This window comes from Ruegeria sp. AL12, assembly GCF_056540885.1.
In genome coordinates, this window is the sequence record NZ_JBQFXN010000002.1 from 632,880 (window position 1) to 680,396 (window position 47,517).

The 47,517-nt window shown below is 58.1% G+C and carries 38 protein-coding genes; 24 read left to right on the plus strand and 14 right to left on the minus strand.

The features are described 5' to 3' along the window. Positions 1 to 542 precede the first annotated feature (542 nt). The 3 genes from ACR0C6_RS10700 to ACR0C6_RS10710 all read left to right on the plus strand — a co-directional run bounded on the left by ACR0C6_RS10700 (position 543) and on the right by ACR0C6_RS10710 (position 4,216). Positions 543 to 1,526: a class I SAM-dependent methyltransferase gene (locus ACR0C6_RS10700; RefSeq protein WP_480446992.1), complete on the plus strand. Its 984-nt coding sequence runs from the start codon at positions 543 to 545 to the stop codon at positions 1,524 to 1,526. Then, positions 1,526 to 2,791, plus strand: coding sequence for a glycosyltransferase WbsX family protein (locus tag ACR0C6_RS10705; RefSeq protein WP_480446993.1), 1,266 nt, complete (start codon positions 1,526 to 1,528; stop codon positions 2,789 to 2,791). Before ACR0C6_RS10700 ends, ACR0C6_RS10705 begins: the two co-directional genes overlap by 1 nt. Before the next feature lie 129 nt (positions 2,792 to 2,920). After that, positions 2,921 to 4,216: a glycosyltransferase WbsX family protein gene (locus tag ACR0C6_RS10710; protein WP_480619206.1), complete on the plus strand. Its 1,296-nt coding sequence runs from the start codon at positions 2,921 to 2,923 to the stop codon at positions 4,214 to 4,216. A gap of 81 nt (positions 4,217 to 4,297) precedes the next feature. Here the strand turns inward: ACR0C6_RS10710 and ACR0C6_RS10715 are convergent, their stop codons facing one another. Next, the gene (locus tag ACR0C6_RS10715) at positions 4,298 to 5,233 is read right to left on the minus strand and encodes a LysR family transcriptional regulator (protein ID WP_480619208.1); all 936 of its coding nucleotides are present in this window, start codon (positions 5,231 to 5,233) and stop codon (positions 4,298 to 4,300) included. Between the two features lie 103 nt (positions 5,234 to 5,336). Between ACR0C6_RS10715 and ACR0C6_RS10720 the strand changes: the two genes are divergently transcribed. Then, on the plus strand, positions 5,337 to 6,371 hold the full coding sequence (locus tag ACR0C6_RS10720) for a phosphotransferase family protein (RefSeq protein ID WP_480619210.1): 1,035 nt from the start codon (positions 5,337 to 5,339) through the stop codon (positions 6,369 to 6,371). A gap of 11 nt (positions 6,372 to 6,382) precedes the next feature. Further along, the gene (locus ACR0C6_RS10725; RefSeq protein ID WP_480446998.1) at positions 6,383 to 7,624 is read left to right on the plus strand and encodes an acyl-CoA dehydrogenase family protein; all 1,242 of its coding nucleotides are present in this window, start codon (positions 6,383 to 6,385) and stop codon (positions 7,622 to 7,624) included. A 93-nt stretch (positions 7,625 to 7,717) separates the two neighbouring features. Here ACR0C6_RS10725 and ACR0C6_RS10730 read toward each other — a convergent pair whose 3' ends face one another. Continuing rightward, complete coding sequence (locus ACR0C6_RS10730; RefSeq protein ID WP_480447000.1) at positions 7,718 to 9,313, minus strand: GMC family oxidoreductase; 1,596 nt, start codon at positions 9,311 to 9,313, stop codon at positions 7,718 to 7,720. Positions 9,314 to 9,422: 109 nt separating this feature from the next. Between ACR0C6_RS10730 and ACR0C6_RS10735 the strand changes: the two genes are divergently transcribed. The 4 genes from ACR0C6_RS10735 (at position 9,423) to ACR0C6_RS10750 (ending at position 13,540) form a co-directional block, all read left to right on the plus strand. Beyond that, positions 9,423 to 10,661 (plus strand): TRAP transporter substrate-binding protein, encoded by a 1,239-nt coding sequence (locus tag ACR0C6_RS10735; protein ID WP_152460475.1) that lies wholly within the window; start codon positions 9,423 to 9,425, stop codon positions 10,659 to 10,661. A 64-nt stretch (positions 10,662 to 10,725) separates the two neighbouring features. Further along, positions 10,726 to 11,391 carry a TRAP transporter small permease gene (locus ACR0C6_RS10740; RefSeq protein WP_152460474.1) on the plus strand — a complete coding sequence of 222 codons (666 nt, stop codon included), beginning with the start codon at positions 10,726 to 10,728 and terminating at the stop codon, positions 11,389 to 11,391. After that, on the plus strand, positions 11,391 to 12,749 hold the full coding sequence (locus ACR0C6_RS10745) for a TRAP transporter large permease (RefSeq protein ID WP_171636325.1): 1,359 nt from the start codon (positions 11,391 to 11,393) through the stop codon (positions 12,747 to 12,749). The genes ACR0C6_RS10740 and ACR0C6_RS10745 overlap by 1 nt, the downstream gene beginning before the upstream one ends. A gap of 11 nt (positions 12,750 to 12,760) precedes the next feature. Continuing rightward, positions 12,761 to 13,540, plus strand: a complete 780-nt coding sequence (locus tag ACR0C6_RS10750) for an IclR family transcriptional regulator (protein ID WP_480447001.1) — start codon at positions 12,761 to 12,763, stop codon at positions 13,538 to 13,540. 305 nt (positions 13,541 to 13,845) lie between these two features. On the opposite strand, the gene ACR0C6_RS10755 is transcribed toward ACR0C6_RS10750, so the two are convergent. The 5 genes from ACR0C6_RS10755 to ACR0C6_RS10775 all read right to left on the minus strand — a co-directional run bounded on the left by ACR0C6_RS10755 (position 13,846) and on the right by ACR0C6_RS10775 (position 22,465). Continuing rightward, on the minus strand, positions 13,846 to 15,582 hold the full coding sequence (locus ACR0C6_RS10755) for a Mur ligase family protein (protein ID WP_480447002.1): 1,737 nt from the start codon (positions 15,580 to 15,582) through the stop codon (positions 13,846 to 13,848). A gap of 14 nt (positions 15,583 to 15,596) precedes the next feature. Next, positions 15,597 to 18,398: a cyanophycin synthetase gene (gene cphA / locus ACR0C6_RS10760; RefSeq protein ID WP_480447003.1), complete on the minus strand. Its 2,802-nt coding sequence runs from the start codon at positions 18,396 to 18,398 to the stop codon at positions 15,597 to 15,599. A gap of 15 nt (positions 18,399 to 18,413) precedes the next feature. After that, positions 18,414 to 19,307, minus strand: a complete 894-nt coding sequence (locus tag ACR0C6_RS10765; RefSeq protein WP_152460469.1) for a cyanophycinase — start codon at positions 19,305 to 19,307, stop codon at positions 18,414 to 18,416. A 536-nt stretch (positions 19,308 to 19,843) separates the two neighbouring features. Next, complete coding sequence (gene amaB, locus ACR0C6_RS10770) at positions 19,844 to 21,340, minus strand: L-piperidine-6-carboxylate dehydrogenase (RefSeq protein WP_480619255.1); 1,497 nt, start codon at positions 21,338 to 21,340, stop codon at positions 19,844 to 19,846. A gap of 18 nt (positions 21,341 to 21,358) precedes the next feature. Continuing rightward, positions 21,359 to 22,465, minus strand: a complete 1,107-nt coding sequence (locus tag ACR0C6_RS10775; RefSeq protein WP_480619214.1) for a saccharopine dehydrogenase family protein — start codon at positions 22,463 to 22,465, stop codon at positions 21,359 to 21,361. A 638-nt stretch (positions 22,466 to 23,103) separates the two neighbouring features. Here ACR0C6_RS10775 and ACR0C6_RS10780 point away from each other — a divergent pair. The 3 genes from ACR0C6_RS10780 to ACR0C6_RS10790 all read left to right on the plus strand — a co-directional run bounded on the left by ACR0C6_RS10780 (position 23,104) and on the right by ACR0C6_RS10790 (position 29,516). After that, a complete protein-coding gene (locus tag ACR0C6_RS10780) occupies positions 23,104 to 25,578 on the plus strand; it encodes a CoA transferase (protein ID WP_480619216.1) in 2,475 nt (824 codons plus the stop codon). 241 nt (positions 25,579 to 25,819) lie between these two features. Further along, positions 25,820 to 27,070 carry an aminotransferase class V-fold PLP-dependent enzyme gene (locus ACR0C6_RS10785; protein WP_480619218.1) on the plus strand — a complete coding sequence of 417 codons (1,251 nt, stop codon included), beginning with the start codon at positions 25,820 to 25,822 and terminating at the stop codon, positions 27,068 to 27,070. Positions 27,071 to 27,098: 28 nt separating this feature from the next. Next, the gene (locus ACR0C6_RS10790) at positions 27,099 to 29,516 is read left to right on the plus strand and encodes a GcvT family protein (RefSeq protein WP_480619220.1); all 2,418 of its coding nucleotides are present in this window, start codon (positions 27,099 to 27,101) and stop codon (positions 29,514 to 29,516) included. Between the two features lie 61 nt (positions 29,517 to 29,577). On the opposite strand, the gene ACR0C6_RS10795 is transcribed toward ACR0C6_RS10790, so the two are convergent. Beyond that, on the minus strand, positions 29,578 to 30,195 hold the full coding sequence (locus ACR0C6_RS10795; RefSeq protein ID WP_480619222.1) for a UbiX family flavin prenyltransferase: 618 nt from the start codon (positions 30,193 to 30,195) through the stop codon (positions 29,578 to 29,580). Next, complete coding sequence (locus ACR0C6_RS10800) at positions 30,192 to 31,700, minus strand: UbiD family decarboxylase (protein ID WP_480619257.1); 1,509 nt, start codon at positions 31,698 to 31,700, stop codon at positions 30,192 to 30,194. The genes ACR0C6_RS10795 and ACR0C6_RS10800 overlap by 4 nt, the downstream gene beginning before the upstream one ends. Before the next feature lie 137 nt (positions 31,701 to 31,837). Between ACR0C6_RS10800 and ubiT the strand changes: the two genes are divergently transcribed. Genes ubiT through ubiV form a run of 3 tightly spaced genes read left to right on the plus strand, consistent with a single transcriptional unit; the run spans position 31,838 to position 34,279 of the window. Beyond that, positions 31,838 to 32,380 (plus strand): ubiquinone anaerobic biosynthesis accessory factor UbiT, encoded by a 543-nt coding sequence (ubiT, locus tag ACR0C6_RS10805; RefSeq protein WP_480619224.1) that lies wholly within the window; start codon positions 31,838 to 31,840, stop codon positions 32,378 to 32,380. Beyond that, on the plus strand, positions 32,380 to 33,357 hold the full coding sequence (gene ubiU / locus ACR0C6_RS10810) for a ubiquinone anaerobic biosynthesis protein UbiU (protein ID WP_480447022.1): 978 nt from the start codon (positions 32,380 to 32,382) through the stop codon (positions 33,355 to 33,357). Before ubiT ends, ubiU begins: the two co-directional genes overlap by 1 nt. A gap of 4 nt (positions 33,358 to 33,361) precedes the next feature. Next, the gene (gene ubiV / locus ACR0C6_RS10815; protein WP_480619226.1) at positions 33,362 to 34,279 is read left to right on the plus strand and encodes a ubiquinone anaerobic biosynthesis protein UbiV; all 918 of its coding nucleotides are present in this window, start codon (positions 33,362 to 33,364) and stop codon (positions 34,277 to 34,279) included. Between the two features lie 69 nt (positions 34,280 to 34,348). Here the strand turns inward: ubiV and ACR0C6_RS10820 are convergent, their stop codons facing one another. The 3 genes from ACR0C6_RS10820 to ACR0C6_RS10830 all read right to left on the minus strand — a co-directional run bounded on the left by ACR0C6_RS10820 (position 34,349) and on the right by ACR0C6_RS10830 (position 38,067). Beyond that, positions 34,349 to 35,596, minus strand: a complete 1,248-nt coding sequence (locus ACR0C6_RS10820) for an MFS transporter (protein WP_224856122.1) — start codon at positions 35,594 to 35,596, stop codon at positions 34,349 to 34,351. A gap of 141 nt (positions 35,597 to 35,737) precedes the next feature. Beyond that, positions 35,738 to 36,910, minus strand: coding sequence for a diaminopropionate ammonia-lyase (locus ACR0C6_RS10825; protein WP_480619228.1), 1,173 nt, complete (start codon positions 36,908 to 36,910; stop codon positions 35,738 to 35,740). Between the two features lie 14 nt (positions 36,911 to 36,924). Further along, positions 36,925 to 38,067 carry an amidohydrolase gene (locus tag ACR0C6_RS10830; RefSeq protein WP_480619230.1) on the minus strand — a complete coding sequence of 381 codons (1,143 nt, stop codon included), beginning with the start codon at positions 38,065 to 38,067 and terminating at the stop codon, positions 36,925 to 36,927. 81 nt (positions 38,068 to 38,148) lie between these two features. On the opposite strand from ACR0C6_RS10830, the gene ACR0C6_RS10835 reads away from it, so the two are divergent. Beyond that, positions 38,149 to 38,637: an Lrp/AsnC family transcriptional regulator gene (locus ACR0C6_RS10835; protein WP_480447013.1), complete on the plus strand. Its 489-nt coding sequence runs from the start codon at positions 38,149 to 38,151 to the stop codon at positions 38,635 to 38,637. 131 nt (positions 38,638 to 38,768) lie between these two features. Here ACR0C6_RS10835 and ACR0C6_RS10840 read toward each other — a convergent pair whose 3' ends face one another. Further along, positions 38,769 to 38,948 (minus strand): hypothetical protein, encoded by a 180-nt coding sequence (locus ACR0C6_RS10840; RefSeq protein ID WP_480447014.1) that lies wholly within the window; start codon positions 38,946 to 38,948, stop codon positions 38,769 to 38,771. Positions 38,949 to 39,406: 458 nt separating this feature from the next. Between ACR0C6_RS10840 and ACR0C6_RS10845 the strand changes: the two genes are divergently transcribed. Further along, the gene (locus ACR0C6_RS10845; protein ID WP_171117928.1) at positions 39,407 to 39,751 is read left to right on the plus strand and encodes a RidA family protein; all 345 of its coding nucleotides are present in this window, start codon (positions 39,407 to 39,409) and stop codon (positions 39,749 to 39,751) included. An 80-nt stretch (positions 39,752 to 39,831) separates the two neighbouring features. Here the strand turns inward: ACR0C6_RS10845 and ACR0C6_RS10850 are convergent, their stop codons facing one another. After that, positions 39,832 to 40,758, minus strand: a complete 927-nt coding sequence (locus ACR0C6_RS10850) for a LysR family transcriptional regulator (RefSeq protein ID WP_171117926.1) — start codon at positions 40,756 to 40,758, stop codon at positions 39,832 to 39,834. A gap of 157 nt (positions 40,759 to 40,915) precedes the next feature. On the opposite strand from ACR0C6_RS10850, the gene ACR0C6_RS10855 reads away from it, so the two are divergent. The 7 genes from ACR0C6_RS10855 to ACR0C6_RS10885 form a co-directional block, all read left to right on the plus strand. Then, positions 40,916 to 41,932 carry a TRAP transporter substrate-binding protein gene (locus ACR0C6_RS10855; protein WP_152460451.1) on the plus strand — a complete coding sequence of 339 codons (1,017 nt, stop codon included), beginning with the start codon at positions 40,916 to 40,918 and terminating at the stop codon, positions 41,930 to 41,932. Between the two features lie 67 nt (positions 41,933 to 41,999). Continuing rightward, a complete protein-coding gene (locus ACR0C6_RS10860; RefSeq protein ID WP_171117922.1) occupies positions 42,000 to 42,536 on the plus strand; it encodes a TRAP transporter small permease in 537 nt (178 codons plus the stop codon). Positions 42,537 to 42,553: 17 nt separating this feature from the next. Then, positions 42,554 to 43,894 carry a TRAP transporter large permease gene (locus ACR0C6_RS10865; protein WP_171117920.1) on the plus strand — a complete coding sequence of 447 codons (1,341 nt, stop codon included), beginning with the start codon at positions 42,554 to 42,556 and terminating at the stop codon, positions 43,892 to 43,894. A 17-nt stretch (positions 43,895 to 43,911) separates the two neighbouring features. Further along, the gene (locus tag ACR0C6_RS10870; RefSeq protein WP_152460448.1) at positions 43,912 to 44,406 is read left to right on the plus strand and encodes a universal stress protein; all 495 of its coding nucleotides are present in this window, start codon (positions 43,912 to 43,914) and stop codon (positions 44,404 to 44,406) included. Positions 44,407 to 44,432: 26 nt separating this feature from the next. After that, on the plus strand, positions 44,433 to 44,819 hold the full coding sequence (locus ACR0C6_RS10875; protein WP_152460447.1) for a nuclear transport factor 2 family protein: 387 nt from the start codon (positions 44,433 to 44,435) through the stop codon (positions 44,817 to 44,819). 37 nt (positions 44,820 to 44,856) lie between these two features. After that, a complete protein-coding gene (locus ACR0C6_RS10880; RefSeq protein WP_480619233.1) occupies positions 44,857 to 46,260 on the plus strand; it encodes an NAD(P)/FAD-dependent oxidoreductase in 1,404 nt (467 codons plus the stop codon). A gap of 44 nt (positions 46,261 to 46,304) precedes the next feature. After that, positions 46,305 to 47,517: sulfoacetaldehyde acetyltransferase (locus ACR0C6_RS10885; protein WP_480619235.1), on the plus strand; the 1,213-nt coding region annotated here is incomplete at its 3' end.

A 47,517-nucleotide genomic window follows, 5' to 3' on the forward strand; every position in this document is an offset into this window, starting at 1 on the left:
CTTGGATTTTTTCGATTTCCGGCGGCCGTGGTGAATGAGCAGATTGTTGCTTGTCGCCGGGTTGAAACCAGTAAGTCGTTACATGCCCTTAAGGCGATATCGGAATTCTGGCGTAATCTATTTGCCAGGGTGAATGCGTTGGCGGTGATCTGTAGGCTCAGCAAATTGTTGCAGACGCAAGCCTTTCCGCTCAGCATCCAGCGCGCAATTGCAAGCCATAAAGTGCTCAAGCCGTGGTTTCTCGAGATATCGGTAAGTTATTGAAAAAATGTATTAAGCATACCTCCACTGAAATTCGGCAGGAAACCACGAGGCTCCATTCGACGCTCATGCGTGCACCGGTACTATTGCTGAAAAGGCTCCAAAACAGAACTCAGTCAAAATAGGTTTCTTAGACGTTGGTTGCACAGCGTAATTGGTGTGAATAACCCCCGGGCGAGGGGTCATTGCTGCTAAAGGAGTTTTGTGCAACAGTGACTGCTGAACTGAGCATAATTAGGGTACAACATCCAAAGCCTTACGTATCGGTTTGGTATTGGGGATTGCAGAACCAGACCAAACTATATAGCAGCCGAATTGAAGCACAAAATAAGCATCACGGAAGAATTGCAGTGAGCGATAGACACACTTACGAATACGACATTGATATGAACAGTGATGTAGCACCCGCACGCGTGCTGCGCATGGTAAAGCCCGGGTCCAAGGTGCTTGAGATCGGGGCCGGGCCAGGTTCGATCACACGCCATCTTTCCGGCACATTGGAATGTGATGTTGTGGCGCTTGAGATCGACCCTTCGGCGATCGAAAAGCTAAAGCCGTTTGCACGTTCTGTGTACCCGATGGATCTCAACGATGCTTCATGGAGTGACATCGTTCGCGAAAAAGACGGGGTATTCGACTACGTGATCGCAGCGGACGTTCTGGAACACGTTTACGACCCGTGGAGCGTTCTTTCAGGCATGAAATCGCTGTTGAACGACACGGGATCGGTGATTCTTTCGTTGCCGCATGTTGGCCATGCAGCCATTGCCGGTTGTCTTGTCGATGAAGATTTCGAATACCGTGACTGGGGCCTGCTGGATCGGACCCATGTCCGGTTTTTCGGCATCAAAAACGTACAGCATCTGCTTAATTCGCAGGGTATGAGCATTGAACAAGCTGAGTTCGTGGTTCGTACACCAGAGATGACGGAGTTTTGTCAACGCTGGAGCCGTTTGCCACAGGATGTTCAGGCCGCCTTGCAGCGCAATCGCTATTCCCATGTCTTCCAGGTCGTAAGCAGATCGGTCCCCAAAGAGCGTGCGGAAAATGACATCTACCTGATGGGCTTGCCCGTCGAACAACCCGATGAAGAGACCCGGCAGCATTGGACCAACATGATGGCAGGCCTGCCCCTGTCCGAAGAGATTGATTTGCAATCGACTATCGGGCCGGTGGACACGAGCACCGCTTCCCGAGTCGAGCCCGGCCCACTGGCCAAGAAGAAAAAAAAATCGCTGGCGCGGCTGTTGGGGTTGAAGAAGTAATGTCCACAAACACCGCGGATCGTGAATTCGGCAATATCAGGACAATTGCCTTCTACCTTCCTCAGTTCCACCCGATCCCGGAGAATGATGAATGGTGGGGCAAAGGGTTCACCGAGTGGACAAATGTCGCAAAAGCCAAGCCGCTTTTCACCGGGCATTATCAACCTCATCTTCCTACGGATCTGGGGTTTTATGACCTGCGGGTCCGCGAAACGCGGCTTGAGCAGATCGAGATGGCCAAAGCCAGCGGAATTGATGGATTCTGCTACCACTATTACTGGTTTTCCGGGAAAAGACTTCTTGAGCGGCCCGTCGACGAAATGCTTGCGGATCCCGAAAGCGATATGCCGTTCTGCCTTTGCTGGGCGAATGAGAACTGGACGCGCCGCTGGGATGCGGCTGAGCACGAGATTCTCATTGAACAGAAATACAAGCCCGAAGATGATCTGGAGTTCATTAAGTCGATCGAGCCGTTTTTCCGGGATCCCCGCTACATAACAGTGGATGGCGCTCCGTTCCTGATTGTTTATCGACCGCAGCATCTGAAGAACTCGCGCAAAACCGTGCAGGTTTGGCGTGACTATTGCGCGTCTGTTGGAATTCCGAAAATACATCTGGCCTGTGCACTGACGCACCGCAACTGGGATTACGCGTCATACGGGTTTGATTCCGGTGTTGAGTTCCCGCCCCACAGCATCAACGTGCCCAACCTCTCGCCAGAAGTGGACTTGTTCGACGATTTCCAAGGCCATTGCGTCGATTTTTCCGACATCGCAGGACAGTATCTGGGTCACAGCTATGGGCCTGAGAACAACGTTCATCGATCGGTTTTTCCCTCCTGGGACAACACTGCCCGGCGGAAAGAAAATGCCATGATCGTTTTGAACGGAACGCCGGAAAACTATGAATATTGGCTTTCGCGTGCCTTGCGCAAAACCGCCCAAGACTTCCCAGACCAGGAACGTTTCGTTTTTGTGAATGCATGGAATGAATGGGCTGAAGGATGTCATCTGGAACCGGATCGCGAGTACGGGCATGCGTTTTTGAACGCGACCAAGGCCGCTCTCCAAGGTTCAAAACTGACCGACTGGACGCATGTGGGTGTTCCTGAAATTTCGCGCCGTGGTGAAACCACGGAAGGCAACGCGCATCCTGTCCCATATGGCGCCAACAAGCCGTTGGCCAAACGGGCATTCCGTCTATTGCGCGATACGGTCAGCGGTCGCTTGCTGAAGCAATGGCTGTCCGCGGCCCGTACAAAATAGAAAACCACGTTGGATTGGGTTGCATGAAAGTCCCAAGTACTTTTCATGCAACTCTGTCTCGTGAATTGCGTAGAGAAACAGGTTCTCTTTGTCATAGTCGGCACGACGCGCCTTAGTACGAGAAACTGCATGTCCATCAAAGATACCCTGCTTTACTATTTGCTGACCGCAGCGTCGAAACTCAGCCCACCTTTGTCGCCACGTACGGCAAGGCGGTTCAGAAATTCAGCCAAGAAAAGAGACCCCAAAAGGGGTTGGGACAAACCGGGGCAATCCAACAGGCAGGGTTTTGAAGCCATCGGTCGGGCCGACGAATTCAAACCCTTCGACCCGCCTGCTAAAGCTGAACCCGCAGTGCGGGCGATTGCGCATTACCTGCCGCAATTTCATCCCTTCAAAGAGAATGATGAATGGTGGGGCAAAGGCTTTACCGAATGGTCCAATGTCGGAAAGGCCGTCCCGAATTATCCGGGCCATTACCAACCTCATTGTCCGATTCATCTGGGTTACTACGACTTGCGGTTGCCAGAAATCATGGTCGAACAGGCGCGGATCGCGAAGTCTTACGGGATAGGAGGGTTCTCCTATTACTACTACTGGTTCGGCGGAAAGACCCTGATGGAGCACCCGCTCGAACAAATGTTAGGCAATCCGGAAGTCGACATGCCGTTTTGCCTGACATGGGCAAACGAAAACTGGACGCGCCGCTGGGACGGGCGGGCGCACGACGTTCTTATCGCGCAGAACCATTCGATCGAGGATTCCCTGAACCTTCTGCGTCACGTACGCAAATTTTTTGATGATCCGCGTTATATTCGGATAGATGGGAAACCGGTTTTCATCGTGTACCGAGCGAACATCATACCGAATATCGAGGAAACAACCGCAGCTTGGCGAAAAGAGGCAGAAAGCTGGGGCGAGCCGGACCTGTATCTCATAGCTGCCCAGACTTTCGATATCGGCGACCCCGAGAAACTGGGTTTCGACGCTGCTATGGAGTTCCCTCCGCATCAGGTAAAGCGCACCGACATCACGGATGAGATGGGGATCTACAATCCAGAGTTCACAGGAGCCGTTCTGGATTACCAGGCCGTGGTCGAGGCAGAGCTTCAAAAGCCGGAACCCCGGTACAAGCTGTTTCGGTCCTCTACGCTCTCGTGGGACAATACCGCGCGCAATCAGGATGCCCCCCGGATTATGGGGCGGTTCACGATTGATGCCTACAAGCGCTGGACAGAACATTTGTGCCGCCAGGTTCTTGCGCAGGAAAAATACAGTGCCGACGAAAAAATCGTTTTCATAAACGCGTGGAACGAGTGGGCAGAGGGGACGCATCTGGAGCCGGACCGAAGATATGGCTTTGCCTATCTTCAGGCGACCTATGACGCGTTACCCAAGAAGTCTGAAAGTCAGATCAACACGTGACGCGTCCGACCTTGAGGTTTCGCGGACCTGACGGTTGGCGCCTCTGATATCCTGACGACACATGGTGCCCGGGGTTCCGTATCAATTCTGATCGACCCTATGATGCTGTTCCGTATCGTTCGCGCTGACGGTGCGACCTGCGATTTGGTCGAACATCCATTGTACGGCTTCGTCGCCGTCGGACCGGATATGCCGATAAAGGCGAAGTTCGATCGGAGGCACTTCAACCGGCAGCCTCAACATGCGCAGCCCCATTTCACGCGCGCTGCATTCGGTCAGCGTGGCAACCATATCTGTCTTGTGCAGAATATCCCGGATGTTCAGATAACTTTGCATCTGAAGCCCGAGTTTGCGCCGTGCGCCCAGTTTGCGCAGGACGATGTCGACCGGACTCGCCCCCTGAGGCCGTGAGGAAACATGCAGATGTGTCAGCTGAAGATAGCGCTCCAGCGTCAATGGGCCCGAACCCAGCGGGTGGTCGGGTCGCATGGCACAGACATAGCGGTCCTTCATGATGGTCCGGCTGATCAGATCCGAACTGTCCGGCATCGGAATGTCCGACGCGATATCGATCGTGCCCTGCTGTAACGCCTTGCGCGTATCCCGGCGGGGAATGCGCACGAGGCTGAGTTCGACCTGGGGTGCCGTGCGCTGAAACCCGGACAAAAGCCCGGGCAGGATGATGAGGCTGTGAAGATCGACCAAACTGACCCGGAACAGCCGTTTGCTGGTGAACGGGTCGAACCGTTCACCCTGCGCCGATGCGGCTTGCAACTGGTGAAGAGCGGCTGAGATCCTGTCCGAAATGCTCTCTGCCAGGGCCGTGGGCTGCATCCCCGTGCTGGTCTTCACGAAAAGCGGGTCGTTCAGTGTCTTGCGCAACCGGGTCAGGGCGTTGCTGACGGCCGGTTGCGTGATCGACAGGCGTTCGGCAACGCGGGTCAGATTTCGTTCGGTGTAGATGGCGTCAAAAATAACAAAAAGGTTCAGGTCTATCTTGTTGAGCTTGGTCGTCATGTCATTCACCAGATTTATACCGGCGATCATGCAAGTAAATTTCACAAATGTCATTGGGGGCGGTAAGCTGAATCGTATCCTGGCGGAATACGGAGTTTCATGCATGACCTCATCCGGCCTCGAACTCGATACCGAGCGGCTTTCGACATATTTGGGGCGCCATATCGAAGGCTTCGCCGGCCCATTGTCCTATCAAAAGTTTTCGGGCGGGCAGTCGAACCCAACCTATCTGCTGAAGGCCGGTGGTTCGAAATACGTGCTGCGCCGCAAACCGCCAGGTGACCTGTTACCTTCGGCCCATGCGGTGGATCGGGAATATCGTGTTCTGAAGGCACTTCATGGCACTGCGGTTCCGGTCGCCAAACCTTACGTGCTGTGTGAGGACACGGATGTCATTGGTTCCATGTTCTATGTCATGAGCTTCCAGGAAGGCCGGATTTTCTGGAATCCTGCGCTGCCCGAGTTAGACGTGGCCGACCATCATCCGGTGTTCGATGAAATGATCCGGGTTCTGGCCGCGCTGCATTCGGTTGACACAGGCGCCGTCGGCCTGTCCGACTTCGGCAAGCCGGGAAACTATTTCCAACGCCAATACAGCCGCTGGACCAAACAGTATCGCGCCGCAGAAACAAGTACCCTTCCCGAGATGGAACAGCTTATAGGCTGGCTGTCGCGCAACCTGCCCGATGGTGACGGTTCGGTCAGTCTGATCCACGGTGACTTTCGCATAGACAATTTTATCTTCGCTTCAAATGCTCCGCAGATCGCCGCGGTTCTGGATTGGGAACTGTCGACGCTGGGCCACCCGATGGCTGATCTGGGCTATTTCTGTGTGTGTCTCAGATTGCCGCCCACGGGTCTGATCCGGGGGCTGCAAGGGCTGGATCGCGCTGCTTTGAACATCCCTTCCGAAGCTGAGATGATCGAGCGGTATTGTTCGCTGCGTGACCTGCCGGAGATTGAAAACTGGACCTTCTATCTGGCGTTTTCCTTTTTCCGGATGGCTGCGATTGCACAGGGTGTTTACAGCCGTGCGCTGGCGGGAAACGCATCGAACGAGAACGCAATGGCGTTCAAGGGGCTGGTGGCCCCTCTGGCGCAAATGGCGCTCGACGAAATCGCTGCTGCAACGCACTGAAGAGGATCACAATGGATTTTGCTCTATCGCCACGCGCCACGGAAATGTACGACCAGCTGAAAGCCTTCATGGAGGCGCATATCTATCCGCGCATTCGCGACCACAAAGAGGAAATAGAAGCCGGCAATTTTCCCGTTTCGTTCATGGAAGACCTCAAGTCGCTGGCCCGCGCCGAAGGGCTTTGGAACATGTTCCTGCCCTCCTTGCGGGATGATGAGCCCGGAACGCGGCTCAGCAATCTTGATTACGCGCCCCTGGCCGAGCTGATGGGCCAGGTGAGCTGGTCTTCGGAGGTCTTCAACTGCAACGCGCCGGATACCGGAAACATGGAATTGCTGCACATGTTCGCCACGCCCGAGCAGCGCAAAGACTGGTTGGTGCCGCTGTTGAACGGAAAGATCCGCTCGGCCTTTGCCATGACCGAACCCGACGTGGCCAGTTCGGACGCGACCAACATAACGACATCCATCCGGCGCGAGGGTGACGAATACGTCGTCAATGGCCGCAAGTGGTTCATCACCAATGCGTGCCACCCCAATACCAGACTGTTCATCGTCATGGGCAAAACCGACCCGAACGCCGATCGCCACAAACAGCAAAGCATGATCATCGTTCCAAGGAATACGCCCGGTTTGGAGATCGTGCGCAATCCGACGATTCTGAACATGCACGATCCCGAAGGCCATGCTGAACTGGTGTTCAAGGACGTGCGCGTCCCGGTCGGCAATCTTCTGGGCGAAGAAGGCAGCGGTTTTGCACTGGCTCAGGCGCGGCTTGGGCCGGGGCGAATTCACCATTGCATGCGCTCGATCGGGGCGGCGGAAATGGCACTGAACCTGATGGTGGAACGTGCCCAGGAACGGAAGACCTTTGGCAAGCAACTCTCGGAACAAGGCGTGATCCGTGAATGGATCGCCAAATCCCGGTTGGAAATTGAACAGGCGCGGCTGCTGACCCTGAAGGCGGCCTGGAAAATAGATCAGGTGGGGGCGAAAAAGGCCTTTCGCGAAATATCCCTGATCAAGGTCGTGGCGCCCCAGGTACATGCAAGGGTTACGGATCGTGCAATGCAGGTCTTTGGCGCAATGGGCATGACGCCCGACACGCCATTGGCCGACAGTTACACTTGGGCCCGGGCGTTGCGCTATGCGGATGGACCGGACGAGGTCCATCTTCAGGCTATTGCCAAACAGGAGTTGAAGAATTCCAATTATGGGATGTCGGCGCAGTGGCTGACACCGCCTCTGCGCTAGGTCAGGGCAGGGATGGCATCACCGGACTTTCCCTGAGATATGCAAGCCGAGTTGCCCAGATTGCCTGGGCATTCGGATACGCGGCCTGCCGCGCTATGTTCCGGCGGCAAGCAAGTCACTCGCCTTTTCTCCGATCATGATCGCGGGGGCGTTTGTGTTGCCGCTGACGATTTCCGGCATGATCGAACAATCCGCGACCCGCAGGTTTCCGATGCCGTGCACCTTTAGCGCGGGGTCAACGACTGCGGTTTCATTCGTACCCATCGCGCAGGTCCCTGTTGGGTGATAGATCGAAACGGAATTCGACCTGACCCAGTCCAGCGTGCCCTCGTAATCGTCGGTCGAAAGTTGGGATGTCGGGCGGAACTCTTCGGAAATCTTCGATGCCAGCGGATTGTGCTGTGCGATTCTGCGGGCGATGTTCACGCCGTCGACGATGGTTCGGCAATCCGTTTCCGTCGACAGATAGTTCGGAATGATCTTTACATGCTGTGATGGGTCCGGGCCGTTCAGATGCAGTTCACCCCTGCTTTCCGGCCGCAGCTGGCACACGGACATGGTAAAGGCGGAAAACGGGTGCACGCCTTCGCCGGGGCTGTCGGCGGACCAAGGCTGTACATGGAATTGAATGTCGGGTGTTTCCACGTCCGGGCGCGTTTTCATGAATCCGGTCGCAAGGCTGGCCGCCATGGTCATCGGACCGGCGCGGAACAAAGCGTATTTGAGCGCGATACGGGCCTGATTGATCAGGCTGCGCACCTCGTCATTCAATGTGGGCTCATTGCATTTGAAAACGAGACGGGCCTGCAAGTGATCCTGTAGTCTTTTGCCGACAGTGGGCAAGGCATGGACCGGATCGATGCCGTTTTTCTTCAAGTGGTCCGGATCGCCGATACCCGACAGCATCAGAATCTGAGGAGAGTTGATTGCACCGCCGGACAGGATGATTTCGCGCCGCACCTTAAGGGTTTTCTCATTGCCTGCGCGATCCCGATAGACAAGTCCGGTCGCCTGTTTCCCGTCCAGCGTTACGCGTGTCACCAATGCGTTCGTGATGATGTTCAGGTTTTGTCGGTTTCGAATGGGTTTCAGATACGCCACGGCCGAGCTGCACCTGCGCCCATTGCGCGTGGTCAGCTGAAAATACCCTACGCCTTCCTGATCTGCGCCGTTGTAATCCGGATTGAACGGGTATCCCGCGGCTTGCGCTGCCGCGACCCATGCGTCGCAGATCGGTCGCTGAATGCGCATGTTCGACACCGACAGCGGCCCTCCGACGCCGTGATACGGATCTTCGCCGCGTTCTTGATCTTCGCTGCGTTTGAACAGAGGCAGCACGTCTTCCCAGCCCCAGCCGACATTCCCCATCTGGCGCCAGCGGTCATAATCTTCTTTTTGGCCGCGCACATAGAGCAGACCGTTCAGTGAGGATGAGCCGCCCAGCACCTTGCCGCGTGGCCAGTCGATCGAGCGCCCGTTCAGGCCCGGATCGGGCTCGGTCCTGTAACACCAGTCCACCGAAGGGTTGTGCATGGTTTTGAAATAGCCAACCGGGATGTGGATCCAGGGATTGGTGTCGCGGCCGCCAGCCTCCAACAACGCGACGGTCGTGTTGGGGTCGGCGCTGAGCCGATTGGCGATGACACAGCCCGAAGACCCCGCGCCAACTACCGCATAATCCACTTCCATGACCGCCTCCTTCCAACGTCGTTGAAAAAAACTCTATGCAAGATGCAAGAAATATACTAGCCTTTTTTGATACAAAACGTCTCAATAATTGCGAACAGGGAGGTAAGCAATGGAGATTGGTCGGAAACTGAGTGGTATTTCTCGGCGGGATTTTTTCCGGGTGGCAGGGCGCTACGGCATGAGCTCGACGCTGCTTGCAGCAGGAGGGTTTGGCGGGGCAATGAGCCTGGCCAATCTGGCGCAAGCGGCGGAATCCACGTATGAAAAACGCTTTTCGAAAGAACCGAAGCACACGTTGAAATTTGGTGCGTCGGGCTTCAACACCCGCAACCTGCTGATCGAGCGCGCCGGCGCCATCGAGTTTGCACGCGACCTGGAAGAACGCACCGATGGCGAGATTCGGATCGAGTTCATCGGCGACAACCAGATCTGCGGACAACTCAGCTGTGTTGAAAAAACCCAGCAGGGAATCGTCGATATCTACGCAGCCTCGACCCAGAATTCGGCCGGCGGTGCGCCTTATCTGAACGTCCTGGACTATGCCTATATGTTCCCCAGCCGGGCGGCGCAGTATCATTTCTTTTACAGCCCCGCCAGCCAGCGCATCCTGCGCGACCCGCTTGAAAAGCGTCACGGGCTGAAATTCCTGTTCACCCATTGTGAATTGCGTGGTCTGCAAATGGGCTCGACCTTTGCCGACAAGCCGACCGTCACCAAGCTGGAAGAGTTGTTCGGCACCAAGAACCGCGTGACCGGTACGCAGCTGGGTCGGATCGCGATGCAACTGCTGAACCTGAACCCTGTTCCGGTGGCATGGGAAGAGACGCTGGATGCGCTCAAGACCGGTCTGATCGACGGTGCGGAAACCTGGGCCTCGGCGGTGGCATATGCGAACATGGCACCTGTGGTCTCGCAATCGGTGAACCTGAAGTTCTTCTGCGGTACCGAACACACTTCGATGTCTGCCAAAGTGTTCGACGGGCTGGGCGGTGAATTGCAGGATGCCGTGATGGAGTCTTCCTACTTCACACAGGCGTTGATCCAAGGTGCGAACGAGGCGGCACTACTGAACACTGTCGGATTCTCGGATCCGCAATTGCCGCAAACCATTTTTGCGGAAAACGGCGTGCGCCCGGCCTTCCTGCCGGAGGACCAGATCAAGCTGGCCGAAGAAATGTGCGCTCCGAACTACAACCCCGAGCCGTGGGCGCAGTGGCGCGAGCGGCTGAACAAATGGGCCGGTGGCATCGACACATACCAGGAGATCTACGACATCGCGCGCGAGATCCCAGCGGACACGCTGCCGGAAAATGTCGAGCCGCGCCGCTGGTGGAAGGGCGAGGCCTGATTAGACTGCCAGAACCGGCCCGAACGGGCCGGTTCAATCAATACCCACTGGGAGGACGGGCTTCATGTCACTTTGGGCAGATATTGGCGCAATATTCAGCGCTTTTCTCAGCCAGGATTCTTTCGAGATTCAACTTGCTCTGGAATCCGACGCCGCTTGGATCGTTGGTGCGGTCGTTGCCGCGATCGGGGGTTTGCTGGTCATGCTGATCTATCGCAAGGTGCCGTTGATCGAACGTCATCTGGAACGGTCGGTCATGGTGTATTCCTATCTTGCCATCGCGCTGATCATTTTCTGGGGCGTGATCGACCGGTTTGTCTTCAATGATCAGGAACCCTGGTCCACGACCATTCCTCCGCTTCTTTTCATGGTGATGGCCTGGTTTGGAGCGTCCTACAACGTACGCCTGCGCACGCACCTGAGTTTCAGTGAATTCCGCACCGCCATGCCCCGCGGCGGGCAACTGGCCTGCCTGTTTCTTGACGCGGTGCTGTGGTTCATCTTTGCGGTGATCGTCATCGTGACCACCTCGCGACTGGTGGCGCTTTCGGCCTCGAACTTTCAGATCGTTCTGGGCACGGACAATATCATGCAGTGGTGGTTCCTGCTGGCTGCTCCATTGTCATTCTTCTTGATGGTCGGTCGCGTGTTTCAGAACCTCGCCGATGATTTGCACAACTGGAAAACAGGCGAGCCGTTGATCAAGCAGGCCGTGATCGGGGCAGACTGATGACAGACGGAACACTTGTTACACTGATCTCGCTGGGGGTCACCTTTCTGTTCATGCTGGGCGTGCCGGTGCTGCTGGTCATCGGTTACTGGGTCATTGGATGTTCCTTTGTCCTTGGTCTGACGCTGGACAATATGGGGGCCGAACTGCTGAACGTCTTCAACAAGGGCTTCGCCCTGTTGGCGATGCCGCTGTTCATCTTGACCGGAGACCTGATCAACAAATCCGGTATCGCGCGACGGCTCAGTGATTTTGCCTATGCCTGTTTGGGCTGGATACGCGGCGGACTTGCAATGGCGTCGCTGGGTGCTTGCGGGCTGTTTGCGGCGATTTCGGGGTCGAACTCGGCCACGACGGCGACCATCGGGTCGATGCTGCACCCCGAGATGGTAAAGGGCGGCTATGACGAACGGTTCAGCGCCGCGACCGCTGCTGCGGGCGGTACTGTCGGTATCATCATTCCCCCTTCGATCATCTTCATCGTCTATGGCTTTCTGATGAACCTGCCGATTTCCGAATTGTTCGTGGCCGGAATTTTGCCCGGTGCGCTGATGGTCATAGGGATGCAACTGGCATGCTGGATCATCTGCCGCATGAACGGGTGGGGCTATCTGATCCCGCTGCAATTGAACCGGGTGCTGAAAACCGCCTTTGGTGCCTGGCTTGGCTTTTTCGCCATCGGTCTTGTGCTCTGGGGCATTTATACCGGCAAGTTCTCACCGACAGAGGCCGCCGGCGTGACCGTGGGCTTTTGTGTCATCGCGGGGCTGGTCAGCTACCCGATCAACCGCATCATGGGGGCCCGGAACGATATACCGCCGACCGAAAAGAGCTTCGCTGAAATGTTCGTGGTCGAAGGGTTCACGATCCCAGAGATTCCCTCAATCGTCATCAGGTCTGCCCAGATTACGGGTATCCTGGCCCCGTTGATCGCAATTTCGGTTGTGATGCAGCAAATCCTGTCCCTACTTGGCGCACAGGAAACAATCGGAAACTTCGTGACCTCCATGGGGGGGTACCATGCGGTTCTGTTCACATCGATGGTGATCGTCTTCTTTTCAGGCATGGTGTTGGAAAGCCTTCCGGTCACCATCATCCTGGCCCCGATCCTTGCGCCAATCGCAGCCTCGGTTGGAATTGATCCAATCCATTTCTCGGTCATCTTCCTGGTCGGTGCATCCATCGGGTTTATCACACCACCATATGGGCTTAACCTTTACGTCGCTTCCGGCGTGACCGGTGTGCCGTATTTCCGGTTGCTGCGCTATACGGTGCCTTACTTGGTGGCCCTGCTATCCGTCTGGATATTGGTGTCGCTGGTGCCCGAACTGGCCTTGATCCTTCTGCCAAACAACTAGAATGTGAAGGGATGGCCGAGACCGACACAAAAGACCGAGAAACTCAGATTCCCACCAACCTGCGCCTGTTGCTGATCCTGGAAGAGGTGGCACGGCGCGGGGTGGCGGTCAAACCCTCGGATTTGATCGATGCATTGGGATTGGCCAAGCCCACAATCCATCGTCTGTTGCAAACGGCAGAGGCAGAAGGGTTCTTGCAACGCGATCTTGACGGACGGTCCTATGGTCCGGGCAGAAGACTGCGGCTGTTGTCCGTGAATACCATGTCCGCCGAGCATCTGCGGACCGCGCGTCTCGCCATCCTGCGCGGCGTGGCCGACGAAGTGGGCGAAACCTGCAATCTGGCCATCCCGGATCGCGAAGGCATGATCTATCTTGACCGGGTGGAAACAGAATGGCCGTTGCGGATTCAATTGCCGATCGGAACCCAGGTGCCGTTCCACTGCACGGCCAGTGGCAAGATGTACCTTTCCACCTTGCGCCCCAAAACTCTGAACGGGTTTCTGTCAGCCGGAAAGCTGAAGGAGCAGACCGCCCGTTCTTTAACAGAGCCGAAGGCCCTGCTGAGTGAAATCAAGATCACGGCCGAGCGGGGATTTTCCACCGACGACGAAGAATTCATGGCGGGCATGGTGGCGATCGCCGTGCCGGTGCAGGACGCGCAGGGCAGGCTGGTTGCCACGCTTTCAGTTCATGCCCCGACGCAACGGCATGATGTCGGCAGTCTGAAGTCATTTCTAGGCACCTTGCGCCGGGGTGCAGAAAAACTGTCGCAGCTGTTGGGCGAGTAAGTGGCGCACCAGATAATCGGCAATCGAACAACATCAGGGTTGTGTTGTCAGGCCCGGACTGTGTTCCAAAGCTTAGTGATCGCCGAATGCCTGCCGAGATCGACCGTGACCTGACAACTCGGGCGATTGGTTTCGCTCAGTTTCCCCGGGCGAGATTGAACGGTGGATTACGTCCTCACAAATATAGAAAACCCATGATCAGGCCAACAGTCATTCGTGGCCGTGATTCCTTGGATGCCGCAAATCCAATGCGGGGTTTGTTTGTTTTCCAATAGATCGCCGGGGTACGCCAATAGGTGTCGTACCTAAGCGCCCAGCATCTCAAGAACTGCGTCGCGTTCTGACAGGACAAGCAACAAGGCAAGATCGCCCTGCTCAAGTTGTTTCAGAATCCCGGCGGCGGCCTGAGAAGGGGATGGGGCCCTTTGGATCTGATCAGCGTTGTATCCGTGCTTCAAGGCCGTCCCTTCGATCAGGTCCGGGATTTCTCCAAACGCCCGGCCTCTCAGATAGCCTTCCAGTTCGGCTGCAACGATTACGTCAGGTTGGAATTTCAAAGCCGCCGCGGTGACGTCCCGAATGTCCTGATCCGATCTGTCGCCCGCATGGCTGAGCATGATAAAGCGACGTTTTGCCGGAAGTCCTGACAGCGCATCGCACACGGCAGAGATCGAGTGCGGGTTATGTGCGAAATCTACAAAAACACGGGCGTCATGATAGTTGAACTCGTTGCAGCGCCCCGGATTGTCCTTTGCATCGGGTTTGAAACCGGCCAATCCATCTCGCACTGCCGGAAAGGGTAGGTTCAGCGCCAGAGCAAGGCACATGGCGGCCAAGGCGTTCAGGGTGTTGTATTTCGCCGCCCCGCCCATGGTCAGGGGCACGTTTGACACGGCAATCACCGACTTTTCGGAAGTGCCATCGAAAAACACGATATTTTCCTGCTGCACATAGGCGCAGCAATTGCCGGAATCGCGTGCCTCACGGATCAGATCCGCTTGTGCATCCAAGGAAAACCACCAGATATTTGCCGACGTGTTTTTTGCCTCGGCACGGACATACGCATCATCAGCGTTCAGAACCAGCACGCCACCATCGGTAAGTGTGCGATGCACGGCGAACTTCGCCTGTGCCAGTTCCGGCACGGTATTGACGCCGTACTGTCCCAAATGGTCATTCGCAACATTTGTGACCGCGGCCGCCGAGGCCGCACGAGTTGGCAGGCCACGGCGCAGAATACCCCCGCGGGCCACTTCAAGGCAGGCGATCTCAAGGCGCTTGTCGCGCAGCAGCATCCGGCCGCCACCCGGGCCCGAGTAATCGCCTCGGTCCAGAATGTCGTTGCCGACCCGCACAAACTCGGTCGAGGTCAGCCCTGCAACTTTGCCCGAAGCCCGCGCGATCGCCTCAAGCAACCGGGTCGTCGTGGTCTTGCCATTGGTGCCGGTGATGAACGCAACTGGAATGTTGTGAAGGCTGGACCAGTCCACGTCATCAGGGACGGGCAGGGCGTCAACCGGCCAGACCTGACTACCTGTACCGTGCCCGATTGAAACCTCATCGTCGTCGCACAGAATATCCACGCCATGCGCCTCGGCCGCTGCGATCAGGTCGATCAGGCGGGGATTGGCTTCTTTGACCATAACAGCTTTGACATCGGCCACCATTTGATCAAAGTCACCGGGAGTTGCATCCAACAACTCCGCGGCACAGAAGTGCCACGCCGTCTGCACCGCGAAGATCGCCGAATACAGCTGATCCATTGGTGCGGAAATCGCCAGATTTACGCCGCCAGTGAATGTGCGATGGGTCAAATCCTGATCCGTCCATCCCAGCGCGTCCAGCACTCGCCGGGCGTTTTTTTCCCACAGGGCCGAGACCGTGGATGGATCAATTCCGGTGAAAAATACATCCATCACCGCGCCGGGTTTGTTCCACAAAAGGCCAGGCCCCGTCAGACGCCGGGCGTCGTCGACCTGAATATGATCAGCGGTCGCACTTATTATGGTCAGCGCGGTTTCAAGCTCTTCAATCCGGTCCATTCCGGTGCCCTCGCTCAGTCCGCGTCTTCGCTGTTTTCACGCGCCAGGCGCACACCGCGCTCGTCCCTGATCAAATTCTGATCGTTTTCGAACATGTCCTCGAAGGATGTGTCGACGGCCGTGGTCTTAGGTACAGCCTCGGCATCTGGGGTTGCACCGTCAGAGCTGAAATAGATGATCTGTTTCCAGCAGCGCGTAGTGTCGTCGCCGAAAATTACCAACAGATCCCCCGGTGCCGCTTGTTGCAGCCCGGCATTTACGGCCTCGACCTCATCCGGGATAACCGTAATGGATGCGTCGTCAACGCCATTGTCGATCAGTGCCTGACGCATCATCCGCGGTACTTCATCATGTCCTCGGCCTCTGCGGCGGTCATCGGCCTTGCAGATGAAATGGTCAAAATGCCCGGCCAGCGCGGCAGCTCCGTCGATGATATCTTCATCGCGCCGGTCGCCGGGCATGGCAACGACACACAATCGGCGACCTTTGATCTCCAATTGATCCGCCAACGCGGCCATCGCGTTGAGAGCGGCGGGGTTGTGGCCGTAATCCAGAATGACCTTGAACGGATGTTCGTCATAGACGTTCATGCGCCCCGGCGCCTGGAAATAGCTGGTATCGAAGGTGCGTAACCCATGCCGGATGTTGTCCAGATCGACCCCGAAGCTGTAGGCCATGGCGGCAGCAAACATGGCGTTTTGAACGTTGAAGATCGCTTTGCCTTCCAGTGCGGCGGGGATCAGATGCGACCACAGGACCGGAATGTGAAGCCCGTTGTCATAGATCGTCAGCATGTCTCCATTCATGCCTTTTTCCAGAACAATGGCCTTTCCGCCCGCCTTGATATGTTCCTTAACCAGGCTGTGGCCGGGATTGGTCGTGACGTAGAAAATCTGATCCGCCCCGGCGTAGTCAGCCATTTTCAGACAATTGATGTCATCAGCATTCAGAACCGCCGTATCCGTCGCGCTTTCCACCACCACGCGTTTCACCACGGCCAGTTCCTCGACTGTGTTTATGCCGCCAAGACCAAGATGGTCGGCCGAAACGTTAAGGCATGCCGCCACGTTCGAGCGCTGGTATCCCAGACCAGACCGCACAAGCCCGCCGCGCGCGGTTTCCATCACGGCAAAATCAACCATCGGGTCGCGCAAGACGATCTGCGCGGATTTTGGCCCGGTCATGTCACCCTTGACGCTCAGCTTACCATCGACATAGACCCCGTCGGTCGAGGTCATGCCAACGGTTTTGCCGCTGGTCTTCATAATATGGCCCAGCATTCGGGACGTCGTCGTCTTGCCGTTGGTGCCGGTGATCGCGGCGATCGGAATGCGGGTTTCCTCATTGGCTGGAAACAGCATGTCGATCACTTTGCCGGCTACATCGCGCGGTTGTCCTTCGGATGGCGCCACATGCATGCGGAAACCGGGTGCGGCGTTCACTTCGACAATGGCACCGCCGATATCTTTGTACGATTTGGTGATGTCATCGATCAGGAAATCGACGCCGCCAACATCCAGCCCAACCGCCATTATGGCTCGTTCCGCCATGTCGCGGTTGTCGGGATGGACCACATCTGTCAGGTCGATCGCAGTGCCGCCGGTCGAAAGGTTTGCCGTCGAACGCAGATAGAAAATTTCACCGTCCGGCAAGACGGTCTCTTCGGTTACGCCTGCGGCATCCATAAGGCGCCTGGCCTGAGTATCGATCTCGAGCATGGTCAGCACTTTTTCATGCCCGATGCCCCGACGCGGGTCTTCGTTCACGATATCGACCAACTCGGCAATCGTGTGCGTACCATCACCGACCACATGGCCTGGAACCCGTTTTGCCACCGCAACAAGCTTGTTGTTCACCACAAGCATCCGGTGATCGAACCCGGTGACAAAGCTCTCCACCAGAATGGCGCGGCTTCGGGAATGTTCCTTTGCTTCGGCGAAGCCAGCCTCGACCTCTTCATCCGAATTCAAATTGATCGAAACGCCCCGCCCATGATTGGCATTCAATGGTTTGACGACCACCGGATGGCCAATGCGCGCTGCAGCGCGCACAGCTTCGCGTGCGGAATAGACCATGCGCTGCTGTGGAACCGGCAGGCCAAGATCGTTCAGCAGGTTGTGGGTATCTTCCTTATCGCAGGAAATCTCGACCGAGATATGTTTGGTCTCGGATGTAATCGTCGCCTGAATGCGTTTCTGGTATTTGCCGTGCCCGAATTGCACCAGCGAGCCAGAGTTGAGTCTGATCCAGGGAATGTCGCGTTCTTGCGCCGCCTTGACCAGCGACCCGGTCGACGGGCCGAACTCCTTGCGCTGTGCGCGCAGAACAAAGCTGCGCAGTTCGTCGTCCCAGTTAAAGTCCGGGTCGAAATCGTAATCCACCAGATCTTTCAGGGATTGAGGCAACAGATGCATCAGCAACCGCATTGCCAGCTTCCCTGCGTCCAGCCCAACGTCGCGCTGACGGTATTCATACACCATGTTGTACTGGCCCGGCTCACCTGTGCCGCGTGTCCGGCCAAAGGTCACGTCAGTGCCCGCTACGTTCTGAACTTCGATAGCACAATGTTCCAGAACGTGACCCAGCCACGTGCCTTCGTCTTCACGCAGACGGCGGATGAAACCTCCGGGTTCGCGGTAGGAACAGCCATGCTCCGCAAGGCCAGGAAGCGCTTCGATCAACGCGTCGATAAACTCGGAACCAATTTTTGCCGATGGCCACTCTTCCAGAATACCCAGATCGATGACGTGGCGTATAACCGGGAAACTTGCCCAGACATTCGGGCCGACAAAGACATTGGTCGAGATTATTTTCATGAGGCTCCCCGTTGGTTAGCTTTTGTTCCCCCCGTTGGCGGCCTCTTCCCCGGACAAATCCGGCAAGGTGCAGAACGCCAAATGCTCATCCGGCGGAAAAGCCTGGCGAGCCGTCAGGTCATAACGGCACCCTTCACCCAGAACGTCAAGCCGAAGTCCCAGAAGGCTAAGCGCTTCGCCCCGCCGGGCATCCCACATTGATGAATGAGTCAACTGACTGGCATCCACGACAGTAACCGAGCCGCTGCCGATGACTTCAAAGACATTGTCGGGCCCAATGAAGGCGGCCGTATCTTCGTCAATTCCCAAACCAATCAAAAATGGGTTGAAAGATGAAGCCGTTAGCAGGCGACCCAGACGATTACGCTGGGTGAAATGCTGATCTATGATGACGGCATTGGTCAGGCCCATACCTGGTGCAAGTGTAATGTTGCCTTCCGCCGGGGCCGAGTTGCTGCTGCCACCGGCAACCATGTGTTCAGACATGATCGAAGCACCCGCCGAAGTTCCGGCAACCGGAACACCGGCTGCATTCCGTCGGCGTATTTTTTGGGCGACCAGAGTTCCCCCAAGAATCGCTGACAGGCGCAACTGGTTTCCACCTGTCATGAAAACTCCGGTCGCTCGATCAAGCATCTCGACATACTCGGGGTTGTCGCAATCCGCCCTGCGCGAGATAGGCAGGAACTCTACTTTGCCCGCACCCAGTTCGGAAAAGATACGGTTATAATCGGGCCCGGTTTCTTCCAGCATCGAGGCTGTCGGGATCACGACGATGTCGGCATCGCTGCCGCCGGAAAGCTCAACGAACTTGCGATGGATCTGCATTTCCTTGACGCGATCTTCGCCGCCCCCGATCGGGATAATGAACCCGCGTGGGGTCTCTGCATCAATGGGTGCAGGGCACATGTGTTAACTACCTTCCGGTGCTGAAGCGGGCAGTCACCGGGGACCGCGCGGACGCTTTGAACTGTTCATGCATGCCACGTCGGGCTATTTGGCCTTCGCGGACATGCTGCTCCCCCCCCGGCCATCACATGCCGTACAGCAAGGTTTTCGTCAAGAACCACCAGATCGCCGTCCATTTCCGCCTTCAGGCGCCCATTGCGATTCGGTTCTAGCACATCGGTCACGTTTGAGGTGAATGGCGCACGCGCATCGAACAGGGACATTCCCCGATCTATGAGGTTGCTCGAAGTCACGGATGGCCTCCTGCCGAAACGCGTCGGATCGCCATCATGGAAACGATACGCGCGTTGCCGCCGCCCTGGCGACATTCACGACAACCCATCTGCATCGAAATGACCGCCGCAGCGTCTACATCGAAACCCGCAGCCTGAACACGGCTTCTACATATAGGTAAAAACAAACACCCGGGACTGGTCGTCCCGGGTGGTGTTTTTGCGGGCTTTTCAAGTTTTTGCCCGACAACTATCCAGCGACACTCAGATGTCGAATTTGACGCCCTGGGCCAGTGGAAGTTCGGCCGAGTAATTCACGGTGTTGGTCTGTCGGCGCATATAGGCTTTCCACGCGTCCGAACCGCTTTCGCGCCCGCCGCCGGTTTCCTTCTCTCCGCCAAAGGCGCCACCGATCTCTGCCCCTGAGGGCCCGATATTGACGTTGGCAATACCGCAATCGGATCCGGCTGCGGACAGGAACTGCTCGGCCTCGCGCATGTTCAGGGTAAACACGCAGGATGAAAGGCCTTGCGGTACGTCATTCTGAAGCTCTACCGCGTCGTCGAAATCGTCATAGCCCATGACGTATAGGATCGGCGCAAAGGTTTCGGTTTTCACGGTCGCGGTCTGACCCGGCATTTCGACAATCGCAGGTTCCATGTATACGCCTGCTGGAACGCCTTCGGTAACGCGGTTGCCGCCGAACACTGAACCGCCTTCCGCTTCGGCCGCTTTCAAAGCCGCGGTCATCGCCGCACCCGCCGCTTCGTCCACAAGCGGTCCAACCAACGTGCCGTCTGTCAGAGGATTGCCGATGGGCAGACCCGAATAGGCTTTTTTCAGACGGCTCACCAGTTCTTCGCGGATCGAGTTGTGCACGATCAAGCGACGCAGCGTGGTGCAGCGTTGACCGGCGGTACCAACTGCCGAAAAGACAATCGCGCGCACAGCCATCTCCAAATCAGCCGAAGGGCCGACGATCATTGCGTTGTTGCCACCCAGTTCCAAAATGCACTTGCCAAAGCGCTGTGCGACGATGGGGGCGACAGCGCGGCCCATGCGGGTCGATCCCGTGGCCGAGATCACCGGAACATCTTCACTGGCCACCAGTCTTTCTCCCAGATCGGCGCCACCGATAAGCGTTTGCAGCAGACCGTCCGGCGCATCGCCAAACCGGGCCAGGGCGCGTTCGAAAATCTTTTGACAGGCCAGCGCCGTCAGCGGGGTTTTTTCGGACGGTTTCCAGATCACCGGATCACCGCATACGAGGGCCAGAGCAGCATTCCACGACCAAACCGCGACCGGGAAATTGAACGCGGAAATCACACCAACCGGGCCAGCAGGATGCCAGGTTTCCATCATCCGGTGGCCGGGACGTTCGGACGCGATGGTCAGACCATAAAGCTGACGCGACAGGCCGACGGCAAAGTCACAGATGTCGATCATCTCCTGCACTTCGCCCAGACCTTCCGAGGTGATCTTGCCCGCTTCCCAACTGACCAGTGCGCCCAGGTCATCCTTGGCCGCGCGCAGCTCTTCACCCAACAGGCGGATCAGTTCACCCCGGCGTGGGGCGGGGACCACGCGCCATTCCCTGAACGCGGCCTTTGCACGGGAAAAGATGGATTCCATGTCCGAGATCGGCGTCTCGTGCACTTCGGCCAGCAGGCTTCCGTCAATCGGCGACGTGACCTTTAGCGTGCCGCCTTTCAGTTGGGCCTCGGTCAGATCCAGGTTTGCAAGCGTGGTTTGGGCTGTCATTACGATGTCTTTCATATCTCAGGCCGCCTTGTTCTGTTCGGTGACGTCACCAGCGCGATACAGCTGGCCAAATTCAGTGTTGAGGAAATCGTCCAGCTTGACCTGTTCCTGCCGGACAAAGCCTTTCGAGGGCAGCGCCCCGATCCGCATCAGATCGACCACCCCCAGCACGCCTGCGGCGGTCGTGACCTGAATGGCGCTCCAGACCTGTCCGTTGATGGTGCGGGCAAAGGATTTGTTGATCAGGGACTTTTCGCGCAGCACACCGTCAATCGTGCCCTTTGCCGTACAGTAAACCAGCACCACGTCCTGATCGGTGCGGGGCAGGGCGGCCTCGAATATCTCTTTCAGCAGGTCGCGGCGGCGTTCCAGTCCCAGATCGTTCAAAAGCAGCTTCAGGATATCGCAATGACCCGGATAGCGGATCGAGCGATAGGACACATCCCGCGCCTTGCCTTGCAGCGTTTCCGGCAACGTGCCCAGACCGCCCGAAGTATTGAAGCATTCGTATTCCACGCCGTCATGGCCCAGAATCTCGTAGTTCTCCAACGGCGCGGTCTTGACCAGCTTGCCGTTCACGATGGCATCGCATGGGTTGCAATATTCGTTGATCAACCCGTCGGTGGACCAGGTCAGGTTGTATTTCAGCGCGTTGGTCGGATAAAGCGGCAATGCCCCCACCCGCATGTGCAGGCTGTCAATCTCGTCAAACTCCGCCGCGAGCGAAGCTCCGGCGATGCCGACAAAACCTGGCGCCAGACCGCATTGCGGCATAAACGCAGTTGCGCTGTCCCCGGCCAGTTCACGTACCGCATTCGTGGCCGCAACATCTTCGGTCAGGTCGAAATAATGCGCGCCCGCCGCTTTGGACGCTTTGGCGATCGAAGGGGTCAAGAAGAACGGCGCCGCCGAGATGACTGCGTCGAAACCGGTCAGTTCCCGGGCCAGACCGTCCGCGTCATTGGCATCGATCTGTCTGGTTCCAATGCCCATCTTCGAGATATCACCAAGCGCTTTCAGATCATGATCAGCGACCGTCACAGAGTAATTCGGCGACCCTTTCAACAGGGTTGCAATCATCTGTCCGATCTTTCCAGCGCCGACAATGCACACATTCCAGGACATAAAGATCTCCGCTGTTTCCCATCCAGTTCCAAGGGTGACGCGCAGCCTCGACAATTCATAGGTGCCAATTTGACGAATTGATGTAGATGACTGTCATAATGACGGAAAAAGCGATAATTTATCGGAATCGCATTTGCCGGCCATGTGTCGCGACAGGTCCTGCCACGTGCCAACGCGGCCCTTGGTCGATTGCGCCGTGACCTTTTGTCTTGTGGCGCCTGGCACTTGGGAAGCGCCACGGTCTTGAGCGATTACAAGCACTTGTGTTCTGACTTCCGGGCGCAACGGTCCGGTGATCTTGCAAGGCGACTGATCCGCTTCCAACCTGGCCTCGGTGCGCTTCCAACTATGCCTCACACGCGGAATTTTGAGCGATGTTTCTCGTTTGCGACATGGCTTGGTCAAATCGAACAACTTCTTGGCATTGCTCGGCGGCATGGTACGCGCAGCGGTCGCCGGAGAAGGCTGTGAAGCTCGGTCGTGGCCGCCTTGTCGTGTTGAACAAGGGCAGGTGTTGCATTGATCGCGTTATGTCCCAAGCCTGAAAACTCAGCCTGTTCCGGGAAGGGCGTTGTGACCTCTTGCCTGCACGCCGCTTCGCACCAAACACACCAAACACCCCGGGAGGGTCACAACGAATGACTGCAAGCCCGCTCGATCATATTCGTGTCCTCGATTTTGGCCAATACCTGGCTGGTCCCTTGGTTGGCATGATGCTTGCTGATTTGGGGGCAGAGGTGATCCGCATCGACCCGCCCGGTGGCCCGCGATTGAAAGAACCGGCCACAGACATGCTGTCACGCGGCAAAACCGCCGTGACGATCGACCTCAAATCCGAAGGAGGTTTGCAGGTCGCGCGCGAACTTGTGGCGCGGGCTGACGTGGTGATCGAAAACTTCCGGCCCGGCGTGATGGAGAGGCTGGGCCTGGGTCCGAATGCTTTGCGCGACATAAATCCGCGCATCGTGTCATTGTCATTGCCGGGGTTTGCCTCAACCGATCCCGCGCTGGCCGATCTTCCGGCGTGGGAAGCCGTGATCGCGGCCCGCACCGGGCAATTCACGGATATGGGGCTGAACCGGCGCCTGATGGGCATCAACCCATCCTTTTCACCTTTGACGCTGGCATCCGCCTATGGCGCTTCGTTCGGCGCGATGGCGGTGCAGTTCGCTTTGGCTGCTCGCGACCGGAACGGAGGCGATCACATCGAGGTGCCTCTGGCTTCGGCCTTGCTGGAAGGGTTGGTGTATAACTGTGAGCAGATTGAGGACTATCCCGAACGCTACAAGTCCCCTCGCGAAGTGGAACTTGACAGGCGCGCAGCCGAAGGCTTGCCAACGGATCTGAGCTTTGCGGAACTGGAAGAGTTCCTGGACCCTTTCTATCGAACTTATACCTGCGCCGACGGGCGCGGGTTCTATGTGGTGGCGGGCAGTGTGAAAACACATCCCCGGCGGGTGTTGGAGACGCTGGGCCTCAAAGACCTTGCCGATCAATTGCCGGACTTCGACGCCTATCTCGATACCGCAGACTGGCCGGATGAATGGTCGCTGCGCAACTACCCCGTCGGAGCAAGGGATCGCACGCGTGTGTCCGAGGCGATGAAAAAGGCCTTTCTGACAAGGCCCTCTCATGAGTGGGAAGCCCTTTTCGGGTCTGCCAAGGCGCCCGGAACGGCGCAACGGTTCAGCAAGGAATGGCTGGCCGATCCGCACGCTTTGGCCTCGGGTCTGGTGTTGGAGGTCGAAGACCCGCGTCATGGGAAGATGACGCAGATGGGAAATGTTGCGTGGCTTGCGGATGATGGCGCTGCGCTGGTCAAAAAACCGGGCCCCGATCCCGATGACGCACCCGTTTCAACGATCCTTGCCGAACCGCCGCGCAGCGGACCGCCAGCCGCAAGCGGCCAAGGCTGGCTGGAGGGGCTGAAGGTGCTGGACCTGACCAACGTGATCGCCGGTCCGACGATCGGGTCCACGCTGGCGCGATTTGGCGCTCAGGTGACTTCCGTTCAGCCGGCCGAGCCATCAGTCGATCCGTGGAACACCGTGGTTTTCGGCTTGCACGCACATCGTGGAAAACAAAGCGTTTTGCTGAACCTGAGCTCGGATGGCGGGAAGCAGGCGTTGCGACGGCTCATCGACTCCTCGGATGTCATCACCATGAACGGCACGGATGAGCAGCGCGATGCCCTGGGGTTGAGCGAGGAAGAGCTGGCGGCGATCAACCCCCGCCTCATTCTGGTGCAACTCGATGCCTTTGGTGGGCCTGCGCGCGGACCCAAATCGGACCATCTGGGGTATGACGACCTGGCGCAGGCGGCGACCGGGGTCATGGTGCGTTTTGGCGGTGGCATGGCCACGCCCGAAGAGCATGCGCATTTCGGTACGATTGACGTTCTGACCGGCTATTGCGCATGTGTTGCGCTTGGTGCGGCCCTGCTGAGATTGCAGAAAACCGGAAAAGGCGGGATTGCGCGGGCTGCGTTGGCGGCGGCCGGCAACCTCATTCAGGCGCAATTGATGCATGATTTCGAAGGCCGCGCGCCCTTTGACGAACCAGCCGGGCGCGCAGCTATGGGCTGGGGACCATTCTACCATTGTTACCGCGCGGCGGACGGGTGGATGTTCTTTGCCGCACCCGCCGAACAACGCGAAGCCCTGCGCCGTGTCTCGGACCTCGCCAGTATGGCCGATACACCGGAGAAGGAATTGCCGGATGCGCTTGCGGATCATTTTGCAAGGAAACCTGTTGATTACTGGCAAAAGGCGTTTTCCGGTTCTTCCAGCACCGTCATGCCTCTGGGATCGTTGCATGACACGCGCGACGCCGTGTTGCAGCCGGAAAGTGCCGGGAATATCGACCTGATGCGGGGAACGTTCAGCGTCATTCGGCATGACATGCATCCTATGGGCCGGTGGTGCGATCTGGTTGCCCCAAATGCCGTGCGACCCGAACGCGCCCGGATCGTCATTCCCGGACCGATGCCGAAATACGGCGCGGATACACGCAGCATTCTGCGAAACGTCGGTTATGCAGATGAGGATATCGACGCGATGATCTCTGCTGGATCGGCCGCCGAAAGCTGGTCGGAAAAGTACCTGCCCGAGTAGTCGACCAGCTACAAACGGTTCGGAAATCAAGAAGATATGCCATCCGCCGCCGCAGGCACAGAGTCCCGGGCTTGGCGACGGGTGGTATCCGTCGTGACAGGCTTTGGGCTGGCACCCGCGCGACTTGCACAGAATATTCTACCGCTTTGCCACAGTTTTTTTTGCATGTCTTGCGGCAAGAACCGTCCTAGGGTCGGCAAAGCACAGCTTTGCACACACAACGAAACAAGAACCACTGACCATGAGCCAAATATCAGAGAGCCTGCTGAACCAAATCCGCAGCCGCTTTGCCCAGATCGATCATTGCCCCGAACAGGGTGAGCGGATCTTTTTCGAGAATGCCGGAGGCGCACTGACATTGAATTCAGTGTTGGAAAGTTCGGTTCGTTACGCCGCCATCCCGGACAACCAGGGGCGCGACAATCCGGGATCCCATGCGCTGGTCGCCACGATCAAAGCGGCCAAGGCGGATATGCGGGATTTCATGAACGCACCCCGCGGGCAGTTCTTTGTCGGTGAAAGCGGTACAGAGCTGTTGTTCCGGCTGATCATGAACGCCTGTCTGGGAACGGGTCCGGGCGTTGTGCTGGGATCCACATTGGAACACCCGGCGACGCGATCGGCCTGTGATCGTTGGGCCCGCATTTCCGGGCAAACCCACGTTTTGGTGCCCCATGATAACGCAACCGGTACCGTCTCGGCCGAAGCCTATGCCGCGGCCGTGACACCGGATACCAAAGTGGCGACGATCCTGCATACCTCGCCGGTGACGGGAATGGGCGTTGACGTCGCTGCCGTCTCTCAGGCCATCCGCGCCGTGGCTCCGGATTGTTTCATCATCGTCGATGGCATTCAGCACGCAGCGCATGGCCGGATCGATCTGACCGCTTATGACGTCGATGGTTATGTGATTTCGCCCTACAAGGTGTTTTCGCGTCATGGCTACGGCGTGGCGTGGATCTCTGATCGCTTGACCGCGCTGGAGCACAACGCCTTGCTGGATGGTCCCGCGGACAATTGGGAAATGGGCACCCGCGACACCGGAGCTTATGCCACGATGTCCGACGTCGTATCCTATTTCGAATGGCTGGGCAGTCAGGTCAGCGATGCCGAAGACCGGCGCGGCAAGTTTCTGGCGGCGGGTGATGCGATCCATGCGCAGGAAAAGGCGCTGACCGATGCGATGATCCACGGCACCGGCAACCTGAGCGGTTTGGCCGAGATGGAAAAAGTCACCATTCTGGGCGGGGCTGACAACCCGGCACGAGAAGGTCTGGTATCGCTGCGTGTCGAAGGCGTGGCCTCGTCCGAGGTCGTCAAACGGCTGAACGAACACGGTATCCGCACGCATCTGCGCAAGGCGGATCACTATTCCGGCAATATCCTGACACCGCTTGGCTATGATGCCTGTGTGCGGGTCTCGATGTGTCACTACAACTCGATCGGCGAAGTCGCCAAATTCCTTGCCGTCATGAAAGAAATCGCCGCCTGAGCCGCGCCATATCCAAGGACATTCCCTCATGAAAACCCATGCACAAGCTGTTGTCATCGGCGGCGGCCTTGCCGGTACGTCGATACTGTATCACCTTGCCAAACTCGGCTGGACGGATTCCATCCTGCTGGAACGCGACGAGCTGACCAGCGGATCGACCTGGCACGCGGCGGCCAACATCCACGGTCTGCATGACAACAACAACATCACCCGCATCCAGCACTATACGATGAACCTGTACAAAGAGCTGGAGAAGGAAACCGGCCAAAGCTGCGGGGTGTTCCAGCCCGGATCGCTCTATCTGGCCCAGACCGGAGAGCGCGAGCAACAGTTGCGCCTGCAAGAGGCGAAGGCCCGGTTTTATGGGCTGAATTTCCACGAGGTCAGCCGGGAAGAGGCCAAAGAGCTGCACCCGCTGGCGCAGTTCGATGACATCCGCTGCATCATGTACGAACCTGATGGCGGCAATGTGGACCCGTCCGGCGTACCGCATGCCTATGCCGCCGGGGCCCGCGCGATGGGGGCCACCATCGAACGGTTCTGCCCGGTGATCGCCACGGAACAGCAACCCGATGGCAGTTGGATCGTTCGTACGCCCAAGGGTGACATTCATGCCCAATGGGTGGTCAACGCCGCGGGCCTCTGGGGGCGCGAGGTGGCGGCGCTGGCAGGCTTGACCCTGCCACTGCAACCGACCGAACATCAGTATTTCGTGACCGAAAGCATCGACGAAGTGGCCAGTCTGGGCCGCCGTCTGCCGTCAATCGCCGACCGGGACGGCGAGTATTACTTCCGACAAGAGGGCAACGGCCTGCTGATCGGGGCCTATGAGAAAGACATGAAGTTCTGGGCCGAAGACGGCACGCCGCTCGACTTTGCGCATGATCTGTTTCCCGACGATCTGGACCGGATCATGGAAAACGTGATCCGCGCCACCGAACGCGTGCCCGTTGCCGCCACAGCCGGGGTGAAACGGGTAATCAACGGCCCGATGATCTGGTCGCCCGATGCCAACATGCTGTGGGGGCCGGTGCCCGAACTGAAGAACTATTTCCTCTGCGGCGGTCTGATCCCCGGCTTCTCGCAATCCGGCGGGCTGGGGCTGTTGGCGGCGCAATGGATGATCGAGGGTGAGCCGCAATATGACATGTTCGCCTGGGATCTCGCCCGCTTTGGCGACTGGGCCGACAAAAAGTTCACCAAGGCCCGGGTCGAAGACGCATACACCCATCGGTTCAAAATCCACTTCCCGAATGAAGAACGCAGTGCAGGCCGCCCGGCCCGTGTGCGCCCTGCCTTCGAGATGCAGAAACAGATGGGCTGTGTCTTTGGTCTCAACTGTGGTTGGGAACACCCGCTTTGGTTTGCCGATGAACCCGGCACCGAAGAGACCACTGGCTTCACCCGCCAGAACTGGTTTGATCCGGTCGGGCGCGAGGTTCAGATGCTGCGCGACAGCGTGGGCGTGATCGATATTTCGAACTTCGCCAATTACGTGATCAAGGGGCCTGGCGCCTATGACTGGCTGGACCGACTGGTAGCCAATCGCGTGCCGACCGAAATTGGGCGCAGCTGCCTGACGCCGCTGATCTCGGTCCGCGGTGGCGTGGCGGGGGATTTCACCGTCACCAAGCTGTCGGAAGACGAATATATGATGATTGGCTCCGGCATGGCTGAACGCTATCATCAGCGCTTCTTTCAGATGGTGGAAATGCCTCAGGGCACAACTCTTGACGTTGCAACAGACCGCATCGCCGGGTTCAACATCGCCGGCCCGAAATCACGCGAGGCATTGGCGCGTCTGACCAATGCAGACCTTTCCAACGAAGCATTCCGCTTCATGCGGTCGCGAAAGATCACTGTTGCAGGTGTTGATTGCGTGGCCATCCGGGTCAGCTTTACCGGCGATCTGGGTTGGGAACTGCACTGCGCCGAAACCGATCAGGTCGCGCTTTACTCTGCGTTGCTTAAAGCCGCCAAAGACTGCGGTGGCGGCCCCGTGGGTGGGCGAGCGCTTGGGTCGCTGCGCATCGAAAAGGGTTATGGATCCTGGGGGCGGGAATATTCCCAGGAATACTGGCCGCAAGAGGTCGGGCTGACGGGCCTGATCAAGCTGGACAAGGATTTCCTGCACAAAGACGCCTATCTGTCCATCAAGGACAAAGCTCCGCGCGAGGTCCTGTCCATCTTTGAACTGGACGTGACCGAGGATGCCGACGCCACCGGCAGTGAGCCGATCTTTACACCTGATGGTGTGCCTGTCGGCCGTGTCACATCGGGGGCGTACGGGTATTCAGTCGGGAAATCTCTGGCTTTGGGTTTCCGCAACCCCGAGGTGGCGCAGCCGGGGGATGAAGTGGTGATCCAGGTGATTGGCAAACCGCATAAGGCTCGGGTGCTGGCAGAGGCGCCGTTCGATCCTCTGGGCGGCAGGCTGCGCGGCTGAAACAACCGGCCCGCCCGATCAAGCTCATCCCGTGGCCACAGATCTCATCCGCGATCTGCGGCTATGGGATGTGCGATTTGCTTTCGGACTGATCGACACGGTCCGCCTCGGTTTCAGGGTGCCACTGTTTCGCGGCCGGTTCGCAAACCTTCAGACAATCAACCGCGCGCGCTGCGATCTGATCCGCGATTTCGGCTATGTTGACGGGGTTCAAATAGAAGGCAGGCACAGGGGGCAGGATGATGGCTCCCATTTCTGCGGCCGCCGTCATGTTGCGCAAATGTGCCAAAGTCAGCGGCGCTTCTCGTGTCAGCAGAACCAGTGGGCGTCGTTCCTTGAGCTGCACGCCCGCCGCGCGTGTCAGCAGGTTGTCGTCCAGGCCATGCGCGATCGCACCCAGTGAGCGCATGGAACAGGGCGCAACGATCATCCCGGATACCGGCACCGAACCGGACGCGATACTTGCCCCGATATCGGCGGGCGCGTGATGACGGGTTGCCGACTGCCGCAGTTCCTTCAGGGCGTCCGGGCCGCATTCCTGCGCAAGCGTCAGACGGGCGGCGGGGCTGACGACCAGGTCGATTTCGATATCCGCCGATGTCAGATGCCGTGCCACCGCAAGGCTCAAAACCGCACCGGAAGCGCCCGACACGCCTAAGACTACTCGGGTTTTCGTCATGTTCTCAGCTCTGGCATCAATCTGTCTATCAGGTCTTCCGCAAATGCGTGATCAACCTTTTCGGTGCGCATGACCGTCCCCCATTCCCGCCCTGTTTCACTGCCTGTTTTCGTCGTGGCGTCGATGCCCAGCTTTCCGGCCAGACCAGGTTCCGGCGAGGCGAAATCAAGATAATCCATGGGTGTCCTGTCCAGGATCATCACATCACGGCCCGGGTCCATTCGCGTGGCAAGCGCCCAGGCGATATCGTCCCAGTTTCGGGGGTCGATATCGGCGTCTACCGCAACGATCATCTTCGTATAGCTGAATTGCGGCAGCATCCCCCAAAGCGCCATCATCACACGCCGGGCCTGGCCCGGATATCGCTTGTCGATGGCGACGATGGCGATGCGATAGGAACAGGCGGCAGGCGGCAGCCAAAGGTCGTGTATTTCGGGGATCTGAGCACGAATGGTCGGCAAGGCCAGACGATTGAACACTTCGCCAATGACGGCAGGTTCGTCCGGCGGGCGTCCGGTATAGGTCGACAGATACAGCGGCGCCTCGCGATGGGTCACGGCCGTGACATGCATCACCGGAAACGGCTCGGCGGGGTTGTAGTACCCGGTGTGATCCCCGAACGGGCCTTCGGGTGCTGTCTCGTTTGGCGACACCCAGCCTTCCAGGATGATCTCGGCATCTGCCGGTACAAGCAGAGGGACGGATTGGGCCGGAACCAATCGTGGCCGGTTTTGGTTCAGGGCCCCGGCAAATGTCAGCTCAGACACCATTTCGGGCAGGGGCAGAGCCGCCGACAACAAGGTCGCGGGGTTTGCGCCCAGAACAATTGCGACCGGCGTCTTTTCGCCGTGCTGCGCCCAGCTGCGATGATGAGCGGCCCCGCCGCGATGTGGCAGCCAGCGCATGATCAGACGGTTCCGGTCCAGCACCTGAACGCGATAGACGCCGGCATTGTAGGTCTGTGCCGCGTCGGGTTCGCTGCCACGGGGCCGGGTGATGACCACGGGCCAGGTGATCAGAGGCCCCGCGTCCCGGGGCCAATGTGTCTGGATCGGCAGCGCAGAAAGATCAACATCGGCTTCGCAGTGGCAAACCTGCTGGACAGCGGCGGTTTTGACCTGCTTCGGCCGTGTGGACAATGCGGCCTTCAGCATCGGCCACCGGGACAGTGCATCCCGCAACCCGCCCGGCGGCGTCGGGGCCCGAAGCGCGGCCAGAAACGCGCCCAGATCATCCAGCCCTTCGGAAGAAACGCCCAGTCCGGCGGCGACGCGTTCCGACGTGCCAAACAGGTTGACCACAACCGGTATGTCGCACTGCCCCGAGGGCGCGCCCGTCGGTGTGTCGAATTGCAACACGGGCCCATTGGCCTCCAACACGGCGCGGTGGACAGCGGTCATTTGATGGCGCACGGAAACCGGTTCGGCGATGCGCCTGAACTGCCCTGTTTCTTCACACCATTTCAGAAAATGTCGAAGGCTGGGATATGGCGGCAGAGTGCGAATGGGTTTGCTCCGGCGGTGGTGCCCACCCTCTAGCAGCGAAAGAGGCCGGTCGAATTGACAACCGTCAAGTCCCGGGCGCCGGGGCGGCTTTAGGAAGGCCGCACCGGTTCACTTTGTTGAGACAGCAGGAGGTCTGTTTGTCCGATCCCCGAAACCCGATACCGCGATGCCCTGCCGCTTTGGCCGCGGCCCTGCGGTTTGTTCCGCTTGCACCCTTGTCGCTGTCACTGACGGCGTTTTCCCGCAAAATAACCAAGAAACACCCCGACTTGCTCAACCGGCTCGGTGAATACAGCCGGGCAGCCTTTGTGCTTGATCCAACGGATCTGCCCGTTGTCCTTCTGCTTGAACCGAATGACGGCGCACCGAGAATAAGACTGAGCCGAAGGCGCGTGGACGGGGCCGCGCGAATTTCCGGCCCACTGGCCGCGCTGTTGGGGCTGGTGCATGGTGCGTTTGACGGTGACGCCCTGTTCTTTTCGCGCGATCTGGTGATCGAGGGCGACACAGCCGCGGCACTGGCGCTGCGCAACGCAATTGACGACGCAGAGCTGGACCTCGCGCACGAGGCCGCAACCCTTTCCGGCCCGCTTGCACGCCCGCTGAAGCAGATCATCGCCTTTGCAGAGCGTCGGACCGGCCTGTGCCTGACCCGACCCGAGGACGCGATCCTATGGTAATGGAAATCGTTTGCCCGGCGGGAACGCCCGCGGCCCTGCGTGCAGCCGTCAAGGCTGGGGCTCACACGGTCTATTGTGGCTTCAATGACGAAACCAATGCGCGGAACTTTCCGGGGCTCAACTTTGACCGCGCTGAAATGCGGGCCGGAATTTCCTTTGCCCATGATCACGGATCGAAGGTGTTGATTGCAATCAATACCTTCCCGCAGACGGGCAACGAAGGGATCTGGAAACAAGCGGTGGCGGATGCCGAAACCTGCGGTGCAGATGCTGTCATTCTCGCCGATCTGGGTTTGCTGGACTACGCCGCGCGACACCATCCCGGCCTGCGCAGACATCTGTCCGTGCAGGCCGCGGCGGCCAATGCTGACGTGATCAATTTCTATGCCGAAACTTTCGGTGTGAAGCGGGTGGTCTTGCCGCGCGTATTGTCCGTTCCGGAAATTGCCGCGATCAACTCTGAAACCGATGTCGAAACCGAAGTCTTTGTGTTCGGCGGTCTTTGCGTCATGGCCGAGGGGCGATGCTCGCTGTCCTCTTATGCCACCGGGTTGTCTCCAAACATGAACGGTGTCTGTTCTCCTGCCAGCCATGTGCAGTATCAAGAAGAACAGGGCGCGTTGACCGCGCGCCTTGGCGGGTACCTGATCCACCGGGTCGAACGGGATGAGCCCGCACCTTATCCGACTTTGTGCAAAGGGTGTTTTTCCGCAGGTGAAAAAACCGGGCACCTGTTCGAGGATCCCGTCAGCCTGAACGCAGAACGGCTGATCCCGCAATTGCAAAAGGCAGGTGTGACGGCCTTGAAGATCGAAGGGCGCCAGCGGTCAAAATCCTATGTCGCACAGGTCGTTCGGAATTTTCGCGCCGCGGTCGATGCGCTGGAGTCAGGCCAACCGATGCCCGAAGGTATGCTTGCGCGTCTGTCGGAAGGGCAGGCCATGACGACCGGCGCTTACAAAAAGACGTGGAGGTGATCCGATGGAACTGACAGTAGGCCCGAACCAGTTCTTCTGGCCCGCCGAAACCTGGGCTGCATTTTACGATGATCTGGCCCGATCGCCCGTCGACCGCGTCGTGCTTGGGGAACTGGTCTGTTCCAAGCGCTTGCCGTTTTACCAGGATCGTATCCCTACGGCGATTTCCCGGCTGGTGGAGGCGGGCAAAGAGGTTGCGCTGACAAGCCTGGCCCTTGTGACCCTGAAACGCGAGCGCAAACTTACCGCTGAGCTTGCAGAAATGGGCGTCATGGTCGAGATCAACGATCTGACCGCGCTGGCACATTTGCCCGGCACCTGCACGTTTGCCGTTGGCCCGTTGGTAAATGTCTACAACGAAGGCACTTTGAGATGGCTGGCTGCTCGGGGTGCGCGCCGGGTTTGTCTTCCGCCGGAATTGCCCATCGCTTCGGTCAAAACGCTGGCGCAAGCTGCCTCGGACTTGGGCGTCGCGATCGAAATATGGGGGCATGGCAGGTTGCCGCTGGCCATTTCCGGGCGCTGTTACCACGCGCGATTGCATGGGCGCAGCAAGGACAATTGCCAGTTTGCCTGCGAAGACGATCCCGACGGGTTGGACGTTCTGACCGGCGACGGCAAGCCTTTTATGGCCATGAACGGTGTGCAGACCCTGTCAGACAGCCATGCCTGTACGGATCATCAGATCGACCTTCTGCAACAGGCTGGCATCTCGGCGTTGCGTCTGTCGCCGCAATCTGGCGGATTCCGTCAGCTGTGCGAGTTGTATCGAAAACGTATCGACGGTGATCTTCCCCAAGGAGAAGTGGAGCGCGCCCTGCGTGGCGCTGATCCTGATATTCGGTTGAGCGACGGATTTCTGACGGGGTCCTGCGGTGCAGAATGGTCCGGTGCATCAAAGGCGGCTTCGATCTCGGTTTGACCGCCGCATCGGCATGACGTCCGTCGCGCCGGACGCGAATGAAACAGCCTATGCTTTGAACCCTTGGGATCAGTCCGGGTTTGTCCGGGTTTCTTCCTCTTGAACCCAGGTTTCGGCCTGCAAGACCCCGGGTTGCCCGGTGCCGATAATCCCCACGACCTGCACATCGCCGGTGTCGGTGGGCGCGGCCACCTGAACACGCCGGATCAATGCGAAAAGGGCGACCGCAATACCGATAGCTGCCAGAAGAAACGGAAGACCGCGCCCGCCGAACAATGAGATAGAGTTCGGCCCCAGCATGGTTCCCACCAGCAGGCCGACATTCAGCAGCAGCACCATCGTGCCACTGGCGGGAACGATCTGGGACAGCTTGAGCTGATCATTGGCATGCGCCGTCAGGATCGAATACGCGGGATACAGCCCGATTGCGATCAGTACAAAACCATAGACGATATGAGACGGCGACGTATCGATGGCCATCCAGAGACTGGACAGGGTCGTAACGACACCCAGCCCGATGACCACATAGCGTCTGTCGGTGTGATCAGACAGCCAGCCGACGGGGTATTGCACCACCGCACCGGCGATCAGCGCCGCCACCAGCGCCCCTGACGCCTGCGCCGTCGTAAAGCCGTTTTGCAACGCATAAAGCGGCAACGAGATATAGGACGCGGCGACACCGATGCTGACCAGAACGATACCGATGACTGCGATGGGCGAAACCTTGTACAGCACGGGAACCGACATGCGTTCCGGCGCGGCATATTCCGGCGCCTTGTTGCCCGACAGAAGAAGCGGCACGATCGAAAGCGAAATCAGGATGGAAACAAGCCCGAACAGCAGGTTTCCGGTGGGGTCGGGAAAGCCGACTATGGCGGTGCCAAGCGCTGGGCCGGCAAGCTGGATAATGAAATACAGCGACAGAACCTGAGCGCGCATGTTGTTCTCGGATTTCGCGTTCAGCCAGCTTTCGGTGATGACGTAAAGCCCCGGGTAACAAAACCCGCCCAACAGACGCATCACGCTCCAGCTGATCGCGTCGCTGGTCAGCAGATGCACGATGGCCGCAATCGAAACCAGCGAGGCGAGGGCCGAAAATGCCCGAATATGCCCGACATTTTCGACCAGCCTCGGGGCAAGTGCCGTCCCCGCAAGCGCGCCCAATGGATAGCTTGCCTGCATGACGGAAATCGTGAAGTCACTAAAGCCCAGACTGGCCCCCCGGATCGTCAGCAACGTCGCCAACAGACCGTTGGCAACCATCAGCATGAACATCCCCAGGAACAGTGCCCAGTTTTCGTTTAACGCGCGTATCATGGCCAACCGCTACTGATGCGGGGCAGGCCTGTATACAACTCCTACGACATCGGGATGTCGTTTGATGGAACTTCTCCGTCGCAGGCCACCATGTCGGATTCAACCGTCCCTGGGCCCACTGCAACTGGGCTTTGGGCTGAGCTACACGTCGCCTTGCATGATCCGGGCATAGATATCGGGATCCGTCACGCCTTCGGAACCGATCGTCAAAACCCGAGACTGCGGCGTCAATCCAAGCTTCTGAAAAAGCTCGGGGTTGTTGGCCGCTTCGATCAATGCGGCCAATCCGGCAACGCCGCTCTCTCCGGCTTCGATCGCAGGATCACTGCCTTGCGGACGCGCCAGGCGACGGACGGTGGGCGGTATCAGCTGATCGTCGATTGCCAGAAAGTCCGAGGCTTCGCTGTGCAAAACCTCCCACGCCATCGGAGACGGCACCCCGCAGGACAAACCTGCCATGATGGTCTCTTCGTCGATATCTACGGACGCGGCTTGCCCCTGCCTTGCGCTTTCGAACAAACACGCCGCCAGATGCGGTTCCACGACCACGACGCGCGGTGCGGGATCACCCCAGGCCTGACGCAAAGCTGCCGCAACTGCCGCGGCAAGCCCTCCAACTCCACCTTGCAGTAAGACATGCGTCGGTGCCGTGTCCATCGCATCCACGACTTCCTTGACCATGACGCCATAGCCCGACATCACGTCGCGCGGCGGGTCGGTGTAGCCTGGCCAGGATGTGTCCGAAACCACGAACCAGCCGTTCTCGTCGGCTTCCCGCCGACACTGATCCACCGAAGCGTCATAGTCTCCATCGATGCGCACGACGTCGGCCCCCAGATCGCGCATGGCCTGCGCGCGGCCTTCACTGACCTCGGCGTGAATGTAGATCCGGCAAGGCGCGCCGAACCGCTTGCACCCCCACGCGAGGGACCGACCGTGGTTGCCATCGGTCGCCGAAACAAGCGTGATACTGGCAACCATGTCGGCGCAGCGGCCAGTACGGATATCTTCCAATGACACATCCTGACCGGTGCGGCGCGATATTTCACGTTGCAGAACACGCAAGGCGGCAAAGGCCCCCCCCAATGCCTTGAAACTGCCAAGTCCAAACCGGGGACCTTCATCTTTGTAGTGAACCTCCGCGACGCCGATCTCGGCTGCCAACGAGGGCAAGGAATGCAACGGCGTGGGCGCATACCCCTCCCATTGGGTGATTTCCCTTGCTGCGCGATCGAAATCCCGTCGTGTCAAAACGGTTTCGGCAGCGGGGCCGAAGCTCGGCCTGCCTGCCTGATGGGCGATGTTTTCCGTCATGGTCGTGTGTCCTGTCAGGGTTTCAGCGGCAGGCGCTGCCGCACCAGCTCTGCCCAGAGTTCTGCACCCAGCGGGAGCAGTTCGTCGTTGAAATCGTAATCAGCCGAGTGCAGCGGACGGCCATTTGATCCTTCGGTCCCGTTGCCGATAAGCAGGAAACACCCGGGCACAACGGCGGCAAATTCGGCAAAATCTTCAGAAAAAGACATGGCAGGACGGTCTCCGTCCACCTCAAGACCCATGGCCGAAGCCGCTGCAACGACATGCGATGCGGCATCGGCATCATTGTTTGCCTCGATGAATTCGGTACGGAAATCCACGCTCACCTCGACGCCATGGCTTTCGGCCACACCGGTTGCGATCTGGCGCATATTGCGCTCGATCAGCCTGCGATCTGCCGGTGACATGGCCCGCGCGTCCCCTTTCAGAACAGTACGCCCCGGAAGCACATTGCGCTGTCCGTCGGTGATGAACTCGGTCACTGACACCACGGCGCCGGAAGAAGGTGCAAGCTTGCGTGAAACGATGGTTTGCAGGGCCAATACCAGTTCCGCCGCAGGCGTGATCGTTTCGCGCCCGACATGCGGCATCGAGGCATGACCGCCTTGACCGGAAAGCGTGATTTCAAACAGGCTTTCACTGCAACAGATGACACCGGCGCGGGTGGAAACCCGCCCGACAGGCTCTCCCGGAAGATTGTGCGCGCCGTAAACCTCATCAATCGGGAAGGTCCGCAAAACCCCTTCATCGATCATCGCCTTTGCCCCAAGCCCATGCTCTTCGTTGGGCTGGAACAGAAAGACAACCGTGCCGTCAAACGCCGGATCCTTGGCCAGCAATTCGGCGGCCCCAAGCAGCATCACCGTGTGGCCATCATGGCCACAGGCATGCATGACACCTTCGTTCTGCGACGTGTGCGCAAACGTGTTGACCTCGGTGATCGGCAGCGCGTCGAAATCCGCGCGCAGCCCGATGGCGCGATTGCCATTGCCCGCCTTCAAGACGCCCACGACACCGACCCCTTCAAACACCTCGATGCCCAGGTTGCGCAGATGCTCGGCAATCCGGGCCTTGGTCCGGACTTCCTGAAATCCAAGCTCGGGGTTGCGATGAAACTCGTGGCGCAATGCACGCAGGCGTTCTGTCAATGCTGTCACGGCAAACCTTCCCTTCGACGTGTTGCTTCACATGTGTGAAACAAGTTTATTGCAAGTGACCTGAAAAAAGGGCTCTAGTTGGTGGCCAGCGATGCAAGTTTCTTTCACATGACGCAATTGGATGACTTTGACCGCGCGATCCTGCGGATTTTGCAACAAGACAACAAAACCACGCAGCACAAGATTGGCGAGGCCGTAAATCTGTCCGCACCCTCGGTGCAGCGCCGTATCCGCCGGATGGAGGCCGAGGGCGTGATACGAGCCAATGTGGCCGTCGTTGACCCGGCGGCCGTAGGTCTTCAGCTTACCATCTTCGTTGAACTTGAACTGGTCAGCGAAACCCCGGACGAGATTGATGCCGTCAAGAAATCCCTGCTGAATGCTCCGGAAGTCCAGCAATGCTTTTACGTGACCGGAGAGGTTGATTTCATGGTTGTCGTGGTCGTCGAAAGCATGGCGGTATACGAAGATTTCACCCGCAGGATGTTTTTTGAAAACGGAAATATTCGAAAGTTCAGAACCTTCGTTTCCATGGATACCGTCAAATCCGGCAGTGCTTTGGGGTTCTGACCGGCACATGGTGCAACGACAGGCCCGTCCAAACATGTCCGCGCAGGCCTGGGCCATTCGGTTGGGCTGACAGAACTGCAAAGGCAAGTCCCGCCACGGGTCTCAGCGCCGCTGTTCCAACGTGTTTTCAACTACATTCCATTGCGCGGAATGACATGCGCTTTCTCTTCCTCAAAGATCAACTCCTCTCCTGACCATGCCTTCAGGCGCGAGATCAAATGAAACTCGGTGGCCGTTGCCCGTTGTTCGGAATAGGTCCAGATCCTGTTCTTCTGCGTCAGATGTTTCAGCTGATTGGGTTGCAGCAGCACATCGCATGACCACCCGTCCTTTTTTGAAACCAACTACGTCAGTCGACCAACTTCGCTGTCCTGCATTGGGCATGCAAAAAAGCAGCGTTTCGGCAGTGTCGGGTGGCATATGGCGCTCCGATATAGGGGCGAGCGGAGGAGCTCTTAGCCGATTGAAAGCAGACTGGGAAATCTCCGTAAAACGCCTTGTGAACCAGGGCTGCGATGTTTCACCAAATGTGTTGGCCGAGGCGCCTAAGACAAGAAAGAAAAAGCATCGGTGAAAACGTCCTGTCCGCACGGCGCTGGCAACGGATTGTCACATCGCCGCGCACCGGACATAAGCGTGCTGTCGGGTTGCAAAACCCCGCGCAGCAGGCTGGCAATTATTCGATGATTGAAGGTCCGGGCTGGCGGTTGGTGTCGTTTCGCTCTATCGCCTAACCGGAACATACCCATCGAAACAGGAGACAGCGGTTGTGACCATTACTCGGATCGAGACCGGCAAACGCATGAGCCGCATCGTCAAACATAACGGAACCGCCTATCTGTGCGGTCAGGTTTCCGATGCTGCAACCGTTGCGGATCAAACCCGTGACATCCTTGCCAAGATCGAGGACCTTCTGGCCAAGGCCGGCAGCGACAAGACGCGTATCCTGCAATGCGTGATCTGGTTGTCGGACATGGCCGACTTTGCCGAAATGAACGCGGTCTGGGATGCCTGGGTGCCAGAGGGCCACGCCCCGGCCCGTGCCTGTGGCGAGGCGAAACTGGCCCGTGATGTTCTGAAGGTCGAGATGATCGTCACCGCAGCCTGCGATTGATCCGGCTGGCCGCGCGCCATGCACTGATTTCAGGTACGGGCGGGTTTGGGCCTGGGAAACAAGACGCCCTGTCCACGCTCCTACTGTACCTGAGAATGCACCTTTACCAGAGTTTCCAGAAACAGCTTGGCCACGCGTGTTGGCGCAGGTTGTTTTCTGGCCACGGCCGCGAAACGGGTTCTGTATTTGATCTCTTTGGGCAGGACCTTTTTCATAAGCCCCTGTTCGACGAATTCCTGCGCCAGATGATCGGGAAGAAACCCAAGGTAGCGACCTGAAAGTATCAGAATGACAAGGGCTTGTTCGTTCTGCACTTTGGCCGCACGTCGAAACCCCAGTTGTTGACCAACGATGAGATTTGGTGAGTTCACATTCAGGCCGGCATAGTTGAACTTGCGAAGAACACTCAGTTTCAATTCTGGATCCGACCGGTCAAACAGGGGGTGTTCCTGCCCACAGTACAAGAACATGTTTTCCCCATAGAGCGGTGTGTAATCCAGGCTTGCCGATGGTCGGTGCAAAGCGATGATGCCAACATCCAGATGCCCGGTGATGACCATTGTCTCAATCACGTTTGGGGGTTCCAGCGACAGCTCGATGTGAACCGCCGGTGCGGCCTCATTGAACTTGTGAATGGTGCGAGCAAGTTGGGCTTCGGGGTTGGTTGTACATTGATCGAACAGAGCCACGCGAATACTGCCGGCCAGTTGTTGTTTGACTTCGTTGACCTCGGTTCTGAACTGCGCCACGGAAATAAGCAGGTCTTCCGCCGCGGCCAGCACCTTCTCGCCGTCTTCCGTCAGTGAAAACCCTGACGGCCCCCGGTTGCACAGCTTCAGGCCAAGCCTCAGTTCCAGATCAGACAAGTGTTTCGAGATCGTCGATTTTCCGATGTTCAGCTCGATCTCGGCGGCCGTGATACCACCACTTTCCGCGACGGTTTTGAACACGCGCAGCAGACGGATGTCCGTGTCACCGATCCGGGTATCAAGCTTGTTCTGACTCATATCGTATGTTTGAGATTAATGAAACCTTTCGCGCAAATATTAACAACGACGAAACCATTTTGGCAAGTTAGCTTCGTGTCGCCGAGGTAGAATCGGACTGGCCTATTTCTCCCCAGGTCAGCGCGCACCTCGAAACACGACAAATGGGAGGAAATCCATGTCATTTATCAAAAAGCTTGGCACTTTCAGCGCAGCCGTTTCCGTTGCCGCACTGATGGTTGCAGGCACGGCCGAGGCGAAGAATTTCAAGATCGCTGTCGGCGACAGCGCGGGCAGCGCTCAAGAGGCGCTGGGGCTCGCTTTCGTGAAAGCGCTCGAAGAAAAATCAGGTGGTGAGCACACCGCGACACTGTTCCTGAACGGTCAGCTCGGTTCCGAGCAGGACACCGTGAACGAGGCCGCCATCGGCACGCTGGACATGTCACTGCTGGCAATCAACAACATCACGCCATTCTCGCCGTCGGTCGGCGTTTTCACTCTGCCCTATGTTATTCTCAGCCTGGAAGATGCCGAAAAGTTGACCCAGGGCCCAATCGGTCAGGAACTGATCGAAAACACCATCCGTGATGCCGGCGTCCGCATCATCGGCTGGACGTATACGGGTTTCCGCCGTCTGACGAACTCGAAAAAGCCGGTCAAATCGGTTGCGGATTTGCAGGACCTGATCATTCGCGTTCCAAAAAACGAAATCATGATCGAAACCTACAAGGCATGGGGCATCAACCCGACCCCGATGGCCTGGTCGGAAACCTTCACCGGCCTGCAGACCAAAGTGGTTGACGGTCAGGACAACCCTTACCTGACGATCAATGCGATGAAGTTCTACGAGGTTCAGGACCACGTCACTAACCTGCGTTACATCTTCTCGATCGAACCGCTGATCATCTCGGAAGCCGTGTTCCAGGACCTGTCCGAAGAGGAACAGCAAATGATCCTGGAAGCAGGGCAGGAAGCCACTCAGGTCTCGGCCCAGTTCCTGCGGGACTCAGAAGCCGCCATCAAGGAAGAGCTGACGGCCAAGGGGATGGAAATCATCGACCCCGAGAACGACGAAGCCGAGTTCATTCAACTGGCGACCGAAGCTGTCTGGCCGCAATTCTACGAGTCCATTGGTGGTGTCGAGAAACTGAATGCAGTTCTCGAAGCCATCGGCCGCGAGCCGGTCCAGCAATAATCGTCGCACGGCGATACCGGGAAGAGCGCTGCGGCGCTCTTCTCATTTCAGGGAGGAGTGAAACCACATGTTCTGGAAATTTCTGGACAACATAGAAAGTGTCATCTGCCGGATCCTCTTATCCGGCTTCGTCTGCCTTTTGTTCGTGCAGATCATCGCGCGCGAAGTCTTCGGCTTTTCGATCAGCTGGATCGAAGAGCTCTCGGTCTACATGTTCGTCTGGTTCGTCTATTTCGGCGCAAGTTACGCCGCTCTGAAAGGTGCGCATAACCGCGTGACATTCCAGTTCAAGTTCCTGCCCGAAGGGTCGATCAAGTACATCGAAGCCTTCGCCGATCTCTTCTGGCTCTTCTTCAATGTCTACTTCCTGTATCTGGCGACGGATTTTGTCTTCAACAAGATGAACAAGTTCTGGAAGTCCCAGACCCTGGGTATCGAGATGAAGTACATCTACATGGTGCTGCCCATCGCGTTTGCGCTGATGACCGTCCGCATCATTCAGGTGAATTACCGCCGCCTTATCAAGGGCGAGGATATTCACGATCCTGATCAGATCGACCTCGACGAAATCAAAGCTGCGACTGAAGCAGCAAAGAAATCCTAAGGGCAGGGGGATAAACCATGGAATCCGAAATCGTCACAATCCTGTTTGGGTCTTTCCTGTTTCTGCTGCTCATTGGCGCGCCGATCACGGTGGCGCTGGGTGTGGCGTCGCTGGTCTCATTCCTTTACCTGGACGAGAACCCGATCAAATTCGTGCAAATCGCCTTTACCTCGGTGGGTGCTTTCCCCCTGATGGCGTTACCTGCCTTCATTCTTGCCGGGGCCCTGATGGAGGCCGCCGGTATCTCGAAACGCCTGATCAATGTTGCTGAAAGCCTGGCCGGTCCTTTCACCGGCGGTATTTCGGCTGCGACGGTCATGGCATGTCTGTTCTTCGGCGCCATTTCGGGCTCGGGCCCGGCAACAACCGCGGCCGTTGGGATGCTGATGATCCCTGCGATGATCGACCGCGGCTATGAGCGCGGCTATGCCTCGGCGATCACTGCGTCCTCTGGCGGCCTTGGGATTATCATTCCTCCCTCTATCCCGATGGTGATCTTCGGCATTGCCGCGCTCGGTATGGCGCCGCCGCCGGAAGCCGTGGAAAAGTTCGGTACATTCCAGTCGGTTTCGATCTCGAAACTGTTCATCGCCGGATTCGTCCCTGCCTTCCTGATCGCCACCAGCCTGCTGATCCTGAACTTCTTCATGTCGAAAAAGCGCGGCTACAAGGGCGTTTCCGAAGGTTGGTCGATCCGTCACGTGGGCTGCGAAATGTATCGTGGGTTCTGGTCGCTGATGGCGCCGCTGGTGATCCTGGGCGGTATCTACACCGGCTTCTTCACCCCGACCGAGGCGGCAATCGTGGCAATCTTCTACACCCTGTTCGTGGGCGTGGTTATCTACCGCGAACTGACCTGGCAGTCGCTGTTCCAGTCGCTCGAGGCCACCACCTGGCTGACTGGGCGTGTTCTGCTGATCCTGTTCACCGCGACGGTGTTTGGCCGACTGCTGGTGGAAAACCAGATCCCGGCGATCATCGCGGATTCGATGCTCAGCTTCACGGACAACCTCTATGTCATCTGGACGCTGATCATCTTCTTCCTGCTGTTCGTCGGCATGTTCATGGAGACGCTGGCCACCATCCTGATCCTGGTTCCGGTGATGCTGCCGGTGGCCTATTCGGTGGGTATCGACCCGATCCATTTTGGCGTGGTGATGGTCTGCACGCTGGGTATCGGTTTCCAGACGCCGCCGCTGGGCGAAAACCTGTTCATCGCGTCAGGTATCTCGAACATCACGATCGAACAGATCTCATTGCGTGCGCTGCCCTTTGCGGCCGCCAACACGATCGCGATCTTCATCATCGCCTTCTTCCCTGAACTGTCGCTGTGGCTTCCACGGCTGTTCGGCTACTGACCCGAAAGGATGACGACATGAAACAACTGGTCACAAACATCCTCTTTGCCACTGACCTGTCAGAAAACTCGGGTCACGCCATGCGCCATGCCGCCAGCATCGCGCAGGCCACGGGGGCTGAAATTCACGTGCTGCATGTGAATGAGCCACTGTCGGACGATGCCAAGATCACGATGGAAATCTTCATCCTGAATGAAGAGACCCGCAAAACCGCCGCTGCGCGCCGTCACGAGATGGTGCGCAAGGTTCTGGCCGAACGGCAAGCCAAGTTCTGGGCTCAGTTCGATGGTGACGATGAGAGAATTCGCGATCAGGTCACTTCGGTAGAGGTCACAGATGGCCACCCGGCCGAAGTGATCCTGCGCCGCTCGGTCGAACTGGGCTGTGATCTGATCGTGCTGGGCGCGCATGATCACGGCTTTTCGCATACGTTTCTGGGCACCGTCGCAAAGCGTGTTTTGCGGCGCTCCAAGATACCGACACTGATCGTTCCGAACCCGGACGAAACGTAACAACCCCACTGACAAGGAAGTACAAAATGAGCAAAACCCTGACCGCGCAGGACCTGGCGGACACGTTTGATGCGTTCAACCGCCACGACATCGACGGCGTGATGACCCACTTCGCCGACGACTGCGTGTTCTACACCGTGGCCGGTGACGAGAAATACGGCAACAAGATCGAAGGAGCAGAGGCTATCGCCGCCGCGTTTTCAGGCGTCTGGGCAGGCATGAAGGACGCCCATTGGGATCACCACGGCCACTTTGTCCACGGTGATCGCGCCGTATCGGAATGGACGTTTTCGGGAACCGATGCAGACGGCATGCGGATCGAAGCGGAAGGTGCGGATCTGTTCACTCTGCGTGACGGGAAAATCGTCGTAAAACAGGCGCTTCGCAAAACGCGCCCCATGTTCAAGGCCTGATCCGCCGCACTGCGCGCAGCTTCGGAGAAAAACAAGAATGGTGGACAAAAGCATCCCGCGTCATTGGCCCAAGGCCAGCTATGACCCGAAATATGACCCCATCATCGATGCGGGTCCTGGTCACAATCGCGACCACGCGCCCACATACTGGATCGGAACGGCCGGTACGCCCCCGGCCGATGATGGTCCGGTGTCCAGCGATATGGATGCCGATGTGGTGGTGATCGGGTCGGGTTATACCGGCCTGTCCACCGCCATTCACCTTGCCAAGGAACACGGAATCCAGGCAGTTGTTCTTGAAGCGAATACCGTGGCCTGGGGATGCTCGACGCGCAATGGCGGGCAGGCCCAGATCTCATCCGGGCGGCTGAAACGGTCGCAATGGATTCAGCGCTGGGGCACGGATGTGGCTAAGGGCATGCACGCCGAAGTCACCGAAGCTTTCGAGTTGTTCAACGATCTCATCGCGTCGGATGACATCGACTGCGAACCGCAGCCGGGTGGCCATTACTATATCGCGCACCGTGAAAAGGTCATGCCGTCGCTCAAGAAAGAGAGCAAGCTGCTGAACGACGTGTTCGGCTACGGCTCGCGTATCGTTTCCCGGGACGAACTGCATGAAAACCACGTGCGCGACATGGAAGCCGCAGGCGCGATGTGGGAGCCTGACGGAACGTGTATCCACGCCGGCAAGCTGGCTTTTGGCTATGTCAACATGGCGCGCAGGCTGGGTGCGAAAATCCATACCGGCAGCCCGGTCATGGGGTGGCAAACCAAGGACAGAGTGCATCATCTGCGGACGCCGGGCGGTATTGTGCGCGCCAAATCGGTGGCCTTGGCAACGGCCGGTTATACACCCCCGGGGCTCAACAACCGCACCAGGCACCGCTTGATGCCGATCCTGTCAAATTCGATGGTAACTCGGCCTCTGACCCGGGCCGAGTTGGACGAATGCGGTATTCAGACCAGATCCCCCCTGACCGACACGCGCACGCTGCGCCACTATTACCGCCTGTTGCCGGACAACCGGATACAGATCGGCAGCCGCAGTGCCGTGACAGGGCGTGATGCCGAGAACGGCAAACATCTGGACTTGCTGAAGAAGGGACTTGCCCGCAAGTTCCCGGCGCTCGAGGATATCAACCTCGACTACTCCTGGTGGGGCTGGGTTGATGTCAGCCACGACATGATGCCGCGCATTTTTCGGCCCGATCCAGATCAGAGCGTGTTCTATGCCATGGGCTACGGCGGCAATGGCGTCATGTACTCGGCCCAGGCCGGACGACGCATGGCGCAGTTGGTTGCCGGCCAGAAGGACAAGGCGTTTGAATTGCCGATCTTCACCTCCCCATTGCCGAGCCACGGCATCCTGACGCCTTTCCGCCGACTGGGACAGCGTATGGCGTATGTCGGCTATTACCTCAAAGACGAAATACTGTAACTCACAGGGGCTTCGGCGCCCTGAAAAGACAAGGAAGCACTCAGATGAAGATGACGACGGAAGAGGCGTTTGTTAAGGTTTTGCAGATGCACGGGATTGAGCATGCGTTCGGGATCATTGGATCTGCGATGATGCCGATCTCGGACTTGTTCCCAAAGGCCGGGATCATGTTCTGGGACTGTGCGCATGAAGGCAGCGCGGGGATGATGGCGGATGGCTACACCCGCGCCACCGGCAAGATGTCGATGATGATCGCGCAGAACGGCCCCGGCATCACCAATTTCGTGACCGCCGTAAAAACCGCCTATTGGAACCACACGCCGCTGCTGCTGGTCACCCCGCAGGCGGCGAACAAGACCATCGGTCAGGGCGGTTTCCAGGAAGTCGAGCAGATGAAGCTGTTCGAGGACATGGTCGCCTATCAGGAAGAGGTCCGCGACCCGACCCGCGTCACCGAGGTTCTGAACCGCGTGATCATGAAAGCCAAGCGCGCCAGCGCCCCGGCCCAGATCAACATCCCGCGTGACATGTGGACCCAGGTGGTTGATGTTGATCTGCCCGCCATCGTCGATTTCGAACGCCCTGCGGGCGGCGAAACCGCCGTGGCGCAGGCGGCCGAGCTGCTGTCGACCGCCAAGAACCCGGTGATCCTGAACGGTGCGGGCGTGGTTCTGTCCAAGGGCGGGATCGAGGCCTCGAAGGCGCTGGCCGAGCGTCTGGATGCGCCGGTCTGCGTGGGCTATCAGCACAACGACGCCTTCCCCGGCAGCCACCCTCTGTTTGCCGGTCCTCTGGGCTACAACGGCTCGAAAGCCGGGATGGAGCTGATCAGCGAAGCCGATGTTGTTCTGTGCCTCGGCACCCGTCTGAACCCGTTCTCGACCCTGCCGGGCTATGGCATGGAATACTGGCCGGCCGAGGCCAAGATCATCCAGGTCGACATCAACCCCGACCGGATCGGCCTGACCAAGAAGGTCACCGTGGGCATCGTGGGTGACGCGGCCAAGGTGGCGACCGGCATCCTGAACCAGCTGAGCGATACCGCGGGCGACGAGGGCCGCGACGCGCGCAAGGCGAAGATCGCCGAGAAGAAGTCCCGCTGGGCCCAGCAGCTGAGCAGCATGGACCACGAGGATGATGATCCGGGCACCACCTGGAACCAGCGCGCCCGCGCGGCCAAGCCCGACTGGATGAGCCCCCGCATGGCGTGGCGCGCGATTCAGGCGGCGCTGCCGAAAGAGGCGATCATCAGCTCGG

Excerpts from the sequence above, each read along its gene's own strand:
- ACR0C6_RS10775 (WP_480619214.1), bottom strand. The coding sequence starts at position 22,465 with ATGTCCTGGAATGTGTGCATTGTCGGCGCTGGAAAGATCGGACAGATG.
- ACR0C6_RS10870 (WP_152460448.1), top strand. The coding sequence starts at position 43,912 with ATGAAACAACTGGTCACAAACATCCTCTTTGCCACTGACCTGTCAGAA.
- ACR0C6_RS10710 (WP_480619206.1), top strand. The coding sequence starts at position 2,921 with ATGTCCATCAAAGATACCCTGCTTTACTATTTGCTGACCGCAGCGTCG.
- ACR0C6_RS10780 (WP_480619216.1), top strand. The coding sequence starts at position 23,104 with ATGACTGCAAGCCCGCTCGATCATATTCGTGTCCTCGATTTTGGCCAA.
- ACR0C6_RS10790 (WP_480619220.1), top strand. The coding sequence starts at position 27,099 with ATGAAAACCCATGCACAAGCTGTTGTCATCGGCGGCGGCCTTGCCGGT.
- ACR0C6_RS10745 (WP_171636325.1), top strand. The coding sequence starts at position 11,391 with ATGACAGACGGAACACTTGTTACACTGATCTCGCTGGGGGTCACCTTT.
- ubiV (WP_480619226.1), top strand. The coding sequence starts at position 33,362 with ATGGAACTGACAGTAGGCCCGAACCAGTTCTTCTGGCCCGCCGAAACC.
- ACR0C6_RS10860 (WP_171117922.1), top strand. The coding sequence starts at position 42,000 with ATGTTCTGGAAATTTCTGGACAACATAGAAAGTGTCATCTGCCGGATC.
- ACR0C6_RS10725 (WP_480446998.1), top strand. The coding sequence starts at position 6,383 with ATGGATTTTGCTCTATCGCCACGCGCCACGGAAATGTACGACCAGCTG.
- ACR0C6_RS10740 (WP_152460474.1), top strand. The coding sequence starts at position 10,726 with ATGTCACTTTGGGCAGATATTGGCGCAATATTCAGCGCTTTTCTCAGC.
- ACR0C6_RS10755 (WP_480447002.1), bottom strand. The coding sequence starts at position 15,582 with ATGGACCGGATTGAAGAGCTTGAAACCGCGCTGACCATAATAAGTGCG.
- ACR0C6_RS10850 (WP_171117926.1), bottom strand. The coding sequence starts at position 40,758 with ATGAGTCAGAACAAGCTTGATACCCGGATCGGTGACACGGACATCCGT.
- ACR0C6_RS10720 (WP_480619210.1), top strand. The coding sequence starts at position 5,337 with ATGACCTCATCCGGCCTCGAACTCGATACCGAGCGGCTTTCGACATAT.
- ACR0C6_RS10715 (WP_480619208.1), bottom strand. The coding sequence starts at position 5,233 with ATGACGACCAAGCTCAACAAGATAGACCTGAACCTTTTTGTTATTTTT.
- ACR0C6_RS10735 (WP_152460475.1), top strand. The coding sequence starts at position 9,423 with ATGGAGATTGGTCGGAAACTGAGTGGTATTTCTCGGCGGGATTTTTTC.
- ACR0C6_RS10855 (WP_152460451.1), top strand. The coding sequence starts at position 40,916 with ATGTCATTTATCAAAAAGCTTGGCACTTTCAGCGCAGCCGTTTCCGTT.
- ACR0C6_RS10875 (WP_152460447.1), top strand. The coding sequence starts at position 44,433 with ATGAGCAAAACCCTGACCGCGCAGGACCTGGCGGACACGTTTGATGCG.
- ACR0C6_RS10795 (WP_480619222.1), bottom strand. The coding sequence starts at position 30,195 with ATGACGAAAACCCGAGTAGTCTTAGGCGTGTCGGGCGCTTCCGGTGCG.
- ACR0C6_RS10765 (WP_152460469.1), bottom strand. The coding sequence starts at position 19,307 with ATGTGCCCTGCACCCATTGATGCAGAGACCCCACGCGGGTTCATTATC.
- amaB (WP_480619255.1), bottom strand. The coding sequence starts at position 21,340 with ATGACAGCCCAAACCACGCTTGCAAACCTGGATCTGACCGAGGCCCAA.
- ACR0C6_RS10865 (WP_171117920.1), top strand. The coding sequence starts at position 42,554 with ATGGAATCCGAAATCGTCACAATCCTGTTTGGGTCTTTCCTGTTTCTG.
- cphA (WP_480447003.1), bottom strand. The coding sequence starts at position 18,398 with ATGAAAATAATCTCGACCAATGTCTTTGTCGGCCCGAATGTCTGGGCA.
- ACR0C6_RS10825 (WP_480619228.1), bottom strand. The coding sequence starts at position 36,910 with ATGACGGAAAACATCGCCCATCAGGCAGGCAGGCCGAGCTTCGGCCCC.
- ACR0C6_RS10880 (WP_480619233.1), top strand. The coding sequence starts at position 44,857 with ATGGTGGACAAAAGCATCCCGCGTCATTGGCCCAAGGCCAGCTATGAC.
- ACR0C6_RS10785 (WP_480619218.1), top strand. The coding sequence starts at position 25,820 with ATGAGCCAAATATCAGAGAGCCTGCTGAACCAAATCCGCAGCCGCTTT.
- ACR0C6_RS10820 (WP_224856122.1), bottom strand. The coding sequence starts at position 35,596 with ATGATACGCGCGTTAAACGAAAACTGGGCACTGTTCCTGGGGATGTTC.
- ACR0C6_RS10750 (WP_480447001.1), top strand. The coding sequence starts at position 12,761 with ATGGCCGAGACCGACACAAAAGACCGAGAAACTCAGATTCCCACCAAC.
- ubiU (WP_480447022.1), top strand. The coding sequence starts at position 32,380 with ATGGAAATCGTTTGCCCGGCGGGAACGCCCGCGGCCCTGCGTGCAGCC.
- ACR0C6_RS10730 (WP_480447000.1), bottom strand. The coding sequence starts at position 9,313 with ATGGAAGTGGATTATGCGGTAGTTGGCGCGGGGTCTTCGGGCTGTGTC.
- ACR0C6_RS10705 (WP_480446993.1), top strand. The coding sequence starts at position 1,526 with ATGTCCACAAACACCGCGGATCGTGAATTCGGCAATATCAGGACAATT.